This window comes from Streptomyces sp. RPA4-2, assembly GCF_012273515.2.
Taxonomy (GTDB): Bacteria; Actinomycetota; Actinomycetes; order Streptomycetales; family Streptomycetaceae; genus Streptomyces; species Streptomyces kaempferi.
This window is the reverse complement of the sequence record NZ_CP050975.2, coordinates 9229409-9287079: the sequence shown is the minus strand read 5'-3', so window position 1 is coordinate 9287079 and position 57671 is coordinate 9229409. Positions and strand designations below refer to the sequence as shown.

The window sequence follows — 57671 nt, the reverse complement described above, 5'->3', positions numbered from 1 at the left end:
TCCCGGTGCTCTTCGGCGGTGCCCTGGTCGTCGAGCAGCTCTTCAACTACCCCGGCATGGGGCTGCTGTTCTGGACGGCGGCACAGTCCTCCGACTACCCGGTCCTCCTGGGCTGCGTCCTGGTGATCGCCGTCGCCACCGTCACCGGCACCCTGCTCGCCGACATCGTCCAGCGCATCATCGACCCCCGAGTGAAGGCAGGCCGGGCATGAGCGCCGTCATCCAGCCGGACACTTCCCCGGCGAAGGCCGCCGCTCCGCGTGAGGCCACCAGCGCACGGCTCGCCGTCCGCCGCTTCCTGCGCAACAGGCTGGCCGTCGTCGGACTCGCCGTCGTGGTCCTCTTCATCCTGTTCTGCTTCGCCGGTCCGCTCGTGTACTCCACCGACCAGACCCACACCATGCTCCAGCAGGTCAACCTCGCTCCCAACGGCGCCCACTGGCTGGGCACCGACGCCGTCGGCCACGACGAGCTGGGTCGGCTGATGTACGGCGGCAAGGTCTCGCTGATCGTCGGCCTCGCCGCGGGCGTCCTCGCCACCTGCATCGGCACGCTGTGGGGCGCAGCCGCCGGTTACGCGGGTGGCTGGATCGACGCCGTCATGATGCGGATCGTCGATGCCGGCATCGCGATCCCCGCGCTGTTCATCCTGTTGGTGGTCTCCGCCATCACCACGCCGGGCCTCCCCGGACTCGTCCTCATCCTGGGCCTGGTGTCCTGGCTGGTGCCGTCCCGGCTGGTCCGCGCCGAGACACTGACCCTGAAGAACCGGGACTACGTCCTGACCCTGCGTGCCATCGGCGGCACACACGCCCGGGCGATCCTTCGGCACATCCTGCCGAACTCGGTCTCGACCGTCATCGTCGCCGCGACCTTCCAGGTCGCCGACGCCATCCTGCTGGTCGCGTACGTCTCCTATCTGGGCATGGGAGTCCGGCCGCCGCAGACCGACTGGGGCGGCATGCTCTCCGCCGGTCTCACCGCCGCCTACTCCGGCTACTGGTGGCTCATCGTGCCGCCCGGCCTGGCCATCATCCTGGTGGTGTGGGCGTTCAACGCGATCGGGGACGGACTCCGCGACGCATTCGATGTGAGGGGACGCGGATGACCGCCACCACCAAGGGCTCCCCCGCCCGCGCCGCGGCACCCGGTCCGATCCTCGAACTCGCCGACCTCGGCGTCGTCTTCACCACCGAGACCGGCGAGGTACCCGCGGTCAAGGGCGTGTCCCTGCAGGTCCGACCGGGCGAGACGCTGGCTCTCGTCGGCGAGTCCGGCTCCGGCAAGTCGACGATCGCGCTCGCCGCGATGGGCCTGCTCACCGGGAACGCCCGCACCACCGGCAGCGCCGTCATCGACGGTACGGAGATCGTCGGCGCCTCGGAGAACGGCCTCGCGGCGCTGCGCGGCCAGACCGCCTCCATGGTGTTCCAGGAACCGGCCACCGCGCTCGACCCGCTCACCCGCGTCGGGAAGCAGATCGCCGAGGTGATCCGCAACCATCGCGAGGTGACCTCCAGGGACGCCGCCGCCGAGGCCGTCGACCTGCTGCGCCGGGTCGGCATCCCCGAGCCGGAGAAGCGTGCCCGCGCCTACCCGTTCCAGCTCTCCGGCGGACAGCGCCAGCGAGTCGTCATCGCCATGGCCATCGCCAACGAGCCCAGGCTGCTCATCGCCGATGAGCCGACCACCGCCCTCGACGTGACCGTGCAGGCCGAGATCCTCGACCTGCTGCGTCGGCTGGCCATCGAGACCGGCACCGGCGTGCTGCTCGTCACCCACAACATGGGCGTCGTCGCCGACTTCGCGGACCGGGTCGCGGTCATGTACCACGGGCAGATCGTGGAGACCGGGCCGGTCGAGGACGTCCTGCTGCGCCCCGCCCACGACTACACCCGGCGCCTGCTGGCCGCCGTGCCCCGACTGTCCGTCGCCGAGGCCGCGGACGCGACCGGCCTGCCCGCCACGACCGAGCCGGCCCCCACGCGCCGTCCGGCGGCCGAACCGTCCTCCCGGCCCGCCGGGTCCGACGGCCCCGAGGACCAACCGGTGGTCGAACTACGGGACATCAGCGTGGTGTTCGGCCGTGGCAAGGGCGCCGTGCACGCCCTCGACGGGGTGTCGTTCCGGGTCGGGGCGGCGGAGACCCTGGGTCTGGTCGGGGAATCCGGCTCCGGCAAGTCGACCGCCGCCCGGGTCGCGCTCGGCCTGATCCCACCCACGTCCGGCACCGTCTCCCTGTTCGGCGCCGACCTCGGCCGCACCCGCGCCCGGGCCCGCCGTGCGCTGCGCGCCGGCATCGGTGTCGTCCTCCAGGACCCGGTGGCCTCCCTCGACGCCCGGATGACCATCGGCGAGTGCATCGCCGAACCGCTCCGGATACACCGTCGCGACCTGTCCGCCAAGGACCGGCAAGCCAAGATCGCCGCCGTCCTCGACCAGGTACGGCTGTCACGCGAAGTCGCCCGGCGCACGCCCCGCGAACTCTCCGGGGGACAGCGCCAGCGGGTCAGCCTGGCCCGCGCCCTGGTGCTGGAACCCCGGCTGCTGGTCGCGGACGAACCCACCAGCGCGCTCGACGTGAGCGTGCAGGAGGCGGTCCTGGAGGTGATCACCGAACTCCAGGGTGAACTGGGCTTCTCCTGTCTGTTCGTCTCCCACGACCTCGCGGTTGTTCAGCACTTCGCCCAGCGCGTCGTCGTGATGCGTGCCGGCCGGATCGAGGAGCAGGGCTCCACCGGGACGACCCTGTTGCATCCCGAGACCGACTACACCCGCCGTCTGCTGGCCGCCGTGCCGGTGCCCGACCCGGTGGTGCAGCGGGGCCGCAGGGCCGAGCGCCTGGCCGCTCTCGCGGTAAGCCGTACGGAGGCCCGGACGTGACCGGACCCCTTCTCTCCCCCCACACCCCCGACACCCCGCAGGAACCGGACATGCCCACCTCCCGCCGGCCGCTGTTCGCCTAAGCATCGACATCGGCGGCACCACCACCCAGGTGGTGGTCTGCTCCGACGACCTGACGGTCCTCGACCGTGCGGAGGCCGCCACCCCGGCGCGCGAGGGCGGCCGGGCCATGGTCGGCGCGGCGCTCGACGCGCTGGCCCCGCTGCTGGCCCGTACCCCGGGCCGCCTGGTGGGCGCCGGCATCGGCGCCGCCGGGGTGGTGGACTCCGCGAACGGCCGCATCCTGGTCGCCAGCGACTCCTTCCGCGGCTGGGCCGGCTTCGCCGTCACCTCCGCCGTCGAGGACGCCCTCGGCGTCCCGGCCTACCTGGACAACGACGTCAACGCCTTCCTCTACGGGGAGGTCTACGGCGGGGCGGTGCGCGGCGAGGCCGACGTCCTCGGCATGACCCTCGGGACCGGCGTCGGCGGCGCCCTGTGGACCAACGGCGCCCTGTACACGGGTCCGCACGGCGCGGCCGGCGAGATCGGGCACATCCCCGGATTCGGAGACCTGCCCTGTTCCTGCGGCGGCCGCGGCCACCTGGAGACGCTGGCCTCCGGCCGCTCCATCGGCGCTCGTTACGCCGACCGCACCGGTCACCGCCGCACCGCCCGTGAAGTCGCCGAGGCCGCTGTCCGAGGCGACGACGACGCTCTCGCGGTGTACCGCGCCGCGGGGGCGGGCGTCGCCCGTGCGATCGTGATCACGGCGGGAGTCGCCGATATCACCACGGTGGTCGTCGGCGGTGGCGTCAGCCGCGCGTGGCCCCTGCTGGAACCCTTCATCCTGTCCGCCCTCGCCGCCGACCCTCCGATCAGCGGTCACCCCGTCCGCCTGGTCCGGGCCGCCTTGGACTCCGACGCCGTCCCGGTCGGCGCCGCCGCCCGCGTCCGAGGCGAACTGGGCACGGGAGTGAAGGCAACGACGTAACGGCAGGACCACCGGCCCCGAACCCCGCGGGGCCCAACCCACGGACCACACCGGCATGATGGCCCGGGCGCGCGAGACCGACGGAGCGATCCACCGTCCGCGCACCCGGGCCGCTCATCTCCCACGCCCGGTTGTGCCAGGGCCGTTCCCGGCGGTGAAGCGGTCACGTGGTCAGTTCCTCCGCCGAGCGGACCGCCAGCCGCAGCACCGGCTCGGGGATCCTGGCTTCGCTCAGCGCGCTGCCGTCCCGGGCGGTGAGGCGGAAGGTGTGGGTCTCGCCCGGGAGGAGGGTGACCAGGGAGGTGTCGGACGTCAGGGCGTGCGCGGGGAGGCCCAGCGCGGCGGCCAGCCGGTCCGGGAAGACGCAGATGTCGCGCAGCACCGACTCCGCGGTCACTGTCAGGGCCAGCGCGCCGTCCGCGTAGGACGTGGTCACCGTGCGGGCGGGCGGAGGCGGGGTCAGGGCGCGATCCGGGCGGTAGGCCCAGGTGGTACGCGCACCGTCCGTTTCCACGATCAGCAGCTCGGAATGCGGGTCCGTCGGCGCCGCCACGACCGGGTCCAGCGGCAGGGTGAGCAGGCCGCTCGGCGGGCAGCTCACCTCAAGCCGGGTGCGGGCCAACTCCCGGCCGTCCAGCGAGATGCGGAACACCGACACTTGTGATGTCCAGTCTGCCGCCGAGTCGTTGACGAGTGTCAGAGCGAGGCCCGCGGTACCTGTCGGGTCGTGCGTCGGGCCGGGGCTCACGGGCTGCACGGTCGCCAGGCGCGGCGCGAAGGAGTGCCTGAGTGCGTACCAGAGGGGCTTCTCGATGCCGGCCACGTCGACCGCCGACCAACTGATCGCCGGCCAGCAGTCGTTGAGCTGCCACACCACCGTGCCCGCGCACCGCTTCCGCGACCGCAGCCATTCCACGCCCGCGGCGACCGCCCGGGCCTGCACCAACTGCGTGGCGAAGTGCCAGTCCGCGCCCTCCGCGGGAGTGGGCACGTGCGGCTGGAGGCCACGGGTCAGCTTGTGCATGCCGTCGATGGCCCGCAGGTGATGCCGGGTCAGCGACGAGGCGGGCCCGGGGTTCTCCCCGTCGAGCACCCGCTCGAGGGTCGTCCAGGCGGCGGGCCCGCACCATCCCATCTCGGCGACGAAGGAAGGATCGTGGTCCCGGTAGTGCGCGTAGTCCGCCTCGTTCCAGGCGTCCCACAGATGGCTCAGGCCGTGCGTGTCAGCGGCCGGGTCGGCGTCGAGGCTTCCGGACCAGGGCGAGTTGGGCACGTACGGGCGGGTCGGGTCGAGCCGGGCCAGCACGTCGGGCAGCACGTCCAGGTAGTAGTGCGCACCCCAGCCGCGTTCGCCGATCTGGTCCGCCCAGCCCCAGTGGTGGCGGCCGAGCACCGTCTCGTTGCCGCCGCACCACACCACCAGGCTCGGGTGCGGGGACATCCTGGCCACCGCCTGCTCGGCCTCCGCGGTGACCAGCGCCGCGGTCTCCTCGTCCTCGCAGTAGGCGGCGCAGGCGAAGAGGAAGTCGTGCCAGACCAGTAGGCCCCGCTCGTCGCAGGCGTCCAGAAAGTGCTCGTCGGCGAAATGGCCGCCGCCCCACACCCGCAGCAGGTTGGCGTTGCCGGCCACGGCCTGATCGATACGGGCGACGACGCGCTGCGGTGTCTCGCGGCTGGGCAGGGTGTCGTCGGGGATCCAGTTGTAGCCGCGGACCCGTACGGTGGAGCCGTTGACGACCAGGGCCCAGCGGGTGCCGAGCGCGTCCGGGGTCTCGTCCACGACGACCGAACGCAGTCCGACGCGTACCGCCGTCTCGTCCAGTACCGTGCCGTCCGAGGCGTCGAGGCGGGCGGTCAGCCGGTAGAGCGGCTGGGCGCCCAGGCCCACTGGCCACCAGGGTTCCGGGTTGGTGACGGCGAGCTTCAGCACCGCCTCCTCCCCCACGACCTGGCCGGTGGCGTTGCCGGCCGACCGACCGTCCGGGCCGGTCAGTTCGACCAGGACGCGGGCGCCTGCGGGGGCTTCGACCCGTACGTGCGCGGTGACTTCGGCGGTGCCGTGGTCGGCGGCGAGCCGGACCAGCGGGCGTATGTGGTCGATACGGCCCGCGTAGGTCTCCAGCCTGATGCCCCGCCAGATGCCGGCGGTGACGTAGTGCGGCCCCCAGTCCCAGCCGAAGTTGGCGGCCGTCTTGCGGATGTGGGCGTACGGCTCGTCGTAGGGCGAGGGCAACGGGCCGTGCGCGCGCTCGTGGGCGAGAGCGGCGTCCCAGGCGGAGTCGAAGCGCACCTCGATGGTGTTGTCGCCGGGGCCCAGTACGTCGTCCACGGGCCAGCGGTGGACGAGGTGCTGGTCGCGGGCGGCGGCGACGTGCCGACCGTTGACGTACACCTCGGCGACCGTGTCCAGGCCGTCGGCGACCAGGTCGGTACGGGTGCCGGGCACGGGCGTGAAGTCGAAGGAGCGGCGGTAGGACCACTGGGAGCGGCCCACCCAGTCCTGTGTCATCTCGCCGAGCCCCACGTCCGGGTCGGTCAGGTGGCCTGCGGCGAGCAGTGCGGTGTGCACCTCGCCGGGCACCTGGGCGGGCAGTGCGGCGTCCCGAACCGCGGCGGGCGTGTCGTCCGGGCCCGCCAGCCAGGTCAGCTGCCACTCGCCGCCGAGGTCGTGGCGGGTCGCGGGCGGCGTCGAGGCGTCGGCGGCGGTGCCGGTACCGGAGGCTGAGCCCGTACCGGAGCCGGTGCTGAGTTCAGTGCTGAGTGTCATCCCTTGACCGCTCCTGCGGTGAGTGCCTCTTGCATACGGCGGTTGGCGAGCGAGTAGGCGACGTACACCGGCAGAAGGGTCAGCACGGTGCCGGCGGTGAGCACGCCGAAGTCGGTCGAGTCGGAGATCAGGGTGGGCAGCGCGACCTGGGCGGTGCGGACGTCGGGTGCGGTGCCGGTGATGCTCAGCGAGAAGAGGTATTCGTTCCAGAAGGTGAGCAGTTGCAGGATCACCACGCTCACCACGCCGGGCATGGCGATCGGGATGAACACGTTGATCAGCACCCGCCAGTTGCCCGCGCCGTCCAGCGCCGCGGACTCCACCAGGGCGGGCGGCACGGTCTTCATGAACTGCGTGAGCAGCAGCACCGACAGCGGCAGCGCGCTCGCCGGCAGGAAGAGCATCTGGAACTCGCGCGTGTAGAACATGTGGATCTTGATCGCGAGGATCACGGTGGGGATCAGCGCCGCGAAGGGCGGGATCAGGAAGCCCACCGAGAAGGTGCCGGTGACCAGCCGGGAGAGCCGGTTGTCCAGCCGGGCCAGCGCGAAGGACGCGGGCAGCGCGAGGCCCAGCGTCAGCACGATCGCGACGGCGGAGATCAGCAGTGAGTTCAGCAGTGCCTGTCCGAGGTCCGCGGTCTGCCAGGCGGTGCGGAAGTTGTGCCACAGCCAGTGCTCGGGGAGTGCGAAGGGATGGTTGAAGATCTCGATGTTGGTCTTGAGCGCGCTCGCCGCGAGGTAGTAGAGGGGTGCGGCGAGCAGCAGGGCGTACAGCCAGGACAGCGGGACGGCGAGCGGTCCGGCGCTGCGTCGCCGGGAGCGCCGTACGAGACGGGCGTGTTCGTGGCCCTGCGCGTGGGCGCGGGAGAGCCAGGAGGTGGGGATGGTCATGAGATCTTCTCCAGGGGGCTGCGCAGCAGCGTGCGGATCAGGAGCATCCCGACGACGCCGATGAGCAGCAGGACGACACCGACGACCTGGCTGTAGCCGAGGTCGCTCTGCGAGAAGGCCTTCTCGTACACCAGGTAGGACAACGTGGTGGACGAGGTGCCGGGTCCGCCCTTGGTGAGCAGCAGGATCAGTGCGGCGGAGGTGAACAGTGTCCAGAGGAACTGGAGCATCGTCAGGGTGCGGACGTAGTCCTTCACCATCGGGAAGGCGACCTGCCACATGATGCGGAAGCGTCCGGCGCCATCGATCCTGGCCGCCTCGATCACGTCGCCGGGGACGCCGGCCAGCCGGGAAGCGAACAGCACGGCGGTCCATCCGACGCCGCGCCACAGGTCGATGGCGATCAGGCTGGGCAGGGCGGTGCTGGGGTCGGCGAGCCAGGAGTGCGCGAGCGAATTCAGGCCCGCTGCATTGAGCAGGCCGTTGGTGCCGCCGTTCGGCGACAGCACCCCGTAGAAGATCATCCCTGTGATGGAGATGGAGATCAGGCCCGGCGAGAAGTACAGCACGGACAGCAGGCGGTAGCCGCGCGGTCTGGTGCTCAGGTGGTAGCCGAGCATGAAGGCCAGCGGGATCATCACAGGGATGACGACGGCGACCTGCACGGCGCTGTTGCGCAGCGCGTCGTGGAAGACGGGGTCGCTGAACACGTGTCGGATGTTGTCGGTGCCGACGTAGCTGGGGTCGTAGATGAGGCCCTTCCAGCGCAGGGTGGAGATGACGGACATCGCCACCAGCGGCCCCACCGAGAAGACGGCGAACCACACGAGGGACGGGACCGTCAGCCACAGCAGACGGGGGGTGTTCAGGCCGCCGCGGCGCCGTCCGCGTCGGCGGGCGGCCGGCAGTGCGGGCTCAGGCGCGGCGCGGGTGCTGGTCAGTGTGCTGGTCGATGACATGGATCTGTTTCCTTCGGCCGGGGAAGGACAGGCGATCGGGACGGACAGGCGATACGGAGAGGACGGAGACGGGCCGAGGAGGCCGGACGGTCCGCTGCGGGGAGGCGCTACGCGGTACCGGCCGACGGGACGGGCACGGGCCGCGGGGGACGCCGTGGTGCGGCGGTCCCCGTGATCTGCGCGGGCGGGCTGGGTCAGCTCTTGGTGTTCTTGGTGGCGTCGTCGAGGCCCTCGCAGATCTTGTCGGCGGAGGACTTGCCGTACGCCCCGGTCAGGACCTGGATGATCGGGTCGGACGCCGAACCGATCCACACGTCAGGCACCACGGCGTAGTCCACCGTCTTGTCGAGCTTGAGCGACTGCGCCAGCAGAGGGTCGGTGGCGTACTTCAGGAAGTCACCGTCGGTGGGCGGCAGGATGCCGGCGTCCTTGACGAAGTCGCCGACGGTCGCGTCCGTGTAGAAGGAGGTGATGAACTTGCGCACGTTGTCGATGCGGTCCTTCGACGCGCCGCGCTTGGTGATCATGAAGCCGACACCGGTGAAACCCTGGTAGGCGGTGGGGTTCTTGTAGGTCGAGCCGGAGGGCAGCGGCAGGCCGGCGAGCGTGGTGTGAGTCTCGACGCCGGTGTCCGATTTCTTGGCGTCGGTGTACGCCCAGGAGCCGGCGGACATCATGGCGGCCTTGCCGGAGTAGTAGGCCGCGTACATCGCGTCGCTGTTCAGGCCTGCCGCGTTGTCGGCGAAGACGCCACCGTCACGCAGTTGGGTGAAGAGCTTGATGCCCCGCATCACGGACGGGGTGGCGCAGTAGCCGCCGCTCCGCATGACCTTCTCCATGGTCGCGGCGTCGGTGTAGGACTGCGCGATCTGGTAGAAGAGTTTCTGCCCACTCCAGTCGTTGCCGCCGACGGTGAGCGGCTGGATGTGGGCGGCGCGCAGCTTCTTGGAGGCGTCGATCAGCTCGTCGGTGGTGGTCGGGATCTGGTCGACGCCGGCCGTCTTGAGCAGGTCGGTGTTGTACCAGACCGGCCAGGTGAAGCCGGAGAAGGGCAGGCCCTGGAGCTTGCCCTCGGGCTTCCCGCCGACCCGCCATTCGTCGAGCGCGCTGGGCTTCATCTTGTCGGCGAGGCCCCACTCCCTGAGGTAGTCGTCAACCGGGACGGTGACGCCGGCGTCCTGCCAGCCGAGCGTCTTGTCGTAGAGGTTGACGATCACCACGTCGGGGGACTTGCCGGCCGCGACGGCGTTCTCGACCTGGTCGTCGATGGTCTCCAGGCCGTCGGTGGCGTTGACCTTGACGCCGGTCTCCTTGGTGAAGGCCTTGAAGACGCGGCTCTGCGCCGCCGCCGCGGTGTTGCCGGCCGACCAGCGGGTGACGACGTCTATCGAGTTGCTGCTGCCGGTGCCGCTCTCCGCGTCGCCGCTCGTGCCACATCCGCCCAGGGCGAGGGCGAGGGCGCTGACGACGGACCCGGCTATGACGCGCACGGCCCAGGGCCTGGTGCGGTGGTCCATAGAGCTTCCTTTGCTTGAAACGGCTTCGAACGCGACACAGCGTCTACGAGCGCCCAACGGAAGTCAATAAGAAAGATTAGTAATCTATCAAAGTGGTGAAGCGCCCGGATGAGCAATGAATCACGCGGTGTCGGTACGGCGGCGGAGCCGGCCCGGGACTCGAGTTACGGGCAGGCGGGCAGGCGGGCAGGCCTCAGACGCTGCCGCGCACCACCAAGCGGGCCGGCGGGGCGTTGACCGTAGCGGCAGGGGCGGCGACCAGGGCGTCCGCCAGGGTGTGGCCGGCCAGCTCGCCCAGCTCCTGGACGTCGTGGCTGACCGCGCTGAGTGGCGGGGTGGCGAGCTGGCACAGGGCGGAGTCGTCCCAGGCCACCAGCGACAGGTCGGCCGGCACGGTGAGCCCGAGTCGGCCCGCCTCGTGCAGGGCGCCAAGCGCCATCACGTCGTTGTCGAAGACCACCGCGGTGGGCCGGTCCGCCAGCGCGCCCAGCGCGGTCAGCGCCCGTATGCCCGCGGCCTCCGAGTAGTCCCCCTCGAAGGTCGTGGTGCGTACCCCGTGCCCGGCGGCCGCCGCCTGGAACGTGCGCCGGCGGATGATCGTGTGCGCCATCTGAGCCGGGCCTGCGACGTGGCCGAGGTGGGTGTGCCCCGCGGCGACCAGCTCGTCCACCACGTTCTGCATCGCCACGTCGTCCTGCGTCCACACGGCCGGCAGCCCGCCCGCGGTCACCGGGTCGCCGATCACCACCGTCGGCAGGCCGAGCTCCTTCACCAGTGCCACCCGCTCGTCGCCCGGCAGCAGGTCGATGAGGATCACGCCCTGTACCTGGCCGTGCCTCGCCCAGGCCCGCATCCGCTCGGCGGCCTGCGCCACCGTGGCCACGACCTGGAGCAGCACCGGCACCCCGAGCGGGACCAGGACGCGCTCCATGCCGGCGATGAAATCGTGGAAGAACGGCTCCGCGCCCAGCACCTCGGCGTCCCGCACCAGGGCGAGCCCGACCGGAGTACCGCGCAGCGGGCGGGCCCTGTCGCTGGTCGCGGGCGCGGGCATGGTGGCCTCCCGGTCAAGGGTCTCGTCTAACCTCGTGCTTGACGTAGTCACACGACAGCGTACGGCGGAGCGGAAGGTGGACCAGGATGGCCCGACGGGAGTCTGCGGCAGCGGGACCCGGCAGCCGCGCACTCATCGTCGACCTCATCAGGTCGTCCGGGCCGATCAGCCGGGTGGAGCTGGTCAACGCGACGGGGCTGACACAGCCGACGATCTCCAACATCGTGCGGCGGCTCATCGACGACGGGGTGGTGCGCGAGACCGGCGACACGGTGGCCACCCGGGGCAAGCCGCGCGCCATGCTGATCATCAACTCGCGAGCGGCCTACGGCGTCGGCATTCACGTCGGATCCGACGCACTGACCTGCGTGGTCACCGACACCCGCGGCGGCACGGTGGGCCGAGCCCTCATCGCGGGCCCGAGCGCGAACGCCGCCCTCGGCGGTCCGCGGCCGGGCGGCGGTACGGATTCCGGAGGCGGTACGGGGCCGGGTGGTAAGGGCTCCGGCCACACCCACTCGGGCGGCGGGAAGAACTCCGGCGACACGGGGGACGCCGTCGAGCAACTGGCCGCGCTCTACCGGGACGTGACGGAGGGCCTCGGCCTTGAACCGCAGAGCGTCGCCGGGCTCGCGGTGGTCGGCCCCGGGCCCGTGGACCTGGCGCGCGGCGGCTTCCTCGCCCCGCCGGGCCTGCCGCAGTGGGCGGGACTCGACCTCGCGGACACGCTGGCGGCCCGTCTTGACATCCCGGTGCTGGTGGACAGCGACGCGGCGGCCGCGACGGTCGGCGAGTTCTGGAGCCGGCAGGTCTCCCGGGACCGTACCTTCGGCTGCCTGTACATGAACTCCGGCATCGGCTCGGGCGTCGTCCTGGACGGTGCACTGCACCGCGGCTCCAGCTCCAACGCGGGAAAGATCGGACATGTGGCCGTGATCCGTGACGGCGAGCCCTGCCCGTGCGGCAACCGCGGCTGCCTGGAAATGTACGCGGCGCCGCGCGCGGTGGTGCGCCGGGCCCGTGCGGTGCCGGGGCTCGCGGACCGGCTCCAGATCAGCCCCGACGACCCGGACGCCTGGGCCTTCGACGTGCTGGCGCGAGCCGCGCTCTACGGCGACGAGCAGGCCCGCGCGCTGGTCGACGAGTCGGCGGCACTGCTCGCGGAGGGCGCGGTGGCGCTGGTGAATCTGTGGGACCTCGACACGTTGGTGCTGGCCGGACCGGGTTTCGTGGTCGCCGGGTCGATCTACGTCAGCGAGGTCAGGCGGCGCCTCGCCGAGTGCGCGTACACCCGTGACGTGCACGGCGTACGGGTGGACCTGTCGAGCAACCCCCGGGACGCGGCGGCGATCGGCGGCGCGGCGCTGGTGCTCCAGGGGTCGGTGGCCCCGGGCCACGGCCCCGAACTCACCGCCCGCACCTAGCCGATGAGAGCCCGGGGCCTGGTCGGCGCGCTCGCGGCCACGCCTGACGGACGTCCGGCTTCCGCTCGCCGGCGGCCACTTTGGTCCGATGTATTGATGCCGAGCTGACGCGCCGGTACGTTGCTCGACCGCTGGCATCTACGCGGCTCCGACTTTCATAAATTAATTAAGAAACTAGACCGCGAGCCGTTGGGCCACCGCGTCACCTCGACCTCCACAGCGCCCCTCACCCCTCCCGAAGGAGCCTGATGAGACACCCCGTCAGCCCGCACCGCCAGGCGCCGCCCGGCCGCAAACGCAGAGCGCCCCGCCGCCTGGCCGCCGTCTTCCGCACGGTGAGCGCCACGTTCGCCATCGCCGCGCTCGCCGTACTGGCCCCGCCCGCGGTCCTCCCGGCACACGCGGCGGACGCGCCACGCGTCATCCACGTGGCCAAGAACGGCAGCGACGCCAACGCCGGCACGCAGGCTTCCCCGTATCTGACCATCAATCACGCCGCCCAGGTGGCACAGCCCGGCGACACCGTGGAGGTGCACGCCGGGCTGTACCGCGAAACGGTCAAGCCCGCGCGCGGCGGCACCGACGAGCAGCACCGGATCACGTACACCAACGCCGGCGACGGAGCGGTGAGCATCAAGGGCTCCGAAGAGATCAACTCCTGGACCCGCGGCAGCGGCAACGTCTGGAGTGTCACGCTGCCGAACAGCTACTTCGGCGACTGGAACCCGTACGCCCAGGGGCAGCCGAACGGCGGCGGTGGGGGCACCTTCGCCGGCTACACCGCCGGCGACGTCTACCTGGACGAGGCCGCGTACTACGAGAAGCCGTCGCTCAGCACCGTGCAGAGCGCGGCCAACACCTGGTACTCCGAGGTCGGTTCGTCCAGCACCACCATCTGGGCCAACTTCAACGGCGCCGACCCCAACGCCCGGCTCGCCGAGATCAACGTCCGCCGGCAGGTCTTCGCGCCCGACGTCTGGGGCCTCGGCTACATCACCGTCAACGGCTTCACGATCAAGCACGCGGCCAACACGTACTCGGACTTCCCCGACAGCCCCGACCGCCGGCAGGCAGGCGCGATCAGCGTCTACGGCGGGCTGAAGTGGATCATCGAGAACAACATCGTCATCAACGCCAGGACGATCGGCATCGACATCGGCCTGAGCAACGACACCTGGGCCGGAAACCGCCCTGGCACACCACGCACGGATTTCCACAACACCAGCGCGTACGGCTCGCACACCGTCCGCAACAACTACATCGCGAAATGCGGCCAGTCGGGAATCGCGGGCGTCTTCTCCTGGCACTCGCAGATCCTCTACAACATGATCGAGGACACCAACTACCGCAATGAGTTCAGCGGTGCGGAAACCGCCCCGATCAAGGTCCACTACATGAATGAGGGCCTGATCAAGGGCAACTACGTCAAGAACTCCAAGGGCGGCAACTCAGCCGGCATCTGGACCGACTGGGGCAACCAGAACGTCCGCATCACCGGCAACGTCGTGATGAACAGCCCCTGGGGCTACTACGCCGAGGCCGTCTTCGGGCCCATCCTGGTCGACAACAACGTCTTCATCGGCAACAGCGACATCCGAACCCTGGACGCCACCGGCATCGTCTTCGCCAACAACCTCTTCCTCGACAACGCGAACATCCACAGCGACGGCAGCGGCCGCAACGCGTACTACTTCCAGCCGGGCACGATGAACGAGACCACCGCGCTCACCTCGCCCGAGAAGTTCTTCTGGTACAACAACCTGGTCCAGGGCTCGACGCTGCCGAACAACACCACGGACAAGACCCAGGTGAAGGAAGGCAATTCCACCGGCGCCGTCTCCAACGTGCACTACACGGCGACCAACACCCAGATGGTGCTGAACTTCGATCTGGACGCCTCCGCCATCCACGGCAACACCCCGGTCACGCAGGCCCGGGTCGGCACCATACCGACCGCCAACCAGAGCATCCAGGCCGACGTCACCACGGACTTCTTCGGCCGGCAGGTCAGCAGCACCAACACCATGGCCGGGCCGTTCGCCGCGGCCGCGGTAAGCAGCAACTCCCTCACGCTGTGGCCGCTTACTTACCAGACCGTGCCCACCCCGCCGCCCCCGCCGACCGGCACCCCGGTGAATCTGTCACTCGGCGCCGACGCAAAGGCGGTCGCCTCCTATCAGGACGGCAAGTACCAGGCCTCCAACGCCATCGACGGCAACGGCTCCTCGCGCTGGTCGAGCGACCACAGCAACGACCCCAACGCCTGGATCCACGTCGACCTCGGCGCCGAGTACGCGGTGTCCACCGCCGTGCTCAACTGGGAGGCCGCCTACGGGAAGGCATACAAGGTCCAGGTATCGGACAACGCCTCCAACTGGACCGATGCCTACTCCACAACCAACGGCCAAGGCGGCACCGAGACAGTGAACGTGGGCAAGAATGTCCGCTACGTACGCATGCAGGGCGTCACACCCGCGACCGCGTACGGCTACTCGCTCTACGAGTTCGAGATCTACGGAACCCCCGTCGGCGGCAGCGGCGCCACCCTCTACGGAGACGCCGACTACAGCGGTACCTCGGCCGCCTTCGGGCCCGGGAACTACGACCTGCCCGCGCTCCAGGCCAAGGGCATCGCCAACGACTCCATCTCCTCGCTCCGCGTTCCGGCCGGCTGCACCGTGACCGGCTATGCCGACGCGGGTTTCTCCGGCACGGCCTGGAACTTCACCGGCGACGCCCCGAACCTGACCACCACGGGCAACAACGACGCCATCTCCTCCCTGCGCGTCACCGCCAACGCCAGCCGAGGGGTGAGTCACCCGTGATCCTCATCAAATCCCGCACATCCCACACGGGAAGAAAGCTCCTCGGCGTCGCCCTGACCTTCTTCCTGCTGCTCACCATGGCAGTGCAGGCGTCCCGGTCGAGCGCCGCCGACGCCCCCGTCAATCTCGCCCGCAATCCGGACGCCCGCGCCGTCGCCTCTTACCAGGACGGCGACTACGTGGCGTCCAACGCCATCGACGGCAACAGTGGCACCCGCTGGTCGAGCGACCACAGCAACGACCCCGACGCCTGGATCTACGTCGACCTCGCGGGCGAGTACACCGTCTCGTCCGTGACGCTGACCTGGGAGAGCGCGTACGCGAAGGCGTACAGGATCCAGACATCCGACGACTCGGTGCACTGGGCCGACGCCTACTCCACGACGAACGGCAACGGCGGCACCGAGACCGTCACCGTCAACAAAGCGGCGCACTACGTACGGTTGCAGGGTGTCACCCCCAACACCCCATACGGATATTCCCTGTGGGAGTTCGCGGTCCACGGCACCGCGAGCGGCGGCAGTGGCGTCCCGTCCGCCGGCTCACCGACCGTCGCACCCTCCACCACGTACCCGAAGACGTACGGCGATTGGCAGAACGGGTTGCTGGCCGGCAACGGCAAGCAAGGAGTCATCGTCTTCGGCGACCCGCGCAACGACACGGTCGTCTTCGACGACAAAGACTTCTTCATGGCGCGGACGGAGGCCCACCCGCACCGCACCTTCAACACCGTCAGCCAGGACAACATCAACAAGATCCGCGACGAGCTGATCTCCGGCCAGTACCAGCAGGCCAACCAGCTCGCCGCCGACGTGCAGGGCTACCAAGGCGGCGGCGAGGGCAGCAAACACCCCGGCTACAAAATGACCATCGGCATGCCCGACGCCGGGCAGATCAGCAACTACGCCCGCTCCACCGACTACTCCAACGGCGTGGTGAAGGTCAACTGGGACGACAGCAAGGGCTCGTGGGAGCGGGACTCCTTCGTATCCCGCACCGACGGCGCCACCGTCCAGTACCAGGCGGCGCCCGCGGGCCAGAAGGAGACCATGACCCTGGGCCTGTCCATCGACCCCGGCATGAACCTCCTCAACAAAGGCGTCACCTACACCGACAACTCCACCACCGACTACCTGAACCTGCGGGCCAAATACCCCAGCGGCAGCTACAACGCCGGCTATGAGGGCGTCACCCGCATCGTCACCGACGGCACCAAGACCCTCAGCAACGGCCAGGTGACCGTCTCGAACGCCAGCTACGTACTGTTGCTGTCACTGACTCAGCGCTACAACGGCACATACAACGGCGGCGTCCCGGCCGAGCAGGAGTGGGGCAAGAACCTGCTCCGGCAGAAGCTCGCCGGGCTCGGTACTGACTACTACACGCTGCTCAACCGGCATACCGACGCACACAGTTCGATCTTCGGCCGGGTCTCGATCGACTTCGGCGCCTCCGCGGCCGACCGCGCGAAGTCCACCGAGCAGCTGCTCGCCGAGCAGAAGTCCTCCTCGACACCGGTCCCGGCGCTGTATGAACGCATGTTCTACGCCGGCCGCTACCACCTGCTGGGCTCCAGCGGACCCACGCAAGCCCCGGACCTGCTCGGAAACTGGACGGGTGACAGCAACGTCGGCTGGGACGGCTACTACCATCTGGACGCCAACCTCAACCTGCAGATCTCCAGCGGCAACATCGGCAACATGCCGGAGGCCATGACGGGTTACTTCTGGCTCAATCAGCAATGGCAAAAGGACTTCGAGACCAACGCGAAGAAGCTCCTCGGCACCCGCGGCATGCTCACCGGCGGCAACACGCCCAACGGCGAGGGCCTGATCTCCAACATCAATTTCGACTACCCCTACCAGTACGTGACAGGCGGGGAGTCCTGGCTGCTCGAACCCTTCTGGGAGTACTACCAGGTCACCGGGGACACCACGTTCCTCGCCGACAAGTACTACCCGCTGATCCGCGACATGGGCGACTTCTACGAGGACTTCCTCACCAAGAAGGACGGCAACGGCAACTACATCTTCGCCGGCTCCATCTCGCCGGAGAACACCCCTCCGGGCGGGGTGCCGCTCGCCGTCAACTCCGTCTACGACATCTCCGGGGCCAAGTTCGCGCTCACGACGCTGATCCAGACCGCGAAGACCCTCGGCCGCGACGCCGACAAGATCCCGGTCTGGCAGGAGAAGCTGGACCACCTGCCGCCGTATCTGATCAACAACGACGGCGCGCTGGCCGAGTGGGCCCGGCCCGACCTGGAGAACAAGAACAACTACCAGCACCGCCACTCCAGCGGCCTGCTGCCGGTGTGGCCCTACCGCGAGATCACTCCGGAGACCAACTCGGCGCAGTTCAAAGCCGCGCAGGTGTTCCTCCAGAAGAAGGACCAGGGCGCGTACGAGAACGCCGGACACGGCCTGCTGCACGGGGCGCTGATCGCGGCCGACCTCGACATGCCGGATTCGGTGGGCGCGAAGCTGCTGCGCTTCGCCAAGGACGACTACTACTACAGCAGTATGGCGACCTCCCACTACAACAACCACAACACCTTCGCCACGGATGTCGTGAACTCCGTGCCCACGGTGATGATGGAGATGCTGGCTTCCACCAGGCCCGGCACGCTGGAACTGCTGCCGGGGCTGCCGAAGGGCCTGGACAAGGGGTCCGTCTCCGGGATGCTCGGCAAGAGCCAGTTCACCATCAACAACCTGACGTGGGACACCGACGCGCACACCGCGAAGGTGACGCTCACCTCGAAGATCAACCAGAACCTGACGCTGATCCAGCGCTCGGGCATCTCCTCGATCACCGCCGACGGCGTAACCGTCCAGAGTTCCTCCCTGGGCAACATCGCACGCGTCCTGCCGCTCCAGGCAGGCAAGACCGTAACCGTCAACCTCACCATGAACGCCCCGCGGGCCAACCTGGCACAGGGCAAGCCGGCGACGGCCTCGTCCCAGTCCAGCGGCGACCAGTCGGCCACCAAGGCCTTCGACGGTGACCTGAACACCCGGTGGAGCGCCGGCCAGGACCCGAACAGCTGGATCCAGGTCGACCTCGGCAGCCAGTACAACCTCTCCGAGGTGGACCTGCTGTGGGAGGCGTCGTACGCGAAGTCCTACAAGTTGCAGGGCTCCACGGACGGCTCCACCTGGCACGACCTCTACAGCCGAACCAACTCTTCAGGAGGTACCGAGAAGATCCCCGTCAGCGGGCAGGCAAGATACGTCCGCATGCAGGGCAGCCAACTGTCAGGCCAGTGGGGCTACTCGCTCTACGAGATGCAGGTGTACGGCTAGGTCGTGTTGCGAAGGTCCCGTCGTCCGCCGGGAGGGCGTGCCAGACGCCGCGAGGCAGGCGGGACTTTCGCAACACGCCCGCGTCGGGTTCCTGACCGTGCAGAAGGCACTGGCGTCGGCCTGGCCGGAACCGAGGAAGCAGCGCGCTGCATGAGCGAGAGGCCTCTTCGCGGAGGGCCTGCCGATGCGGGCGGGCCACCTGCCGCAGATGCGCCGTCTCCCAGCCCGCTCGGCACTCCGCCCGGGCGGAACGGTCAGGCGGCGTAGCAGAGCACCTCAGGGTCGGCCGGGGCCGGGGCGTGGGCGACGCTCGCGTGCACGGGGCGGGCGGTGGTCGCGGCCCGCGAGCGGTTTCGCGCGAAGACGACGAGGTGCAGCACCGCGAACCGCGCGACTCCGGCGAGGGCGGAGGCGGACAGGTAGACGACCTGCTCGAGCAGCGCACCGGGCGTCGCCGCCAGCTGCCGCAGGGCAAGCATGGCCACGCAGGTCACCGCGTACGCGGCCGCCGCCGACCCGGCCGACTGGACATGCTGGCGCCAGGTCGCCCGCCTGCTCGCGCCGAAGGTGAAGCGGGCGTGCAACTCGGTGGCGAGAACCGTGGAGACCACGGTGATCAGGGCGTTGGCGAGGACCCAGGGAATCGTGGAGGCGAGGGCCGCCACGGCAAAACTGGAGGCGAGCCCCACCCCGCCGCCGAAGAGCACGAAGCGGGCGAAGGCGGTGAAGGCGCCGGGCGCCGCCTGCTCCTGGCCCTGTGCTGTCCCCATGGCCCGACCCCTCTGATGTCTCACTCCGCGAATCGCGCACCCTTCGGCCGCGAAGCCGAGGACTGCACCCCTATGGCGCCATAGTGGCACACATTTGGCGCCACGAGAAGGCACTTTATGGCGTCAGGCGCGCCACCGAATGGCCCCGCAGCGTCGGGAAGGTCGCGACACCGCAGGCCGGCGACTCGGCACAGCCCGGGTACGCGCCGGAGGTGCGGCGCATCCCCGTCGCCGCCGAGGGATCTACGGGCAAGGAGGTTGAGGGCAAGCCCCCTGTGGCTCTCACTGAAGGGGCCTGCAATGGGTCGACGGAATCCGGACGCCGCTCCCGGAGGACTCCGTGACGCCAGGGGAAGTGATCGGCGTCCTCGATGCTCGCGTCAGGAGAGCGGCCACGGCGCCGCGTTGACACGTCCGACTGGCGGGCGAATCTCCGCAGGTCAGTGCCATTGGGCCGGTCCCGACCCGCAATCGCTCGCTCTCCCGGCTTGCGCATGGCGCCATAGTGGTGCCATTATGGCGTCATGGATCTCATGCCGTATGTCGACAACCTCCGCCGCGAACTCGCGGTGGCCGCCGAAGCCGGCGGCGAAGAGGCGCGCGAGCTGGCCGAGCGGCTCACCGCTCCCCTGGAGTCGGCGACCCGTCTGACGCTGCTCAATGTGCTCTCCGCCGCGATGGACGAGATCACCCGTGAACTCGCCCCCGGCTCGGTCGACGTACGACTGCGTGGGCTCGACCCCGACTTCGTGGTGACGCGGCCTGCGGCCGACGAGGTGTACGAGGACAGGAGCGGGCCCGCCGAGCCGCTCAGAGCACCGGCCCCGGCGCCCGCGGAGGGCGACGACGGCGGCACCGCCCGCGTCAATCTGCGCCTGCCCGCCCACCTCAAGGCACGCGCCGAGGAGGCCGCGAGCCGCGAGGGCCTGTCGGTCAACGCGTGGCTGGTACGAGCTGTGTCGGCCGCGGTCGACGGCGGCACCCAGCCGCGTACGCCGGAGGAGACCCGTACCACCCGCACCACCCGCACCGTCGGACAGAGCCTCACGGGCTGGGTGCACTAGCCGCGCCAAGGCCACTCCACTCCACTTCACTCACACCACGTCCCACCAGCAGGGACACCGCGAAGACCCAAGAGGACGGGACAGCCATGCCTTCTTTCGACACTCCCCAGCCGATCTCGGTCACCGCCAACGTGGCCGCCGGTTCCATCCAGTTCTCCGCGAGCGATCGCCTCGACACGGTCGTCGAGGTGCGGCCCCGCGACCCGAAGAAGGACAAGGACGTGCGGGTCGCCGAGCAGACCGAGGTCACGTACGCGAGCGGCATGCTGACCATCAGGACGCCCAAGGGGCGCTACCTTGTCGGGCCCACCGGCAGCGTCGACGTGACGGTCGAACTGCCCACCGGCTCGCGCGTCGACACGACCGGCTCCTGGACCCAGGTGCTCGGCGAGGGCCGGCTCGGCGAGGTCCGCGTGAAGACGTCGTCGGGTGACGTCCGCCTGGATGCGACGGGCCCGCTCCAGCTGACCGCGTCGCACGGCTCGATCACCGTGGACCAGGTCGAGGGCCTGGCCGAGATCACCACCAGTTCAGGGAGCCTGCGGGTCGGTGTGGTGGACGGCCCGGCCGTCCTGAAGAACTCGCACGGCAGCACGACCGTCGGCGCCGCGATCGGCGAGCTGCGGGTGAGCGGGGCCAACGGGGACATCGACATCCAGCGCGCCGAGAGCTCGGTCACCGCGACCACCGCCCACGGCACCCTGCGGGTGGGCGACGTGGCCCGTGGCACCGTCCAGTTGGAGACCTCCTACGGCGCCATCGACGTCGGCATCCGCAAGGGCACGGCCGCCTGGCTCGACGTCAGCTCGGGCAACGGGCAGGTGCGCAACGCGCTCACCGCCTCCGACAGCCCGGACAAGTCCGAGGACACCGTCGAGGTCAGGGCCCGCACCCGCTACGGCAACATCGACATCCGCCGCGCCCGGCCCTGACCCGTCCGACCCCTGCACGGCCAAGGCCACTTCACCTCTCACCACCCCTTCGAAAGGGAGGACCCCATGCCCTCTTCTGTCATGCCCACGCCCAGAAAGGGCGACGGCCGGCAGTCACCCGCCGCCGTCTCCGCCGTCCGGCTGCGCAAGGCCTACGGCGACAAGACCGTGCTCGACGGCATCGACCTCGCCGTCCCGGCCGGAACCGTGTTCGCACTGCTCGGCCCGAACGGCGCCGGCAAGACCACCGCCGTGAAGATCCTGTCCACCCTCATCACCGCCGACGGGGGCCAGGCCCACGTCGCGGGTCACGACCTGGCCGCCAACCCGCAGGCCGCACGCGCCGTGATCGGTGTCACCGGCCAGTTCTCCGCCGTCGACGGTCTGATCACCGGCGAGGAGAACATGTTCCTCATGGCGGACCTGCACCACCTGCCCAAGCGCGAGGGCCGGCGCGTCGCCGCCGAACTCCTGGAGCGATTCGACCTCACCGAGGCTGCGAAGAAACCGGCCTCCACCTACTCCGGCGGCATGAAACGCCGCCTGGACATCGCCATGACCCTGGTCGGCAGCCCACAGATCATCTTCCTGGACGAACCGACCACCGGCCTCGACCCGCGCGCTCGCCACAACATGTGGCAGACCATCCGCGAACTCGCCTCCGACGGCGTCACCGTCTTCCTCACCACTCAGTACCTGGACGAGGCCGACGAACTCGCCGACCGCATCGCCGTGCTGAACGACGGAAGGATCGCCGCCGAAGGCAGCGCCGAGGAGCTGAAGCGTCTGATCCCCGGCGGACACGTCCGCCTCCGCTTCAGCGACCCGACCGCGTACCAGTCCGCCGCCTCCACGCTGCGCGAGGCCACCCGGGACGACGAAGCACTGGCGTTGCAGATCCCTAGCGACGGCAGTCAGCGCGAGCTGCGCTCGATCCTCGACCGGCTGGACTCGGCCGGCATCGAGGCGGACGAGCTGACCGTGCACACCCCCGACCTCGACGATGTGTTCTTCGCCCTGACCACCGCCGGCACGCCCGACAAGACCAAGGAAGACGTCCGATGAGCCACCTCACCCTCGCCGTGCGCGACTCGTCCACGATGTTGCGGCGGAATCTGCTGCACGCGCGCCGCTACCCGTCCATGACGCTGAATCTGCTGCTCACGCCGGTCATGCTGCTCCTGCTCTTCGTCTATATCTTCGGCGACGCCATGAGCGCGGGCATCGGCGGCGGCGCCGACCGCTCCCAGTACGTCGCGTATCTCGTCCCGGGCATCCTGCTGATGACGATCGGCAGCACCACGATCGGCACCGCGGTCTCCGTCTCCAACGACATGACCGAGGGCATCATCGCCCGCTTCCGGACCATGGCGATCCACCGCGGCTCCGTGATCATCGGGCACGTCATCGGCAGCGTCCTGCAGTCGGTCATCAGCGTGGTCGTCGTCGGCGCTGTCGCGGTGGCCATCGGCTTCCGTTCCACCGATGCCACCCTCGTGGAGTGGCTGGCGGCGTTCGGACTGCTCGTGCTCTTCGCCACGGCGCTCACCTGGATCGCGGTCGGCATGGGCCTGGTCAGCCCGAACGCCGAGGCCGCCGGCAACAACGCGATGCCGTTGATCTTCCTGCCGCTCATCTCCAGCGCCTTCGTCCCCGTCGACGCGATGCCGGGCTGGTTCCGGCCGATCGCCGAGTACCAGCCGTTCACCCCGGCCATCGAGACCCTGCGCGGGCTGCTGCTGGGCACCGAGATCGGCCACAACGGGTGGCTGGCCGTGGCCTGGTGCCTGGGACTGGCCGTACTCGGCTACGCCTGGTCCAAGTCGGTGTTCAACCGCGACCCGAAGTAGCAGGCCGTGACCCGCGGACCATCCCGCTCCAGGACGCCGGCGTACTGCGATGGGTTCCTCCTCACTGGCTGTGCCTGCGAGAGAGGGCAGCGTTTCGACAGCCTGCCTGATACAGCGGTGACGCCCGCTGCCCTCGCGGCCGCCACTCCGTCAACACCCGCAGCACGACCGCCCGTTGATATCGGCAGTGTGAGCCCACAGCACGGTGACCTCGGGGCACCCCCGAGCCGTCCGAGTTCCCTCTCACACCTCGACGTGCGAGCCCATGATGACCGTGCGGTCGCGGGGAAGGCCGAAGTACTCGGCCGCGTCGGCCGAGATGTAGGAGGTGGCGATGAACAGCCGCTTGCGCCAGGGCGCCATCGTCGGGGCCTTGCCGCGGCGGAGCTCGATCTTCGACAGGAAGTAGGACACCTGGTCGAGTTGCAGCGGTCCTTCGGTTTCGGCCGGGTCGAGCAGGGCCAGCGTGGCGGGCACGTCCGGGGTCTCCATGTAGCCGAACCGGGCGGTGACGTGGATGATCCCGTCGTCGGCGTACCCGAGGTCGTCGATGACGATCCGCTGGTCGGCCGGGACGCGGGGCACGGGCTCGGTCCTGATGGACAGGATCACGACATGCTCGTGCCGTACATGGTTGTGCTCGACGTTGGCTCGCATGGCCAGCGGCGCGGTCTCCTTGCCCCGGTTCAGGAAGACGGCCGTGCCGGGCGCCCGGAGCGTCGGCATCTGCCCTGAGCGGAGGTGGTCGATGAACTCGGGCAGTGGACCTTCCTGGCGTGCTCGTTCCGCGGTGACGAGTGCGCGGCCGCGCTGCCAGGTCGTCATGACGGTGAACGCGGTGAGGGCGATCAGCAGCGGCAGCCACGCTCCGTGGACGAGCTTGGTCATGTTGGCGGCCACGAACAGCAGGTCCACGAACAGGAGCACGCCGGCGCCGATGGCGAGCAGCCACCGGGGCGTGCCCCACTTGGCGCGGGCGACATAGAAGAAGAGCAGGGTGGTGATGGTGATGGTGCCGGTGACCGCCATGCCGAACGCGTAGGCCAGCGCCGCCGAGCTGCGGAAGGCGAAGACCAGGGTGAGTACCGAGACCATCAGCAGCCAGTTGATCCAGGGGACGTAGATCTGGCCGATGGTGGATTCGGAGGTGTGCGCGATGCGCAGCCTCGGCAGGTAGCCGAGCTGGGCCGCCTGGGAGGCGACCGAGTACGCGCCGGTGATCACGGCCTGGGAGGCGATCACGGTTGCCGCCGTCGCCAGTACGACCATCGGCCAGCGGCCCCAGTCGGGCACGAGCAGGAAGAAGGGACTGCTGATGTTGTCAGGATCGTCGAGGATCAGCGCGCCCTGGCCCATGTAGCTCAGGACGCAGGCGGGCAGTACGAGGGACATCCAGCCCAGGGTGATCGCCCGGCGGCCGAAGTGCCCCATGTCCGCGTAGAGCGCCTCGGCGCCGGTGACCGCGAGCACGATCGCGGCCAGAGCGAAGAAGGCCGTGCCCCAATGACCGAACAGGAAGCCCAGCGCGTACGTCGGTGACAGCGCCTCGAGGATGTCCGGGTGGTCGGCGATGCCGGCGACGCCGCACGCGCCGATGGCGACGAACCAGACGATCATGACCGGTCCGAACACCCGGCCCACCGCCGCGGTTCCCCGGCGCTGTACCAGGAACAGGAACACGATGATCACCGCGGTGATGGGTACGACCGCGCTGCCCAGCGACGGCTCGACGACCTTGAGCCCTTCGACTGCGGAGAGCACCGAGATCGCCGGGGTGATCATGCTGTCACCGAAGAAGAGTGACGCGCCGAAGATGCCCAGCGCGGCCAGTACGACCGCGGCCTGACGTCCACGCTGCGAACTCCACCGCCGCAGCTGGGTGATCAGCGCCATGATGCCGCCCTCGCCGTCGTTGTCGGCGCGCATCGCCAGCAGCACATAGGTGACCGTGACGATGATCATCACCGACCAGAACACCAGCGAGACCACCCCGTACACATTGTCCGTGGTGACCGGGACGGGGTGCGGATCGCTCGGGTTGAACACCGTCTGGAGGGTGTAGATCGGGCTGGTGCCGATGTCGCCGAAGACCACGCCGAGAGCTCCGATGACCACCGCGAGGCGCACCGAGTCGTGCGCGCTCGCCCGACGGACCTCCGGTGCCCGCGACGCGGATCCGTCATCCGGCGCGGTTCCCTGCTGGCGGTCGGCCATGCTGCTCCTCCTCGGTGCCGGGCCGCTGAGCCGCGGACCCGGGGCATCGGGGCGGACGATACCGATCCCCGGGCCTGACGGTTGGCAGGAGGGCCCTGTCTCAAGCGGTGTCTCCGACCCGGCCTTCGACGGGAGCAGGTAGGTCGCCACGGCAGCGTCCGCCATCGACGCCGCGAACACCACGTCGCCGTCGTTGTAGGCGGTGCCGAGAGGGAGAGAGCCGGACCCCACCGGCGATCAGTTGTCCCCGCGTGCGCGGGGAGCAGCGAGCTTGTGGTCGCCCGACCCGGTGCCGGTACCGGGGCCTGCTCCCCGTGCCCGCGGGGATGGTCCGGGCGCCGGAACAGATCGCAGCCAGTGCGGGCTCCAGCGGCCAAAGCCGGCCGTCAGCGCCTGTGCCCCGCGCACCTGGCGCCGAACGCCCTCCGCCGCACCGGCCTGTCGCCGAGCCGGACCCTGTCGGACGTCCCGACTCGCGCGCCGCGTCCGGTTGCCGCGATCCTCTCCACCGGTCAGCCCCTGCGGGTCGAGCGCGACAGGCGGAACGCCGAGACGAGAAAGAAGATCCCTCCGAGCGTGGCGTAGCCGGCGAGGGAGGTCAGCGAGGGGTCGTCCTGTGAGGCGTCCCGGATGAAGGAGGCGCCGGCCAGCACCGAGATGCCACCGCTGACGATCATGGCCCATTGGCCGCCCATCGGCCGTCGCGCGATGCCGACGAGGAGCTGGACCAGGCCGGAGACCACCGCCCACGCGCCCCAGACGCGCAGCACGTCGGCGACGCCCGAGGCACTGGCGACCGCGACGCCGACGGCGGCGAGCGCGCTGATGGCCATGTTGGCGTACAGGCCCTTGACCGGCCCGGCAGCGCCCGCCGACCTGAAGTCGACGACGGCCGCGACCACGTCGAAGGCGGGATAGAGAAACAGCAGCACCTTGGCCCCGGTGGTGAGGTCGGAGCCGGACACCAGCAGGAGCGCCGCCCACGCGGCGGCGAAGAAGAAGCGGCTGACGTACAGCCGTCGCAGGGCGGGCGTGGCGCCGACGTGCTCGGCGGAGGCGGCGGATGCCATGGGGTTCTCCAAGTGAGTGTGAGGTAGAGAGAACGATCTCTCTTGTCTGGAGCCTGGCACATCCCTTCCCTCAAAACAAGAGAGAGCGTTCTACCCGCTACTATGGGGGACATGACACGGACGGAAGCCGGCACAGGCACCGGCAGGAGAGTCTCCGAGGCCCGGGAGCGGCTCCTGAGGACCGCCGGGCAGCTCTTCTACGCGGAGGGCATCCACACGGTGGGCGTCGACCGCCTGGTCGCCGAGTCGAAAATCACCAACGCCACTTTCTACCGCCATTTCCGCAGCAAGGAAGACCTTGCGGTCGCCTACATCGGAAGTGTCGACCAGGCGGTCCGCGCCCAGGTCGGCTCCCTGATGGCCGCGGAAGTGCCGCCCGACGGCATCCTGCGGGGCATCGGTGCGTCCCTGGTCGAGCAGATCCGCTCGCCCGGCTACCGCGGATGCGCCTTCCTCAACGCGGCGGCGGAGTTCCCCGATCCCGACCACCCGGTCCACCGTGCCGTGGTGCAACACCGCGAGTGGTTCCTGCGGACGATCACCGGGTTGTTCGCCGAGATCACGGCCGCGCAGGCCGAGCACGCCGGGCGGCACTTCGTCATGCTCCGCGACGGCGCGATGAGCGCCGGCTACCTCGGCGACCCCGTCCCGGCCGGCGAGACCCTGCTGCGCGGCATCGAAGGACTGCTGCGGATCCACACCGCCCGTGGGCTCGACGAGCACACCGCCTCCGCACCCGGCCAGGCGTCCTCGGCGGCCACCACGGTCTCCGTCTCCGACATCGAGTGCTCGCCGCCCAGCGCGTAACCACGGTCGGGGCGCGACCGGCCGCGTCGAGCGCGGAGCGGGCTCCCGCGGCGGCTGACACACGGTGTTGAGCGGCGAGGCCTCGTCGGCCGGCGCGGCCACCACGGAGTGGAGCAGTCCGGATGTGGTGCTCGCCGGCAATCAGCCGGTGAGCACCACATGGGCCCGCGCATCGCGCTACCGCGCTACATCACTTCACGGACGAGATCGCCGCCCGGATCACCTTCGTGACCGCGGCGGGGTCCGACACCAAGGTCAGATGCGAACCACCGTTGTAGATCGTGACTTTCGAGTTGGCGCGGCGCGCCATCTTCTTCTCCGAGTCCGGGGTGATGATCTGGTCCCCGCTGCTGATGAAGTACCAGGAAGGAATCGTCTTCCACGCCGCGTACTTGGACGGGGTCTGGAAGGCCACGGTGGTGGCGGCGCGCTGGGTGGCCCAGAGGTTTACGGCCTGTTCATGCGGCACGCTGCTCGCGAACTTCGTGACGAAGACGTTCTCCTTGAGGTACAACGCCGAAGCCTTGGAGGGCGCGTTCGCGTACGGTACCGCGTCGTACAGATCGGACGGCGGCTTCTTCGTCAGCACGGACGTCGGACCGCTGAGCTGCCCTGTGGTCTCTCCGACCGCCGGCGCTGCCGCGTCCACGTAGACGAGGGCCTTGACGTTGCTGACCCCTTGCGCGGCGTTCGTGATGACCGAACCGCCGTAGGAGTGTCCCGCCAGGACGATCGGGCCCTTGATGCTCTTGAGGAAGTCCTTCACCGTCTGCGCGTCGGTGGTCAGGTTTTGCAGCGGGTTGCCGATGGCACGCACCGTGTAACCCGCCTTCCGCAGGAGACTGACCTCGCCGTTCCAGCTCGACGTGTCCGCCCACGCCCCATGGATGAGGACGACGGTAGGCTTCACTTGTTTGCCGGCTGTTCCCGCCTTCGCGGCGTCGCCTGGCGGGACCGCAGCAACCATGCAGGTGACGGCGATCGTGGCGGCCGCCAGAGTCATCGGGAGATACCGCGGTCGTGTAAGGGACGCCATCGGAATCCTCCTTGTCCACCGGAGGGAACGCATCCATAAAAAAGAACGGCGGACAAGCACATCGAAATCGAAACGCGCTGCCGACCGGACGACACGCCCCTGGTTCTCCACACGACGGTAGCGCCATGCCGCCGCATCAGCACCTGGGGCCACAACGCCCACGCCTCACTCCCGGAAAGTGCAGGTCACGACACTCAGTGGGTTTGATGGTGACGTCGCGGTCGTTCACGTGTCATCTGCGAGACGCACAGGCCCGCATGTACTTCGCGGAAAAGCCAACGGCCGCTCAGGCGCCGATTCGCGGCGGCGTGGGCGTTGCGTACACACGCTTGGCTCGCGAAGCGTAGAGACGCGGTCCAAGTCGCGGCAGGATCACGCGAGCCGGCGGAGGCGCTTGAGCAAGTAGCTCTTTAATCAGCTCGGCGAGGTGCTCCACCAGCACGGTCGTCAGCCGCTCCAGGGCGTCCGCAAGCTTCTCGCCATCGTTTCCTGTCGCGCGCCATGGCGACAGCATCCCTGTCACCTCGTCATAGGTTCGGTGGATGTCGAGGTGCTGCTCCTCCGTCGTGGAGACGATGGCCGCAGCTACCCGGCCGCCGCGTTCGAGGAGGAGTGGCCAAAGGGTCGGGTACGAGCATCGTCATCGCCGCGACCAGCGGGGCGGTGGCGATCGGCGACCTGAGCGTGGCAGCCGGTGTCAGCAGCACTCATCTGGCACAGCGGTTCAAGGAGCTCATCGGCGTCACACCGAAGCGACTGGCCCGCAACTACCGCTTCGCCGCCACCGTGTTCGCGATCGACCCCGCCGGACCGATCGACTGGGGCGACCTCGCCGGTGGCGCGGGCCACTTCGACCAGGCCCACTTCGGCGGCGAGTTCCGGGCGTTCACCGGGCTCACGCCGATCCGGCACGTCGAAGTCCGGCGGCTGTTCCTGCGCGAACATCCCGGCCACGCGCTGGACAGCCGGCCGCTGTCGGCCGATTGATTTCTTACGAGTGCGTCAGCTCACGACACGCTAATTTGGGGGCACCCCAAAGCAGAGGAGAGCGCCGTGGGCAAGGTGGTCATGTACAGCTCGGTGTCGGTGGACGGCTTCGTCGCGGACGAGAATGACCAGCCCGGACCGCTGTTCGACTGGTTGTCCAGCGGTGACGTCCGGTTGGACGAGAGCGGCGAGGTGAAGGTGTCGCAGACGTCCTACGACTACACCCGGCCGTACTGGGACCAGATCGGGGTGACAGTCGTCGGCCGCCACGTCTTCGACATGACGGACGGCTGGGACGGGAAGCCTCCGGGCGGGATCGACCACGTGGTCGTCGTGACGCACCGGCCGGAGCCCGAGGGCTGGGACCCCGAGGCGCCGTTTCACTTCGTCGACGGCGTCGAGGCGGCGGTGGCCAAGGCGCAGGAGCTTGCGGGTGACCGGCTGGTCGAGGTCGCCGCTGGCGACGTCGGTGGCCAGGTGCTTGCCGCGGGCCTGATCGACGAGGTGCGCATGGACGTCGTACCCGTGGTGTTCGGGTCCGGCAAGCGCTACTTCGGGTCGGTCGACGCGCAGCACCTGTTGGAGGATCCTGACGTGGTGATTGAGGGCAACCGGGTGCTTCACCTGCGCTATCGGGTGCGCCGTTGACCGATCTGAGCGGGTACGCGATGAAGTCCACTGCGGACGATAAGACCTCGATCGCGGCGAAGGCCCAGAAGGCTTCGGTCTCCTCGTAGGTGAGGTTCCGCCGCCGCCCGGTCGAGGAGTGACCATTCGCCGGAGGGACGCTGCCCAGCTAGCCGTCGGGAGAGCACACCCCGGGCCGGCGCACTCCCCTGCACCCGCGGCCCGCGGCAAGATTGTTCGCGCCTGTCGGCCGTCGGACCCCGCTCCTACCTCTGCTTCTTTCCCACGTTGCGGTCGTCACCGTCAGTCTCGACGGCTTTCGAACAGCTCTCCGGGTCTTCGGGGTGGTTGTCGGCACACCACTTTTCGATCGCATCGACGCAGTAGGCAGCCTTGTTCGTGTCATACCCACCAGCGATGTTGTAGCCGCTGGCATAGTCCTGCACGCAAGACGGCGGGCCGCCGTCCATGACGTTGCTTCTGAGGAATCCGACGACGGCCGAGACAAAGACAAGCGCGACGATGAGAACCGTCAACCTCTTCCCTCCGAAGCGACTTTCGATCGATTGCAAGCTGATCCGCCCCCCACAGGTTCGTGCGTGGCGTGATCATATGGTGCTGAGCAGCAAAGCAGGAATCGGGTGACGGACCCGCTCCGGCCTCTCGCACCCCAGCCGCAGAAGGAGCCGTTCACGGCCCTGATGATCTGCGGCGGCAGGCACTCGTCCATCAAGGCCCCTCGGGGAATGCCGCTGGTGACCCGGGTGCAGCTCGACGAGCAGACGCCTTCCACCAGGGCCGGCCGTGCAACCTGTTGCTGAAGGACCGGGCGACGGCCTGACCCGGAAGACGAAGTCCGACTCGAACACACCGTGACCGTCGCCTGCCAGCGACAGATTTCCCCTCGATGGTGCCGTCTTCGGACTTCGTCAAGCGGCGACGATCTGCTCCCCGCTCACGCGGGGGCCGCCCCCGGCTCCAGGTCGCGCAATCGGCCCGCCAGGGCAGCCAGTCGCTCGATGTTCTCCGTGTGACCGAGGGCGTCGAGGCGGGACACGGCCTCATTCAGGCGGGTCAGGGCGGGGGCGGGGCGTTTCAGGTATGTACCCTCCACGAAGGCCGCGAGTCGGACGCACTCGGCCCACTCACCGGTGTCTTCGTCCTTCCCGGGACTCGGTTCGCCGAGCAGAGCGAGGGCCCGGTCCAGGGAGGACAGGGCGTCCTCGTACTCATGGGCATAGGCATTGACCCGCCCCCGTTCGTAGGCGAGGGCGCTGTCCAGGGAGCGGCCGCGGGCCTCGTACCCCGCGGCGCGGGCCTCGTCGGCGACACGGCCCGCGTCGGCGAGCAGGGCGAGGGCACCGGCCAGGCCCTCGGCGCCCTGCTGTTCGGCCTGGAGCCGGGCGAGTTCGCGCAGGCTGCTGCTGAGTTGTTCGTAGCGTGGGGACCGGGCGTGCGCGGCGAGCGCCTGGTCCGCGGCTTCACGAGCCCGGTCGAACTCGCCGGACTCGGCGAGGAGTACGGCGGTCTCGGCGGCGATCATGGCGTGGCTTCCTGGGTCGTCGTCCCAGCCGGCCGACTCGGCTGCGAGGGCGGCGAGCTCGGCGGTGGCGGCCTTGAGGTCCTCTCCCGCGTGCAACGCACGGGCCCGGGTGAGGCGCAACTGGGCGACGAGGCGGTCGTCCATCTCCCCTGCGGCGACGTCTGGTTCGGCCAGGAGGGAGTCGAGCAGTGCGATGCAGTCCTCGACGTGGCCCGCGTCGAGGCTGAGCTGTGCCGCGTTGCTGTAGGTGCAGAACGCGTCGGTGCGGCTGCCGTGGCGCAAATCCAGTTCCGCGGAGCGGGTCAGGTGCCGCAGCGCCTCTTCGGGCCGCCCCAGTCGCATGGATGCTTCGGCCAGATCTGCGTGGAGGCGGGCCGCGCCGGCGGTGAGCGAGGGCCAGTCGGCGGCCAGTCGCAAGCTCTCGGTGAGGTCTGCGTGCGCGGCCTTTGCGTCCTTCTGGCGAAGCTGGATACGGCCGCGCAGGCCGAGAGCGCGGGGCAGGTGCCAGGCCGGGCCGTTTGCCCTCAGTCGGTCGAGGAGGCGGTCGATCTCCGCGGTCGCTGTAGACAGGTCACCGGCGAGCGCGTGAGTGTTGGCTCGCAGCAGGTGGGCGCCGGAGATCTGGCCGGCGATTTCGTGCTGGGTGGCGAAGGCGAGCAGCAGGTCCGTTTCGGCAAGTACGGGCGCCTTGTGCTCGTCGTCTCGCGACGTCTGGAAGCGTATGCCGAGCACGGTCGCCCGCAGTCGCAGCAGTCGGGCCTCGAGGTGGGGGGCGAGGCCGGGCGTCTCCTCGTGCAGCCGGACGAGGTCGGTGTGGACGTTGGCGAGCGCGGTGGCCTTCGCGTCGTCGTCGGCCCGCTCCTCGGAGATCTCGACGGCGGGGAGCCGGGTGCAGGCGCGGGCGAGGACGGCGTGGCCCGGTACCCCCGCTTCGTCGTAGAGGCTCGCGGCCCGCTCGTAGAGGGCGATCGCTTCGGCGAACCGGTCTTTCTCGCCCTCCAGGCCTGCCTCGTCGTCCAGCAGGTCCGCCTGGAGCCGGGCCGGCGGTCCCAGGGCCGGGTCGTCGGGGTGGATCCAGCCGGGGTCTGCGACGAGGACCCGCAGCCGAGCCCAGCAAGCCGTCGCGTCCGGGTGTCCCTGTTCATCCAACTCTCGGGCGCGCGCGATGAGTTCGGACGGCGACTCGGTGTGGGCGACCGCGGCGGCGGGAGTGGTGGCGGGGACAGCTGCCGGGGCCACGTCATCGAGGGTGCGGGTGCGCAGGGTCAGTTCGAGTGTGGCCAGGAGGGGTGCGCGGCCGAGGCGGTCCCGTCGCCGGTCGGTGTGGGTGCTGGTGCCGTTGCGGGCGTCGAAGCGTGCGGCGAGGTCGTCGGCGCGGTCTCGTACCTCGGCGCGCAGACCGGACACTGTCCAGGTGCGGCCCGCGTAGCCGGGCGTGGGCAGTTCTCCGTGGCCGAGGAGCTCGACACGCTGGAGGAGGACCTCCACGCCGGTGAGGAAGCCGAGCAGGTCCAGGGGTGAGTCGACGTCGTCGAACAGGTTCCGGTTCTCTGCGAGGAGTTCCAGACCGCGGGCCTCGTTGCCGGTGAGGGCGCAGAATTCCAGGTGGCGGCCGACCTCGCTGGACATCGAGGGGTTGCGGCGGCAGGCACGGTAACCCGTGAGGTGCAGCTCGCGCGCCCTGTCGGCGCCGCCGGTGCGCAGCAGCGGGAGCAGCGCGTACGACACGGAACGGGCGGGCTCCTCCTGGCAGGACTCCTGTCCGTCCAGGACAGGCTGCCAGACGCGCAGCGCCCGTTCGTCGTCGTCCGCCGCGAGGTGGTAGAGGGCGCGCTCGCAGATTTCGCAGGCCTCGCAGTCGCTGAGCTGCGTGCGGGTGCGGCCCGCCCACAGTTCGAAGGCGAGGTCGGTGTCCTCACCGGTGTGTGCGGCCAGCCGGTAGGCCTGTCCGTAGTAGGGCTGGAGCGCGAGGCCGGCCTTCTCATACCGGTCGCGCATCTCGGTCAGCCACTGGCGGAGGCTGGGCAGGGGCATCTCGGGCAGGGCGACCAGTGCGTTGGCCACCCACTTGAAGCGCCAGAACAGCGCGTGCCGCAGCTGCTCGTCGAACACGTCGGGCTGCTCGTCGAACAGGTTGAGCAACCGGGCGAAGACGACCGGGGATTTACGGGGTTCGGAGCCGTAGGTGTACGCCTCCTGGAGTTCTAGCAGGGCGCGCACCAGCGGCAGGGGTTCGGCGAACAGCTCGGCGGCCTCGGCGAGGCTTTCGGCGGTGACGGTGCGGGTTCGGCCGTACGGGCGCCGGTCGTTGTCCTGGAGCGCCTGGTACAGCTCGTCGGTGGTCTGGGGTGCGGTCGGCATCGTCAGTTGTCCTTGCGCAGGGCGTGGGCGAGGAGGTCGAGGAAGGAGCGGTTGATGAGGCTCGATTCGGCCGGTCGCAGCGGGCGCCGGGACAGCATCGCGGCCTGCCCGTAGAGGGCTTCGGCGCTGGTGCGGGCCAGTTCGGGCTCGTCGATGGTGACCGCGGTGCGTACCAGCGGGTTGAGCTGGTTGAGGATCAGCTGGGCCCGCGGGGCCTCCTGGCGCAGGTGACCGAGGATGTCGCCCCAGACGCCGCCCTGCTGTTCGCGGGCGAGCTGGGAGCGGGTGCGCTCGTGCCGGGCCTCGCGGCTGTCGAGGAGGAGGGCGGGCGCGGAGGCCGGCTGGAAGGTGCGCAACGCGACGTCGCAGTCGAAGACGGCGAGCGCGTCCCGGGCCAGGGCGAGGTAGGGCGCGGCGGCCAGTTCCGTCTCGCGTTCGACGGGGTCGAGGTGGGCGGTGAGTGTGGCCGGGTCGAGGTCGTCGACCGTGACCTCGGATCTGATCTCCGGCAGCCGGTGGACCAGTTCTCGGTCGTAGGTGTAGCCGCCGTTGACGACGCCGAGGCCGGCGGCCGCGGCGATCGCGGCGACCTGCCGGAACTCCTCCACGCTGGAGGTCACGAGCACGGTGCGGTGGGTGCGCGCGAACTCGTCCAGGGTGGCGTGTCCGTCGGTGGTCTCGAACGGCAGCCACGGCAGCAGCATGCGCAGGATCTCGTCGTCGTGCACGGCCAGGGATTTCACGGCCAGGTGGTGGGCCTGGAGGAAGCGGCCGAGGAGGTCCGGGTTGCTGGCGGCGGTCCGCGCGATCCAGTCGCGCAGTCGTCCGGCGAGGGCGTCACGGACCGCGGCAAGGGTGTCGTCCTCGTAGAGGGACTCGCGGGAGGCCGTCGGGCGCAGGCTCTCGGCGTCGATCACGCAGCGGACGAAGAAGGCCCATTCGGGCAGGAGTTCCTCGGCCTGCTCGGACAGCAGCATGCCCTTGACGTGCACGCGGTGGCCGTGACGGCGTCCGGCGGGGACCGTCTCGGGGAGGATGCACGCGATGCCCTTCAGGCCCACCGCGGGAAGGTCCAGGTCGATGGTGTCCAGGGGTGTGAACCCGAAGATCTCCTCGCCGTAGGCGGCCAGCGCGCGGGAGCGAGCTCCCGGCGTGGGGTAGGTGCGCGCCCAGGGGGCGGGCTCGGGGTTGACGGCTGCGCCGGGGCCGCCCGAGCCGTCGTCGAAGGTCACTGGGTGCCGCAGCAGGGATCCGAAGTGCCGGGCGAGCGCCTGCACCTGGACCGGGCGGGTCCACTCTCCGGCGTCGGCGCGGGGCGTCAGGGTGACAGTCGTGCCGGGCCGGGGTCGGGCGGAGGCGGGCAGGGTGCGGACGGTGTAGCTGCCGTCGCCGCGGCCCCGCCACTCCACGGCCGGGGCGCCGGGTGTGCGGGCGGACCGGCTGAGGACGTGGATCTCGTCGGCGACCAGGAAGCAGGAGAGAAGACCGATGCCGAACTGGCCGATGAATTCGGCACGTTGTGCGGCGATCTGCTCGGCGCGCTTGCTGCTGCGGCCGATCGTGGCGAGGAAGCGGTGCACGTCGTCCTCGGTGAGGCCGACGCCGTCGTCCTCCACCCGCACCACCGAACCATCGGCGTACAGACGGATACCGAACGCGTCGGGGGCGGCGCCCGGTTCGACACCGCGCCGCGCGGTCAGCGCGTCAACCGCGTTCTGGAGGAGTTCCCGCAGGTAGACGCGGGGGCTGGAGTAGAGGTGGTGGGAGAGGAGGTCGACGAGGCCGCGCAGATCCACCTGGAAGGTGCGGTCGGCGCCGGCCGGGCTCGAAGGAGTGTGGGACAAAGTCATCGGGCAGTCCGGGGTGAGATGAGCGGCGGGCAGGGTGCGGGGCTCAGGCGTTGCGCCGGGCGCGGGCGTACATCTTTTCCGGCTCCGCCATGTACCGCCACGGCCACGTGGTGTACGCGCCGCCCAGCTCGCGGAAGACGATCGGCGACGCGATCCGCTCCGAAGCCAGGGAGAGCGCCATGGCGAAGGCATTGAAGTCCTGCTGCCAGACCGGGCGGCGCACATAGGCGGGGTGGAGGATGCTGCGCTCGGCGACGTCCAGCAACTCGTCCTGGATCTCGGGGGTGATGAGGCAAGTCTTGTGGTCGGACTCGACCCAGTCCTCGATGTGTGCGACGGCGATCACGCAGCCGAGGCGGTGGCCGTCGGGCGCACCGGCGAACGCCTTGCGCGCGAACGCCAGGGCCTCGCCGGGCTTGCCGTTCCAGCGGGGCTGGAGGTACGACACCCACTCGACGTGGGTCTCCAGGTCCAGCGGGTCGCGGCGCAGGGCCGCATCAAGGCGGGTCTCGTTGACAGCGGGGCCGACCGAGATGCCGCGGCCGGAGGTCAGCAGGCGACGCCACGGGGTGACCCAGTCCGGCCGCAGCTCCGCCGCCTCCAGCAACTGATCCTCGGCAATGCGGAGCCTCTCACCGAAGACCCGCCACTGTCCGGGCGTCACGTCCGCGGCCATCGCGCGAGTACGTGCCTCCCAGCCCCAGACGACGTGGCGTGCGCCGGATATCAGCAAGGCGGTCGCCCGGTGCTCCTTGTCCCCCTCGACGGCACGGCCGATCCAGTCCTCCACACCGTTCAGGTCGGCCAGTTCACCCAGGACCTGGTCGTCACGTCCGAGATCGAACGGGGTGAGTGCTGCCTTGACCGCCGTCCAGTCACCGGAGCGGGCCGCCTCCGTCAGCGCGAGCACCCGGGTATCGCCGAGCGCGCGCAGCCTATACATCCCGTTCATGAGTCTGCGCGGTGCGCGCGAGGCGTGCGGATCCGCCGGTCTCTCTCTTCGCCCGCTCAACAATCTCTCGAACATGCCGCGCCCTCCCCAGGTCCTGCGTGATCGTTTCGGTGCAGCATAAGCGGCCCCACCGACAGGTGAGCGGCGTGTACGGGAGTCGTTCGAGCACGCCCTCGTGCGGAGGGAAGCGTGGCGGACTCGACGGAAGCCAGGCGTCGTTGCTGACGACGTCGTAGGTCTGAGGGGTTCGCAGCGCACACATGGAGCCGGTTGGCCACGGTCGGCGCGTCGGGAGGCCGAAAGCCACACCCGAGGCCGTCGAGTTGGCCAACCTTACGAAGCGCTCGTCCTGCCCCGCAGACATCGTCGAACGCTTTGAGCTCGCAACACGATCGTGATCGCCTTACGAGCTCAAAGGGCTGCCTCCCGTCAGAATGCACCTCTCCCTGCACCACCTTGTATCGAGTGTTTGACACAAGACGTGAAGTGCGGCATCTTGTGCTGGCTGCTCGGTACAAGATGATCTGAGGGGATCTCCCTATGCTCGAAACCGCCCCGTTCCAGAGCCGCTTCCTCGATCACGCCAACCACTACGCCCGTTGGTCGGGTCTGGCCATCGGCATCCTGGCCGCACAGGCTCTGTCCACGCTGGGGCGCGTCGAGTTCGAGCAGCGCGTCGTGTTCTGCATCACCGCCTTCGGCCTGTGCGCGGTGGCCGGCGTTCTCCTTGCCGACGCGCTGACCCTGCTCCCCCAGAACGCGGTACGCACCGCGACTCTCGCCCCGCGCCTGGTCAGAGACCATGTACCGCCCCGCATGGGCCCCTTGATCGCCCTTCAGGGCGTCTCGCTCGCCGTGCTGCTGGCCATCACGGCCGCCACCGCCTCCGTCGACCCCGACCGTATATTCAGCACGGGTAAGGTCATCGCCATCACCTGCAACGGGATGTCGGCATCCCTGGGCCCCTGGCCAGGCATGTACTACAGCCTCCCGGCATTCGGCGCCCTCGTCGTAACCACCCCGACCTGCCTGTGGGCCCTGCGCCGCATCGTCCACGGACCAGGCGGGGAACAGCAGCGTCGCGACCGCGCATGGGCCGTCACCGGAGCCTGGGGCCTGCTGGTGTCGAGCCAGCAGCTGTACGCCGTACTGATGATCTCCGTCTCGCTCACGAATACGGGCTGCGCCGGTGCGATGGGCCTGCTCACCTTCTGGGTGTTCTACCCTCTGGCCCTGCTGAACCTGTTCACCGTCGCCTGGTCCCTGATCACCGTGGTGGCCCCCCGGGCCGTCGACGACGACGTGACGAAGGGGGTCCCCGACGATGAATGAACCCGCCGTCCGCGTCGACACCGCCAGCCAGGTACCTCCGTACGCACAAATCCGCGCGCAACTCGGCGCGTTGATCGTCACCGGCCAGCTGGCCGAGGGCGAACGGCTGCCTACCGTGCGCCAGTTGGCCACCGACCTCGGCCTCGCACCGGGCACGGTGGCCCGCGCCTACCGCGAGCTGGAAGCCGCCGAGCTGATCCGCACCCGCCGCGGAGCGGGCTCCCGGGTCGCGGCACCCCCAGCAGGCCCGACCCGCTCATACGCCTCCCAACTCACCACCCTCGCCCGTGATTTCACCTCTGCCGCCCACGCACTTGGTGCCGACACCGAGGCCATCATGGCCGCAGTCCACGCCGCGCTGAGCCCGGACCGGGACTCCTCGACGTAATAACCACCCTCAGAATGTGCTTTCAGGATGCGCGAAGGCCGCATCCACGATCCGCCCGCGGGTCCGGCGGTGGATGACCTCAGAAACGGTGAGTGCCGTACACGCTTCGGGCGATCGACGGCGCGGACGAGACGATCGCCGAGCTGGAGACGATCGTCGGCCCGCGGGCCGCGTCCGCGATGATGAACCCGTCCCTCGCGTGCGTCCTGGCCTCACCCAGGTAGAAGGGCGATCCGCCGCATCGTCAGGCCCGGTAGGTAGGCGACGGGGCGTCTTCCTCGGCCTGGACGTCGTCACCCAACACCGAGCCCAAGCTCCGTGAGCTGTTCGCAAAGCTGCAGGCCAAGCACGGAACGGTACTGGTCGTGGTCGTGGTCGTGGTCGACCAGCCTCCATCACGCTTTCGTCCGGCTCTGCCGGGGCGAGCTGCCACATCCACGTTACGGAGAGCTCTTCCGGCTCGGGTGAAGCCGGTGCTCAAGCCCCTCATCAGCGGTCCGTCGATGCCTCCGGACCCGGTGACACCCCCCGAATCATGAACAACAGGAGGGGAAGTCATGCCGGACCCAAAGGCCGGAAGCCCCATTGCCGAGCCACGGAGAAGGTGCCGGGGAGGCAGCCGATCCGGGAACGGCGATGCCCGTATGTCATCCGCCCCGGCACTGCCCTTCCGGTGTACGCGTCCCAAGCGTGGCTGGAGCTTTTTGCAAGACTTCCACCTAATTAGATAGCTATTGTCAGAGTATGTCCTGTGCACGGGTAGCCCTCTCGGTCGGCTCCGGCACCAGGCTGGAGCCTGCCGGGTGCGCGGTGACTGAGCGTGGGGCCGGCGTCCAGGAAGGTCGGTGACGGTCGTGGTGTCTCCTGCGTCGGGCTCCGCACGGGACTGGAAGGAGATGGCCAGTCTCTTCCGGCATCTGGTGACGGACTCCGACGCCTCGAGCGCCATGCTGTTCCTCCTTTCCCCCAAAGAGCCTGTCCTGCAGTTGTCGATGCTGTACGGCACGTCCTGGACCGTTCTCTCCTCCTGGGCACGGATCCACGTGGAAGAGGCGGTCCCCGCTGCCGAGGCGACGCGCGAGAGGCGCATGGTCTGGGTCGGCGACTCCGAGGAGCTGGCACTGCACTATCCCCGGCTCGCTCTCATGGTTCCCGAACACGCCGTGGCGGCTGCCCCGATCTTCTCCGGTGCGGCCGTACAGGGCGCGGCCTGCCTGCTGTGGCCACCCTCGCATCCCAAGCGTCTGAGGCCGGAGGAAGCGGCGGCGATCGAGACGTTCTGCCGCCGAGCAGGCTTGTTGTTGCAGCGCTCAACGCGACGCGGACATCCGTTGCTGCCCGGGAAGCGTCCCATGGCACTGACAGCGGAACGGTCCCGCACCCCGGATCAGGCCGAAGCACTGGCGGCTCATGACTACGCCATGCGCCTGCCGGGGGCGATGTCCCTGGATCTGGAAGGCCGGATCACCTTTGTCAGCAATGCGGCAAGCGACCTGCTCGGAGTGGGCGCGGCCGACCTGCTGGGTGCGCGACCGTGGGAGCGCCTGCGGTGGCTCGGTGGTTCCGACTTCGAGGACCTGTTCCGTGCCACGGTCATCGGCCACCAGCCCGCTCAGTTCAACGTCACACGTGCACCCGATGTGTACCTGTCCATCGAGCTCTACCCCGACGCCTCCGGTGTCAGCGTCCACATGGCGGCCCTCCCCCGGACGACACCGGCCGGTCAGCACCAGCACGTCCTGCCTTTCGTGGAGGCGACCGAGATCAAGCCGTTCCACCTGTTGATGCACCTGGCGGCAAGCCTCACGGAGACGGTGCGGGTGAGCGACGTCGCCGAGACCATCGCCAACCAGTTCCTGCCCGCCTTCGACGCCACGGGCCTGGTCCTGATGACCGCGTCCGAAGGGCGGCTGCGGGTCGTCGGCCACCGCGGCTACGACACGGCCTTCCTGTCCCTCTTCGACGGCCACTCCCTGGCCTCCGACAATCCGCCCGCGAAGGCCCTGACCGGCCACGGCCCCCTGTTCTTCACCAGTTTCGACGAGTTCCAGCAGACGTACCCGGAGGCTGTCCAATACGGCACCAGGAACGCGTGGGCGTTTCTGCCGCTGATCATCCGCGGCCGGCCAGTGGGAATTCTCGTACTGTCCTTCGACCGGCCCCGTCGATTCCCGCCGACGGAGCGCAATCTCCTGGTTTCAGTGGCCGGACTGGTCGCCCAGGCCCTGGACAGGGCCTGTCTGCACGAGGCCAGGGACGATCTCGCCCGCACCCTGCAGACCGGTCTGCTGCCGCAACGACTTCCCGCCGTTCCCGGCCTGCGGGCCGCCGCCCGCTACCTGCCCGCGGCTCATGGCATGGACGTCGGAGGCGACTTTTACGACCTCATCCGCTGTGGCACCGCAATCGCCACAGCGGTCATCGGCGACGTCCAGGGCCACAACGTCCGGGCCGCGGCCCTGATGGGCCAGCTGCGCACCGCCGTCCACACCCACGCCGCCGTGGGGATGCGTCCGGACGATCTCCTGACCCGTACCAACCAGGTGATGTGCGATTTGGATCCCGGTCTCTTCGCCAGCTGCCTCTGCATCCAGCTCGATCTGGTCCGGCGCCGGGCGCTCCTAGCCACGGCCGGACACCTTCCGCCACTTCTGCGCCATCCGGACGGCCGTACGGAAGCCCTCGCACTGCCCCCGGGACTACTGCTCGGTATCGTCGCGGACGCCCACTACGTGGCTGTGGACATTCCGTTGCCCTCAGGCCTCACTCTGGCGCTCTACACCGACGGGCTCGTCGAAGCACCGGGCATCGACATCGACGACGCCATCAGCGCCCTCGCCGGCCGACTGGCCCATGCCCCGAACGATGACATCGAAAGCCTCACCGAAACCCTCGTCGGCGATGCCTCGCTCAACCCGCGCACTGACGACATCGCCATACTGCTGGTCCACGTCACGAACTGATCCACGACTGCGGACAAGCCCATCCGATTGGACAGAATCCGTGCTCGAAGGCGAGATGAGCGATCACCTCGGCTATGACCGGCACGATCCGGCAGGGAAGAACGGTGAGATCTCCCGGAACGGAAAGCGCTCCAAGACGCCCCGGCTGGGAGTGAACCGGGGCGAGGCCGGCCTCTGTTCTGAACAGCTGCGCACGACCCCGTCGCCCCTCCGCGCGGCGCGATGGCAGTGCCCGACCCCCAGCCGCTAGAACCGCGGACTTTACTTGCCGGCTGTCGCATCCCACCGTGCGGCACGGCGGTATAGGGCTGGCCGGCGCTGGTCCGGTCTTCCCGCGGTGGTCCGGCGGCTGCCGGCAGCGGGCCGATCTGCGCGGCTAGGGCACGGCTAGGGCGTGTTGCGAAAGTCCCGTCGTCCGACCGGAGGGCGGAAAACTCACTTCCGTGAACATATAACGTAATGATCGCTACTTATTGTGACTTTCCATGTGTTGGCGCTCGCCGTGGTGATTCTCTTGCTGGTAGGCGGGGCGGTGGAAGGGACTGCGGTCGTGAGTGGTGGGCAGAGTGGGCTTCCCCGGTTGCTGACGGCAGCGGAGACGGCGGCGCCGGTGGATGCGGTCGACGTGATCGCGGAGGACCTGCGGCGGCGTTTCGAGGCCACGAAGGTCTCTTTCCTCATCGTGGACCTGACGGGGAAGGCGGTGGCGCGGCTGTCGACCGCCCCTGCGGAGGATGGGTGGGAGGCCGAACGGATCCCTTTGTTCGGCAGTGTCTACGAAGAGGTGATCCGTACCCAGCGGCTGTATCAGGAGGCCACCGGCCAGGGACAGCGGGTGATCGTGCCGGTCACCAACCGGGGGGATGCGATCGGGCTGCTGGAACTGCTCCTGCCGGCCGCCCCTGGCGAGAAGGTCCTCGGTGAGGTCGGGGAAGCCGCCCATGTCCTGGCCTACATCGTGATCGCCAACGGGCGCTTCACCGATTTCTACACCTGGGGCAAACGCTCCAGGCCGCCCACCCTCGCGGCGGAGATCCAGTACCAGCTGCTCCCCCTGTCACTGTCGTGCGAGGCCGCGCAGTTCACGCTGTGCGGGAGCCTTGAGCCCTCCGAAAACCTGAGCGGCGACACCTTCGACTACACCCTGGACCGGGACGCGCTCCATGTGTCGGTGACCGACCCCATGGGCCATGACATCGACGCCGCGCTCGCCGCCACGGTCCTGGTGAGCGCCCTGCGCGGCGCCCGCCGCGCCGGAGCCGACCTGGCCGAACAAGCCCACCGCGCCGACCGGGCCCTGGTTGAGCACGGCCAAGGCCACGCCACCGGGCAGCTGCTGCGCATCAATCTCCGCACCGGGCGGGCCCAGCTCGTCAACGCGGGACATCCCTGGCCCTTGCGCATGCGCGAGGGCGCCGTGGAGGTGATCACCTGCGAGGTGGACCATCCCTTCGGGCTGTCCGAGTTCGCGACCCTCCCCTACCGCGTTCAGGACCTCGATCTGCGCCATGGTGACCGTCTGCTCATGTTCACCGACGGCATGGTCGAACGGCACGGGGAGAAGGTCGACCTGCCCGCCCTGCTGGCGCGCACCCGGGACCTGCACCCGCGGGAGACCGCGTTGATGCTGACGTCCGCGGTCCGGGACGCCGCCGGGGGCCGGCTCGAGGACGACGCCACCGTGATGTGCCTGGACTGGCACGGCCCCCAAGAGACCCAACGACACGTCAGCTCCGGCGCGGACGCCCAACAAGCCTCAGCCGGCCGCACAAAGCAGCAGCCGTGACCAGAGTGCTGTCCTGGACGGTGCCGGACTGCCGCTGAGTAGCTCATCCGCCGCGTCTCTTCCTTGAAGCCCGACTTCCGGTCCTCCCCAGCCGCTGCGGGATGCCCTGGGATCTACCCGAGTGAGACATCACGAGATGTCTGGAGACCCGTCGACCTTCATCCCGAACACCCACCCCCTCCGGTAGGCAGTGCTGGAACAGGCTGGGCGAGGGCGACGGAGACGGGCCAGTCCACTCGTCCAGCCTGCGTCGACCAGGGCTGCGCTGCTCGTGGGGCGCTTCGGGGAGCGGACTCGGGTCCGGGCTCCCACCCTGGTTGTAGGATCTCGCGGTTCGTGGCATCGAGCATTGCGCTGACCAGCAGGTTCCTGATCCGTCTCAGGGCCTTGTTCCACGCCTCTGTCTCACCTCCCATGGCATTTCCTCGCCGGGGGTGGCAGGGGCATGCCGGATGATGGGGAGGTGCGGCTGTACTCGGCGCCGAACCGGCGGCGCACGATCTCAGCGATCCGGGCCGGCGTCCAGCACTGGTCACTCCAGCCGGAGGCGGCAGGACCGGCGTCCAGCACCGCTTCCATGACCCGGAGTTGTCCCCTGTCCAGCTTGCAGCGGGCCCCACCGGGACCCTTGGAGGCCAAAGCCAGCCGGCCGCCCGAAGCCAACGCACGCCGCCACCGGTTCGCCGACATCCGGGTCACCCTGAACCGCCGGGCCACCTCCCGGTCACTGGCCCCGGCCTCGATCGGATCAGCGGCTTCGAACCACACTTGCTCACGCCGAGCCCGCTCCTCGGCCGTCGGCCCACCGCCATCGGGGTACCTCACCTTCCCGGCATAGACCATCCCACGGGAGCCGTCACGACTCGAGTAACCCGCACCAGCACCGTTAGAGATCTCCTGGGGCCTGTCTGACGAGTCGCGTCACCGACCCCGCACCCGCACCCGCACCCGCACCCGCCAGCAATGTCACCCGAATGGCGCAACATGGCGTGCCACCCACATGGGTGAAGGTCAAGCTGGCTAGTGCCCCAATTGAGGCAATCTCTGAAAGGGGAACCACATGCGCATTCGACGCATCCTCGCCGCCGTCATCGCCACGGCAGCCCTCGCCGGATTCGGCATCACAGGCGCCGCCACCGCCACCGCCGCCAGCCTCACCCCGGGTGAGTGCGAGCAGGGCGGCGGAACAGTCAACCACGCGAACAACACCTGCAAGGGCGGCATGTTCGACGGGCAGATGGTCGACTAGACCCCACTAGGCGCCCCGCAGCCACGCGCTGCGGGGCGCTCCCGCGCGAGCGTAGCCGGGAGAGTCGCAGGGACCGTGCCGACCCGTCGGGCGAAGATGTCGACCGGATGGCCTTGACCATGATCTGACGGGGGCACCGGGTGGCTTCCCCATGAGGGCTGGATCGCGGTCTACCCGGACTGAACCTGAATCGCATCCGGAGACCGGGGAAGTACAGCTCTTCGTGGCAGCTCTGCTGGACGAAGACCGGACGGGAAACCGGGGTTGGGCGGCGGCCTCCCAGTGAAGCCACCCACGTTCGTGCGCGCCCAGTGGCCGCTGTCGAGCGTCAGCGGGCGATGACGGCGGCGGTGATGCGGCTGCCGTAGGCGCATCATCCAGCCCCCGTTGCCTACGGGGGTAGTTGTTGCAGATGCCGAGCGAGGTCGGAGCACTCCTTTGGGCAGGTGCGGGCCGCTCACGCCCTCCCGCAAACGTTCGGGAGGTCGCGCACCACACCACCGACACGACCAGCCGGCCCGGTGAGGCCGGCGACCTGTGCTTCGACCACGGCAAGCTTGCCGCGTGCCGTCCAGATCCTGGTTCCGCGCGCATCGTCTCTGTCCTGCGGCGCCGGGGGCGCCCCTTGCGGCGGGGGCACCCCTCGGCGTGTCGTCCGCGTCAGCCGATGGTGCCGTGCTCCACGGGGAAGTCCGGGGGCCACGGCCGGCTGAAGTCGAACAGGGACGGGTCCTCGAACCTGCGGTCCGCCTCGCGCCAGGAGGGATCGCCGGAGACGACGAAGCTGTCCCCGTCCGGTTCGATCATCCAGGTGAAGGCCGCATCGTCCGCGGGGAGGTCATGGCGCTCCTTCAGCACCGCGAACTCTGCGTCCGTCGCCCGGCGGACGTGGATGCCCTTCTCGTAGATGGGCTTGAGCAGCATGAGCTCCACATGGCCGAAGTACACCTCGACGCGGGTGTCCGTTGCATCGACGGCAAGGGCGTCGCTGCGCAGCAGCAGCTGCCGGTGTGACGCCGCAAAGCTGACCACGCGAAACAGCCGCCCCTCTCGTACGAAATCCGCCATGTGCTCATCCTGTCTTCTACTCGGGCCCACGCACACCCCTGAACAGTCGTCTCCCCCACCCAGCTGGAAGCCTCCGCAACACCCATGTCGACAGCCCGCCCCAGCCTCGCCGGAGGTGGTGAATATCAGGGACGCGAGCCGGGTAGGCGCCGCGGTCCGACCTTGTGCCGGTCGCGTGGCTGTACCGGCTACGCACCTGCGCGAGCCAGCGTCTCCAGAGGGCCGACCAGGATCTCGGAGAAGGCGAGTTCGGCGGCTCCGATGAGCACTGCGTCGTCGCCGAGTTCTCCCACCCGCAGCCGGAGGTTCTCGCGGGAGGCTGTGAGGGCAATGCGGTTGATACGGCTGCGGATTTGGGCGGCCGAGCCGAGGAACACCTCTCGGAGCGTCCCGCCGAAGATGACCGTGCGCGGGTTGAGCACATTGACCAGGTTGGCGACGCCGATGCCGAGCCAGTCGCCGACGTCGTGCAGGGCGGCGCGGGCGGTGATGTCGCCCCGGTCGGCCGCTTCGACGACGGCGCGTACGGCTTCCCGGCCGGTGGCCGACGGGTCGCGCTGCGCGGCTTCCAGCAGGGCGCGTTCTCCCGCCTCGGCTTCAAGGCAGCCGTGCGCTCCGCAGCCGCAGGGCCTGCCGTTGCGCGGGTTGACGATCATGTGCCCGATCTCGCCGCCGTATCCGCCGTCGCCGTGCAGCAGTTGGCCACCGGTGATGACACCGCCGCCGATGCCGATGTCGCCATGCAGGTAAACGAGGTCCTGGCAGCCTGTTCCGGCACCGCGCAGGTGCTCCGCGAGCGCACCGAGGCTGGCCTCGTTGCCCACCGAGACGGGTAGGCCCAGGCCCAGCCGGCGCGTGAGGTCCTTGCCGAACTCCTCGTCCTTCCAGCCGAGGTAGGGGACGGCGCGGACGAGGCCGTCGGGTCGGCGTACCGTCCCGCGGACGGCGGCGGCCACGCCGACGCAGTGGGTGCCGTGCTGTGCCGTGCTCAGCATTTCCAGCGCGGAGCCGGCGAGGACCTCGGCCACCTTGTCGGCGTTGCGAGGGCCTGGGGGCATGGGGATCACCCTGCGGTCGAGGAAGATCCCGCCCAGGCCGATGCGGGCGGCGGCCAGCCGGTCCACGCCCACGTCGAATGCGAGGACGTACACGCGTTCGGACTCGGGCCGTACGACCAGGGAGGGCCGGCCGGCCCTGCCGGTCTCACGGGGCAGTTCCTCGCGGACCAGGCCGGCCGAGCCCAGCTCGCTCACCAGACCCAGGATGGTGCTGCGGTTGAGTCCCATGCGCTCCGCCAGGACGGCCCGCGACATGGATCCGCCGATGTGTACATGACGGAGCAGGGTGCCGAGGTTGTGCCGGCGAATCTCCTCCTGTGAGGGACCGGCTCTCATGGAACCCCAGACGTCATCGTTGTACGGCCCGGCGACGGGACAGCGCATCCACGCCTGCGGCCACCAGCAGAACCGAACCCGTGACAGCGTACTTGACCCCTGAGCTGTACCCCATCAGGCCCATGCCGTTCTGGATGACTGCGACCACCATCCCGCCGAGCACGGCGTCCGTGACTCTGCCCCGTCCGCCGAACAGGCTCGTCCCGCCGATCACGGCGGCGCCGACCGCCAGCAACAGCACGTTGCTGCCACCGGTGTTGGGGTCGACCGAGTTGCCCCGGGACGCGGCGATGATGCCGCCGACCGCGGCCAGGGAGGAGCAGATGACGAACGCGGAGATGCGGATGGCCGCCACGTTGATGCCGGCCCGGCGGGCCGCCTCGGCGTTACCGCCCACCGCGTAGATGTGCAGGCCGAATGAGGTGCGCTGGAGCAGGAGCGTACCGGCGATGAGCAGGACGGCGATGACCGGCACCACGATCGGTACACCCTTGAGCGAGTCGACGATGATGTTGCGGCTGCGCTCCTGGTTGAGCAGGTGGACGGCGATCGCACCGAGCACCGCCAGGCCGCCGAACCTGACCGCGAGCAGGGTGAGTGGAGCGGGGGCGAGCCCCCGCCGTCGGCGGTTCCGGCTCTGCCGGAGCTGGATCGCCGCGTACGTCCCGACGCTGACGGCGAGCAGTACCCAGCCCAGCGCGGGCGAGAGGTTGTTGTTTGCGACGGCCAGGATCGTCTCGTCTCGGATCGAGACGTTGGTGCCTTCCTTCAGCAGCATCAGCACGATGCCCTGGAACCCCAGGAAGGCGGCCAGCGTGACCACGAACGAAGGGATGCCGACCTTCGCCACCAGCAGGCCGAGCACCAGGCCGATGACCGTGCCGGTGAGGATCGCCGCGCCGGCCGCGCCGTACCAGGGCCATCCGTGGTCGGTGAGCAGGACGGCGAGGACGGCGGCGCAGACCCCGCTGGCGTAACCCGCGGACAGGTCGATCTCGCCGAGGAGGAGGACGAAGACCAGGCCCATGGCGATGGCGATGCTGCCCGCGCCCTGGGTCAGCAGGTTGGCGAAGTTCAGCTCGGACACGAAGACCGGACGCAGGACGGCGAAGAACACGCACAGGACGATCAGGCCGAGTACGGCGGGGAGGGCGCCCAACTCTCCGCCCCGTAGCCGATCGACGTAGTTCTTGGCGACCGAGCGCAGACTCGCGGCTTCGGCCGCTCCGTTCTTCTTCGGCGTACCGGGACCGCGCGGCAGTTCGGGCTTCTCGGGGGCGACTGCGGCGGTCATGCGGTGACTCCGTTGCTGTGGGCGAGGCCGAGGTCTCCGCTGCGGCCCGAGGTGATGAGTTCTACGACCTGGGAGTGCGTCACGTCCGACGTGCTGACCTGGGCGGCCATCCGGCCCAGGTAGAGGGTGGCGATCCGGTCGGACACCGCGAAGACGTCGTTCATGTTGTGCGAGATCAGGACCACGGCGAGACCGTTGTCGGCCAGCCGCCGGACCAGTTCGAGGACCTGTGCCGTCTGGGCGACACCGAGTGCGGCGGTCGGTTCGTCCAGGATGACGACCTTGCTGTTCCACAGCACGGCCTTGGCGATGGCCACGGTCTGCCGCTGGCCGCCGGAGAGACTGGAGACCTTTTGGCGGATGGACTTGACGGTGCGGACCGACAGCCCGTCGAGGGTCTTGGTGGCCATCTCCTCCATCGTCGTGTTGTCCAGGACGAGTCCCCGGCGCTTCTCGCGGCCGAGGAACATGTTCTGCACGATGTCGAGGTTGTCGCAGAGTGCAAGGTCCTGGTACACGATCTCGACGCCAAGGGCCGCCGCCTCACGGGGGCTGTGCACCTGGACCTGCTCGCCTTCGAACCAGTACTCGCCGCCGTCGGTCGGGTGGATTCCGCCGATGCACTTGACCAGGGTGGACTTGCCTGCGCCGTTGTCTCCGACGAGGGCGGTCACCTCCCCTGGCTGGACGTCGAAGGACACGTCGTGCAGTACCTGCACGGCGCCGAAGCTCTTGTCGATCCCGCGCAGTCGAAGGATCGGGGTCGCTGTCATGGAAGACGGCTCCTTATGGTCGTGAGGTCGCGGGTCCCGGGTCCCGGCCAGGTGGGAGCCCCGGGACCCGCGGTCGGGTCGGCCGGACCAGGGGTAGCGGTCCGAGCAGCCGGGCAGGGCTACTTGATGCCGGCCTTGGCGCACAGGGCGGCGTACTTGCCCGGGCACAGCTGTTCCTCGGTGACGTAGCCGTCGTCCACGACGTCCTTGACGTTGTCCTTGTAGATGGCCACGGGTGTCTCCAGCACGGACGGGACCTTGCGCTTGCCCTCGGGGTCCTCGACGGTTGCGTTCGTGTCGCCCTTCTCGGCCTTGGCGAGGGAGACGGCGAGCTTGACCGTGGCGTCCGCCTCTTTCTTGACCGCCTTGTAGACGGTCATGCACTGGTCGCCCGCGAGGATGTTCTGCAGGGCCTGCACGGTGGCGTCCTGGCCGGTGACCGGGACCTCGCCGTTGCGGTGCTGCTTGCGCAGGATGGCGATGGCCGCGTTGCCGAGAGTGTCGTTCGCGGCGAGCACGCCGCCTATCTTGGGCTCGCTGGTGAGCATCTGCTCGAAGATGGTGCTGGCCTCAGCGCTGTCCCAGTCCGGGACGGACTGGTCCGGGCCCTTGACGTAGTCGCCAGATTTGTACTTCGGGTCGAGGACGCCGTTGTAGCCGGCGGCGAGGAGAGTGGCGTTGTTGTCCGTCGGTGAGCCGTTGAGTGTGGCGACGATGGGCTTCTTGGCCTTCATGTCGCTCAGGCACTTGCTGAGGCCCTCGCCCTGAAGCTTGCCGACCTCGGTGTTGTCGAAGCTCACGTAGTACTGGGCGGAGCCGCCGAGGGTGAGCCGGTCGTAGTCGATCGTGGCGACGCCCTGTGCCTTGGCCTTGTCCAGAACTGCCTTGCCCGTGCCGCTGTCCAGGTTCACGATCACCAGGACGTTCACACCGCTGGTGATCATCTGATCCGCGATGGTCTGGAATTGCTGCTTGTCGTTCTGGGCGTTCTGAATGTCGAACTCGACGCCCGCCGCCTTGAACGCCTCGGAGAGGTACTTGCGGTCCGCGGTCTCCCAGCGGGCGGAGGACTTGCTGTCCGGGAGGATCACGCCGATCTTCGGCTTGGCGTGGGAGCCGGAGTCGGTGCCGCCCGGCGAGGAGTCGTCGCAGGCAGCGAGCGAACTGACCAGTGCCACCGAGGCGGCGGTGAGGAGGAGTCCCTTGCGCATGGGCAGGGTCCTTTCGGGTGTTACGGCCGGAGACCGGACGTACGAGGGCGGTCAGGAAGCCGAGAAGCGCGCTCTCGGGGAATTGCCGGGTGTCGGGCGATCCGCCCGGATCGAATGTTGTGAGCGGGAACTTACGGCGCTCCGGACCCCGTGCCCAGAGCGCGGGAAGCGCTATTTGTCATCCGCCATAACAATTGGGTGACGCCCGTCACAACGCGGCGCCCTCACCGCCTCCTGTGCCTCATGAGTCCGGCGAGCGCGCAAGGCCGTGCGCAGTAGTGGTCCCTACGGCGGCGTCGCGGATTTCGCCAACGCTCTCGACGACGCCGAGCCCGAGGAGCGCGAGGCACTGATCCGCGCACATGCCGGACGAGGATGGGGCGATTCGCCTCCACGACGCCGGTCGCGAGGGCACACCGTCACGGGCGACGACCGTGACGAGGCCGCGCCGCCCGTGCCCCGCACGGAGGCCACGGTCGTGGTCGACGCGTCCCTGCCGGGTCCCCGGGATCCTTCGCGGGAAGCTGGCCGTGTCGAGGAGGGCCTGAGCGCGCAGGAGCGGTCGCTGCTCGTCCACGGCCAGCCAGTGCCTCGGTGACCATGCGCCCTTGCTCCCGAAGCAGAAGTGCCTTCGCCGCCAAGCTTCTTGAGCGGGCCACCTAAGGTCTCGCAGAGTGTATGAGTGGTGATCCTCAAGGGCTGCCGAGCAAACCGACCGCCGCCGAACTCGCCGCGCTCGCCGCCCTCGGACTCAACTGCGACCGGGTCACCGGGGTTGGTGGGCGGGGATGCCGTGCGCGGCCTGTGGGGGCGGCGGCCGCGCACGCCGGCCGGAGGGGCGCCCCGACCTGGCTGAAGGCGGAGGAGCACCTTCCGGAGGAGCACCTTCCCGAGGCGCACCTTCCCGAGGCGCACCTTCCCGAGGCGCACCGGGCGACGGTGGATCCGTCCGGCACCTGACCGGGGAACTGACCGGGGAGCGATGAGTTCGCGAGGCGAGGAGAGTCGTATCCGACGTGTTCGACCACGACTCCCCGGACCGGAAGGCCGACCGATGAGCTCTCTCCACGACACCCTGCGACGACGCGTCGACGACGGCACCGTGCCGGGGGCGGTGGGCCTGGTGGCCCGCGGCGATGACGTCGAGGTGGTCGCCGTCGGCTCCGTCGACGTCGAAGGCACCACCCCGATGGCCCGCGACTCGATCTTCCGGATCGCCTCGGTCAGCAAGCCGGTCACGGCGGCGGCGGTCCTGGCGCTGGTGGAGGACGGGCGGTTGGCGCTGGACACCCCGGTGGAGGAGTGGCTGCCCGAGCTGGCGAAGCCGACGGTGGTCCGCACCCCCTCCTCACCGGTCGAGGACGTGGTCCCGGCGAACCGTCCGATCACGGTCGAGGACCTGCTGAGCTTCCGGGCCGGCTGGGGCCTCCCCTCCGACTTCTCCCTGCCCGCCGCGCGGGCCCTGTTCGCGGTGCAGGATCACAGCCGCTCCTTCCAGGACTGGCCGGACCCGGACACCTGGCTGGGCCTGCTCGCCCAGGTGCCGATGCTGCACCAGCCGGGCGAGGCGTGGCTGTACGGCACATCGTCCGCCCTCCAGGGCATCCTGGTCTCCCGGGTGTCGGGCCGTACCTTCCCCGACTTCCTGGCGGAGCGGATCTTCGGGCCGCTGGGCATGCGGGACACGGCGTTCGAGGTGCCCGCCTCGAAACGGCACCGCTTCACCTCCTCCTACGCTCCCGCCGCGGACGGCACCCTGAGCCTGACGGACACCCCGGACGGCGCGTACAGCAGCCTGCCGCGCTTCCAGTCGGGCGGCGGCGGCCTGGTCTCGACGGCCGACGACCTCCTCGCCTTCGGCCGGATGCTCGCCAACGACGGCACGGCCCCGGACGGCACCCCTGTCCTCTCCCCCACCTCCGTGAGCCGCATGACCACCGACCATCTCACCGCCGCCCAGCGCGACGCCTCGACCCTGTTCCTGGAGGGCCAGGGCTGGGGCTACGGCGGCCAGGTCGACGTCACCTCCGTCGACCCCTGGAACGTCCCCGGCCGCTACGGCTGGGTAGGCGGCACAGGCACGACGGCCCACGTCGTCCCCCCGACAGGCACGGTCACCGTCCTGCTGACCCAGACGGCGATGACCGGCCCGACTCCGACGCCGCTGATGCGGGAGTTCTGGGGGTGCGCGGCGCAGGGCTAGGGCGTGTTGCGAAAGTCCCGTCGTCCGCCCGGAGGGCGGGCCTCGCGGCGTCTGGTGCGTGCTCTGGGGGTCCCCCCTGCCGGAGGCTGGGGGGAGCGCCGGGCGGAAGCCCGCGTACTGGACGTCCTCGGGTTTTCGCCCGGTGCGGCGAGAGTGCGTGCCAGGCGTCCCGAGGCAGGCGGGACTTTCGCAACACGCCCTAGGAGCACCCCGGCACCCGGGCCGTCGCGATACCGGTCCTCGCGCCGCACGGCGACCTCGACGCCACCACGGTGCACACTGCGCTCTCCCCGGCGCAGTGTGTCCGTCACGCCGGGCAGCTTTCCCCCTGAGCTCCCAGGCAGAGCCCTGGTAATGCTCGAGCAGGACCTCATGAAACGACTCCTGCTTGTCAGACGACTCCGCCGCCAGGCCCGCGTCGTGAAACGCAAGATGTCCAACCACCACCTCGAGCGAACTGAACACCGTAACTGGTCACAATCGACCGGCACCGGTGCTCAAGCTGTCCTCATCACAAGACCCCAGCCCACAAACCCCCTAACGCATCGGCATTGGGTCTAAGGTCCTGCGGACAGGGGCCGTTCGAGGGACCGACCATCCACCCCGTGTTTTCGGGCGGTGGGGGACATCTTCATCGATAAGACGTAACTGCCCTTGTTTTGCGAGATATCCAGCCGTTGACCTGCCCCGTGGCCGCCGAAATGCGCCGCACGTACAGGCAGATAGTCGGGAATTCAAGCACTTACATTTCCTCTGCGGAGGTGGTCGGATTCAGTCGATCACTGACTCTGGAGGAAATGTGCTGCTTCCTTTTGCCCGAAGATCTGCGGCGTCGGTTGCCGCAGCTCTTGTTGCCACCTTGGTGGCTCCGGCGACGGCCCATGGCGCCACTCCTTCACCGCCTCCGCACGTCACTTCGGACGAACTCGGTGGCGCACGGCGCGCGCCGGTCGCAGTAACGCTGATCACCGGCGAGAAAGTGACGGCGACTCAGGAGCCGGGCGGAACGGTGTCGGTGGACGACGTCGCGCGCGTGCCGGGAGCCGAGGGGTCGGTACGCGTCGCCATCGAGGGCGGGGACACCTTCGTGTACCCCGACAGGGCCATGCCCTACGTCGCGACCGGTCGGCTCGACAAACAGCTCTTCAATATCACCCAGTTGATAGCCCAGGGTTACGACGACGCCCACGCGGGCGCGCTCCCCTTGATCATCACTCACTCTCCAGACGTGTCCGCTCTCAAGAGCGGAGTTCCCGGCGAAGACCTGCCGTCCGACGCCGAGTTGCCGGGGGCGAAGACAACCCTGGGTCTTCCGTCCGTCCACGGTGAGGCCGTCGAAGCCCGACGGTCGAAGGCCGCCACCTTCTGGTCCGCCCTTACCGGCGCCGACGGGCAGGATGCCCTGCGGTCGACGGCGAGGACCGGCACGAGCCCGGACAAGGAGACGGGGCCGTCCTTCGCCGCCGGTGTCGACAAGGTGTGGCTCGACGGCAAGGCGCAGGCGGACCTGGCGGACACCACGGCGCAGATCGGCGCTCCCAAGGCATGGGGCGCGGGCGGCACAGGCGCGGGCGTCCGGGTCGCGGTGCTGGACTCCGGAGCGGACACCACTCATCCAGATCTGGCCAACCGTATAGTCGCGTCCCGCAGTTTCGTCGCGGGTGAGGACGTCATCGACCGCAACGGACACGGAACGCACACCGGCTCCACCATCGTCGGAACGGGCGCGGCCTCCGACGGAAAGGAGCGCGGAGTCGCCCCCGGCGCCGATCTGCTGGTGGGCAAGGTCCTCGACGACAACGGATCCGGTCCGATCTCGGGGATCATCGCCGGCATGGAGTGGGCGGCGCGGACCGAGCACGCCAAGGTCATCAACATGAGCCTGGGCACGCCGGCTTGGCACACCCAGGACGATCCTCTGAGCCAAGCGGTCAACCAACTGAGTTCGGAGACAGGCGCACTCTTCGTCATCGCCGCGGGCAACTCCGGCAACAACCCCTACAGCGTCAGCGCGCCGGGAACCGCGGACGCCGCCCTCACCGTCGGCGCGGTGGACGCCTTCGACCACCTCGCGGACTTCTCCAGCGCCGGGCCGCGGATGAACGACGACGCGCTCAAGCCCGACCTGACCGCGCCCGGCGTCGACGTACTCGCCGCGCGCTCGCAGCAGATGAGCTGGGGCGAGGGCTATTACCGCTCGGACAGCGGCACTTCCATGGCGGCGCCCCATGTCGCCGGGGCGGCGGTGCTCCTGGCCCAGAAGCATCCGACGTGGACCGGGCAACGGATCAAGGACGCTCTGATGAGCACCAGCGTCCTGACCCCCGCCTACAGCCCGTACCAGGCCGGCGCCGGCCGGCTGGACGTGGGCACCGCATACCTCCAGGATCAGGTCATCGCGAGCGGATCGGTGGACGCGGGACTCGTTCCCTGGTCGGCCGGCCGGAAGCCGAAGCCGGTCAAGCGGCAGATCACCTACACCAACACCACCGACCGGCCCATCACGTTGCAGCTCTCCGTGGCCCGCGGCGACTCGCCCGCGGGAGTGTTCGCCCTGGCAGCCGATCACGTCACCGTTCCGGCGCGCGGAACCTCGACGGCCGCACTCGTGGCCGACCCCAAGGGACTTGCGCCGGGCCGGTACGCCGCCCAGGTCACCGCCCGCTCCGCAGCCGGCGCCGTGCACACCGCCGTGGGCCTGTCCGTCGAGTCCGAGAAATACGGTCTGACGGTGCACCTGAAGGACCGGTCGGGCAAGCCCGTCAGCGGCGAGGTCGAGATCACCGGCGCCGACGGGAGGACCACCGTCATGTGGGTCCCCGACGGCACACTCACCAGCCGCTGGGCACCCGGCTCCTACACCGTCGTCTCCACCCTGGACGTGAAAGGCGGCCACGGGCCACACTCCCTGGGTTACGCGGTCCTCACCGTCCCCGAACTCAACCTGACATCCGACAAGGACGTCGACCTGGACGCGTCACGCATACGCCAGGTCAAGGTGGCGACACCCCGGCCCACGTCCGTCACCACCAGCAGGATCGACCTCTTCCGCTCCTTCACCTCCAGCGAGCCCACGCCCGCCGACGGGCAGGCACTGCACGAGATCCTCATGCCCTCCGCCGCCTACGACAGCCTGTGGGCCCTTCCCACCAAGGGCAAGGTGACCAAGGGCAGCTTCGTCTTCACCACCCGGATCCGCGCCAAGCAGACTCCACTGAGGATCACCTATGCCGGGCACGACCTCGACGACACCCTGCTGGTGCAGCCAGGATCTGCTCAGTTCCACGACGGCAGCACGCGCGTCGACGCGGTCTTCGCCGGCAATGGCGCACCATCGGACTACGCCGGTCTGAACGCCCGGGGCAAGGCCGTGATCGTCCGTAGCAGTACCGCTTCGGCGCCGGCAGAACAGGCGGCCGTGGCGCACGCCGCGGCGGCGTCCATGCTCCTCGTGGTCAACGACGGCGACGGCCGCAAGAACGACTGGTACGGCGACCCGGACGAGAAGACGACCGGGCCGGTCCCGGTCGCGTCGGTCACCCTGGACGACGGCGAGGAACTGATCCGGACCCTCGCGACCGCAGGAAAGACCAGGACGACGCTGACGGTCGAAGCCCATCCCGCGCCGGAGTACCTGTACGACCTGGCCGACTACCACCAGGGAGGAGTGCCGGACGACCCGTCCGCCGCGACGGATCCCGGCAGCCTCGCCCGCATCGACAACACCTTCGCCCCGCCCGCCGGCAAACAGATCGTCGAAAGCCGGGAGGACAGCCCGTCCTACGAGTACTGGCCGGCCGCCTACCCCTACGCCGTATACGGCGGGACGCGCGTTCCCCCGTTCCCGAGAGAGCCCGTCGCCCCCGGGCACCGCACCGACTGGGTCTCCGCCGGGAACGGCGTCAAGTGGCAGCAGTACGCGACCATCGACGGCTGGTCAACCTTCACCGACATCGCTGGTTACCAGCCGCGCAGCGTGCAGAGCGAACAATGGTTTGGGCCCATCACCCGGCCGCGCATGGTCAGCTTCGAGGTTCCGCACCGGGTCGGGGACGCCATGGGTGGCACACTCGCGGGATTCGGTGACGGAGGATCCGCCCACAGCGGCGACACCGGCCTGATGTCCCGGAGCTTCTCGCTCTACCAGGGTGACAAACTGCTGATGCAGAACGGGCCACGGCCCGATTTCGGCGTGGGCGACCTGGCCCCGCAGAAACTCCCGTACCGGCTCGTCGCCGACACGAAGGGGAACACCGACCTCACCCCTTACTCCACCACCACGCACACCGAGTGGAAGTTCATCTCCGGCAACGTGGACGATCAGGCCATCCCGCTGGTCCAACTCGACTACGGAACAGACCTCGACCTCGCCGGGCGGGCAGAGCGCGCGTCGGCCCTCTCGGTCGAGCCCGTTGTCGTCGGCGGTGACGCCGCGCAGGACGCGGTCGCGTCGGTCAAGCTCGAGGTGTCCTACGACGACGGCGTCTCCTGGCTGCCGCAGGCGATGAAGGACGACAAGGGCACCTGGCAGACCCGGCTCCGCGCCCCCGCCCGGGCGCGCTACGTATCCATCCGGGTCACCGCCGAGCAGCGCGACGGCGGCGGCGTCACCCAGACCATCAGCCGGGCCTTCGGCCTCAAGTAACCCTCGCGAGCGGCCGGAGCCCATGCCCCTTTGACGGCACCCGGCGCCGGCCGCTCCGAAGGACCTCGTTTTGACGAACGTGACGGTGATAATCGGGTGACCTCCAGCCAGGGCACACAGGCAGGCAGCGGCAAACGCAGAGCCGACGCCTGTCCCTCCCTGGACAAACGCGCCGAAGGCACGCCCGTGGCCGGCCCCCAGCGGAAGCCCCGGGCCACGGCACACCCGTGCACACACAGCTCGCCGCGAAATGGGCCGCCCGCGGCGCCACCGTCCCTTGCCGTCCCGACCCGCTGTGGCAGCGCCCGGCCTCTCCCGAACACCTCAGGCACGAGACAGAAAAGCATCTCGCGCCAGCTACACCTGGAAGGGAATGCCCACCCCGCTGACCGCACACCCCAACCAGGTCAACCGGAGGCGCCCCACCGTGCGGGGCGATGAGCTCCGCCGGAACGTCCCCTACAGAAGTCCTCGCGGGCGGCAAATGCGGTCGCCGCGTGGCACGCTGCCCCGCGCCGGCCGCAGCGGATGCACGTCCCGGGACACCGCCGCCCACCTCAGGCCGCCGGGGTGCGCGGGTGTTCTCACGGCAGCATCCGGGCACTACGCGGCATGCCCGCCGCGTACGGCCCGGCGCCTCTACACCAGGCTTGCCGTCAGGTGCCGCGGAGGAAATCCCAC

Annotated in this window: 43 protein-coding genes (1 of these 43 cut by a window edge); 24 read left to right on the top strand and 19 right to left on the bottom strand. The window is 69.4% G+C overall.

Annotated elements, in window-relative coordinates; translation table 11 throughout:
• From HEP85_RS41050 to HEP85_RS41035, 4 genes are all read left to right on the top strand, one after another.
• Window positions 1–212: the end of an ABC transporter permease gene (locus HEP85_RS41050; protein WP_168532341.1), read on the top strand. The gene continues 748 nt to the left of window position 1, outside the view; the window shows 212 of its 960 coding nt (coding positions 749–960); the start codon falls outside the window, past its left edge; its stop codon occupies window positions 210–212.
• Window positions 209–1108: an ABC transporter permease gene (locus HEP85_RS41045; protein WP_168532339.1), complete on the top strand. Its 900-nt coding sequence runs from the start codon at window positions 209–211 to the stop codon at window positions 1106–1108. Before HEP85_RS41050 ends, HEP85_RS41045 begins: the two co-directional genes overlap by 4 nt.
• Window positions 1105–2883 (top strand): dipeptide ABC transporter ATP-binding protein, encoded by a 1779-nt coding sequence (locus tag HEP85_RS41040; protein WP_369658055.1) that lies wholly within the window; start codon window positions 1105–1107, stop codon window positions 2881–2883. Before HEP85_RS41045 ends, HEP85_RS41040 begins: the two co-directional genes overlap by 4 nt.
• A 112-nt stretch (window positions 2884–2995) precedes the next feature.
• Window positions 2996–3877 (top strand): ROK family protein, encoded by an 882-nt coding sequence (locus HEP85_RS41035; RefSeq protein WP_248002363.1) that lies wholly within the window; start codon window positions 2996–2998, stop codon window positions 3875–3877.
• 163 nt (window positions 3878–4040) lie between these two features.
• Here the strand turns inward: HEP85_RS41035 and HEP85_RS41030 are convergent, their stop codons facing one another.
• The 5 genes from HEP85_RS41030 to HEP85_RS41010 form a co-directional block, all read right to left on the bottom strand.
• Entirely contained in the window at window positions 4041–6644 is a 2604-nt protein-coding gene (locus HEP85_RS41030) for a glycoside hydrolase family 2 protein (RefSeq protein ID WP_248002362.1), read from the bottom strand.
• On the bottom strand, window positions 6641–7537 hold the full coding sequence (locus HEP85_RS41025; RefSeq protein WP_168532335.1) for a carbohydrate ABC transporter permease: 897 nt from the start codon (window positions 7535–7537) through the stop codon (window positions 6641–6643). The genes HEP85_RS41030 and HEP85_RS41025 overlap by 4 nt, the downstream gene beginning before the upstream one ends.
• Complete coding sequence (locus tag HEP85_RS41020; RefSeq protein WP_168532333.1) at window positions 7534–8496, bottom strand: carbohydrate ABC transporter permease; 963 nt, start codon at window positions 8494–8496, stop codon at window positions 7534–7536. The genes HEP85_RS41025 and HEP85_RS41020 overlap by 4 nt, the downstream gene beginning before the upstream one ends.
• A gap of 194 nt (window positions 8497–8690) precedes the next feature.
• Window positions 8691–10013, bottom strand: coding sequence for an ABC transporter substrate-binding protein (locus tag HEP85_RS41015; RefSeq protein ID WP_168532332.1), 1323 nt, complete (start codon window positions 10011–10013; stop codon window positions 8691–8693).
• A 193-nt stretch (window positions 10014–10206) separates the two neighbouring features.
• The gene (locus HEP85_RS41010) at window positions 10207–11067 is read right to left on the bottom strand and encodes a LacI family DNA-binding transcriptional regulator (protein WP_168532331.1); all 861 of its coding nucleotides are present in this window, start codon (window positions 11065–11067) and stop codon (window positions 10207–10209) included.
• A gap of 86 nt (window positions 11068–11153) precedes the next feature.
• Between HEP85_RS41010 and HEP85_RS41005 the strand changes: the two genes are divergently transcribed.
• The 3 genes from HEP85_RS41005 to HEP85_RS40995 all read left to right on the top strand — a co-directional run bounded on the left by HEP85_RS41005 (window position 11154) and on the right by HEP85_RS40995 (window position 18621).
• Complete coding sequence (locus HEP85_RS41005; RefSeq protein WP_248002361.1) at window positions 11154–12491, top strand: ROK family transcriptional regulator; 1338 nt, start codon at window positions 11154–11156, stop codon at window positions 12489–12491.
• A 248-nt stretch (window positions 12492–12739) separates the two neighbouring features.
• Complete coding sequence (locus tag HEP85_RS41000; protein WP_369658054.1) at window positions 12740–15316, top strand: discoidin domain-containing protein; 2577 nt, start codon at window positions 12740–12742, stop codon at window positions 15314–15316.
• Window positions 15313–18621, top strand: a complete 3309-nt coding sequence (locus HEP85_RS40995; protein ID WP_369658053.1) for a discoidin domain-containing protein — start codon at window positions 15313–15315, stop codon at window positions 18619–18621. Before HEP85_RS41000 ends, HEP85_RS40995 begins: the two co-directional genes overlap by 4 nt.
• Before the next feature lie 254 nt (window positions 18622–18875).
• On the opposite strand, the gene HEP85_RS40990 is transcribed toward HEP85_RS40995, so the two are convergent.
• A complete protein-coding gene (locus tag HEP85_RS40990; RefSeq protein ID WP_168532330.1) occupies window positions 18876–19391 on the bottom strand; it encodes a hypothetical protein in 516 nt (171 codons plus the stop codon).
• A gap of 524 nt (window positions 19392–19915) precedes the next feature.
• On the opposite strand from HEP85_RS40990, the gene HEP85_RS40985 reads away from it, so the two are divergent.
• The 4 genes from HEP85_RS40985 to HEP85_RS40970 all read left to right on the top strand — a co-directional run bounded on the left by HEP85_RS40985 (window position 19916) and on the right by HEP85_RS40970 (window position 23237).
• Window positions 19916–20455, top strand: a complete 540-nt coding sequence (locus HEP85_RS40985) for a toxin-antitoxin system HicB family antitoxin (protein WP_168532329.1) — start codon at window positions 19916–19918, stop codon at window positions 20453–20455.
• 86 nt (window positions 20456–20541) lie between these two features.
• Window positions 20542–21387 carry a DUF4097 family beta strand repeat-containing protein gene (locus tag HEP85_RS40980; protein ID WP_168532328.1) on the top strand — a complete coding sequence of 282 codons (846 nt, stop codon included), beginning with the start codon at window positions 20542–20544 and terminating at the stop codon, window positions 21385–21387.
• Between the two features lie 66 nt (window positions 21388–21453).
• Window positions 21454–22452 carry an ATP-binding cassette domain-containing protein gene (locus HEP85_RS40975; protein ID WP_168532327.1) on the top strand — a complete coding sequence of 333 codons (999 nt, stop codon included), beginning with the start codon at window positions 21454–21456 and terminating at the stop codon, window positions 22450–22452.
• Window positions 22449–23237 (top strand): ABC transporter permease, encoded by a 789-nt coding sequence (locus HEP85_RS40970; RefSeq protein WP_168532326.1) that lies wholly within the window; start codon window positions 22449–22451, stop codon window positions 23235–23237. The genes HEP85_RS40975 and HEP85_RS40970 overlap by 4 nt, the downstream gene beginning before the upstream one ends.
• A 243-nt stretch (window positions 23238–23480) precedes the next feature.
• Here HEP85_RS40970 and HEP85_RS40965 read toward each other — a convergent pair whose 3' ends face one another.
• Window positions 23481–25451: a potassium transporter Kup gene (locus HEP85_RS40965; protein ID WP_168532325.1), complete on the bottom strand. Its 1971-nt coding sequence runs from the start codon at window positions 25449–25451 to the stop codon at window positions 23481–23483.
• Between the two features lie 512 nt (window positions 25452–25963).
• Window positions 25964–26521 (bottom strand): hypothetical protein, encoded by a 558-nt coding sequence (locus tag HEP85_RS40960; protein WP_168532324.1) that lies wholly within the window; start codon window positions 26519–26521, stop codon window positions 25964–25966.
• A 102-nt stretch (window positions 26522–26623) separates the two neighbouring features.
• Here HEP85_RS40960 and HEP85_RS40955 point away from each other — a divergent pair, with 102 nt between their 5' ends.
• The gene (locus tag HEP85_RS40955) at window positions 26624–27328 is read left to right on the top strand and encodes a TetR/AcrR family transcriptional regulator (RefSeq protein WP_168532323.1); all 705 of its coding nucleotides are present in this window, start codon (window positions 26624–26626) and stop codon (window positions 27326–27328) included.
• Window positions 27329–27518: 190 nt separating this feature from the next.
• Here the strand turns inward: HEP85_RS40955 and HEP85_RS40950 are convergent, their stop codons facing one another.
• Both HEP85_RS40950 and HEP85_RS40945 read right to left on the bottom strand, forming a co-directional pair.
• Window positions 27519–28526, bottom strand: coding sequence for an alpha/beta hydrolase (locus HEP85_RS40950; protein ID WP_248002356.1), 1008 nt, complete (start codon window positions 28524–28526; stop codon window positions 27519–27521).
• A gap of 124 nt (window positions 28527–28650) precedes the next feature.
• Complete coding sequence (locus HEP85_RS40945) at window positions 28651–28878, bottom strand: hypothetical protein (protein WP_168532322.1); 228 nt, start codon at window positions 28876–28878, stop codon at window positions 28651–28653.
• Between the two features lie 98 nt (window positions 28879–28976).
• Here HEP85_RS40945 and HEP85_RS40940 point away from each other — a divergent pair, with 98 nt between their 5' ends.
• Both HEP85_RS40940 and HEP85_RS40935 read left to right on the top strand, forming a co-directional pair.
• Complete coding sequence (locus HEP85_RS40940) at window positions 28977–29351, top strand: helix-turn-helix domain-containing protein (RefSeq protein ID WP_248002355.1); 375 nt, start codon at window positions 28977–28979, stop codon at window positions 29349–29351.
• Window positions 29352–29417: 66 nt separating this feature from the next.
• The gene (locus HEP85_RS40935) at window positions 29418–29999 is read left to right on the top strand and encodes a dihydrofolate reductase family protein (protein ID WP_168532321.1); all 582 of its coding nucleotides are present in this window, start codon (window positions 29418–29420) and stop codon (window positions 29997–29999) included.
• A 245-nt stretch (window positions 30000–30244) separates the two neighbouring features.
• Here the strand turns inward: HEP85_RS40935 and HEP85_RS40930 are convergent, their stop codons facing one another.
• The 4 genes from HEP85_RS40930 to HEP85_RS40915 form a co-directional block, all read right to left on the bottom strand.
• Window positions 30245–30514, bottom strand: a complete 270-nt coding sequence (locus HEP85_RS40930) for a hypothetical protein (RefSeq protein ID WP_168532320.1) — start codon at window positions 30512–30514, stop codon at window positions 30245–30247.
• 419 nt (window positions 30515–30933) lie between these two features.
• On the bottom strand, window positions 30934–33882 hold the full coding sequence (locus HEP85_RS40925; RefSeq protein ID WP_168532319.1) for a hypothetical protein: 2949 nt from the start codon (window positions 33880–33882) through the stop codon (window positions 30934–30936).
• 2 nt (window positions 33883–33884) lie between these two features.
• Window positions 33885–35732: an HSP90 family protein gene (locus tag HEP85_RS40920; protein WP_168532318.1), complete on the bottom strand. Its 1848-nt coding sequence runs from the start codon at window positions 35730–35732 to the stop codon at window positions 33885–33887.
• A 43-nt stretch (window positions 35733–35775) separates the two neighbouring features.
• Window positions 35776–36759, bottom strand: a complete 984-nt coding sequence (locus HEP85_RS40915; RefSeq protein ID WP_168532317.1) for a hypothetical protein — start codon at window positions 36757–36759, stop codon at window positions 35776–35778.
• Between the two features lie 465 nt (window positions 36760–37224).
• Between HEP85_RS40915 and HEP85_RS40910 the strand changes: the two genes are divergently transcribed.
• From HEP85_RS40910 to HEP85_RS40885, 6 genes are all read left to right on the top strand, one after another.
• Window positions 37225–38016, top strand: a complete 792-nt coding sequence (locus tag HEP85_RS40910) for a hypothetical protein (RefSeq protein WP_168532316.1) — start codon at window positions 37225–37227, stop codon at window positions 38014–38016.
• A complete protein-coding gene (locus HEP85_RS40905; RefSeq protein WP_168532315.1) occupies window positions 38009–38404 on the top strand; it encodes a GntR family transcriptional regulator in 396 nt (131 codons plus the stop codon). The genes HEP85_RS40910 and HEP85_RS40905 overlap by 8 nt, the downstream gene beginning before the upstream one ends.
• Before the next feature lie 92 nt (window positions 38405–38496).
• Window positions 38497–38628: a hypothetical protein gene (locus tag HEP85_RS40900; protein ID WP_282189889.1), complete on the top strand. Its 132-nt coding sequence runs from the start codon at window positions 38497–38499 to the stop codon at window positions 38626–38628.
• A 672-nt stretch (window positions 38629–39300) separates the two neighbouring features.
• Complete coding sequence (locus HEP85_RS40895; protein WP_168532314.1) at window positions 39301–41367, top strand: PP2C family protein-serine/threonine phosphatase; 2067 nt, start codon at window positions 39301–39303, stop codon at window positions 41365–41367.
• Window positions 41368–41917: 550 nt separating this feature from the next.
• Window positions 41918–43153, top strand: coding sequence for a PP2C family protein-serine/threonine phosphatase (locus HEP85_RS40890; RefSeq protein WP_369658052.1), 1236 nt, complete (start codon window positions 41918–41920; stop codon window positions 43151–43153).
• A gap of 1060 nt (window positions 43154–44213) precedes the next feature.
• Entirely contained in the window at window positions 44214–44402 is a 189-nt protein-coding gene (locus HEP85_RS40885; RefSeq protein ID WP_168532313.1) for a hypothetical protein, read from the top strand.
• A 660-nt stretch (window positions 44403–45062) separates the two neighbouring features.
• Here the strand turns inward: HEP85_RS40885 and HEP85_RS40880 are convergent.
• From HEP85_RS40880 to HEP85_RS40860, 5 genes are all read right to left on the bottom strand, one after another.
• Window positions 45063–45470 carry a hypothetical protein gene (locus HEP85_RS40880; RefSeq protein WP_168532312.1) on the bottom strand — a complete coding sequence of 136 codons (408 nt, stop codon included), beginning with the start codon at window positions 45468–45470 and terminating at the stop codon, window positions 45063–45065.
• A 188-nt stretch (window positions 45471–45658) separates the two neighbouring features.
• Window positions 45659–46783 carry an ROK family protein gene (locus HEP85_RS40875; protein ID WP_369658051.1) on the bottom strand — a complete coding sequence of 375 codons (1125 nt, stop codon included), beginning with the start codon at window positions 46781–46783 and terminating at the stop codon, window positions 45659–45661.
• Window positions 46784–46877: 94 nt separating this feature from the next.
• On the bottom strand, window positions 46878–48158 hold the full coding sequence (locus HEP85_RS40870) for a sugar ABC transporter permease (protein WP_168532311.1): 1281 nt from the start codon (window positions 48156–48158) through the stop codon (window positions 46878–46880).
• Window positions 48155–48931, bottom strand: coding sequence for an ATP-binding cassette domain-containing protein (locus HEP85_RS40865; RefSeq protein ID WP_168532310.1), 777 nt, complete (start codon window positions 48929–48931; stop codon window positions 48155–48157). Before HEP85_RS40865 ends, HEP85_RS40870 begins: the two co-directional genes overlap by 4 nt.
• 119 nt (window positions 48932–49050) lie before the next feature.
• Window positions 49051–50142: a sugar ABC transporter substrate-binding protein gene (locus HEP85_RS40860; protein ID WP_168532309.1), complete on the bottom strand. Its 1092-nt coding sequence runs from the start codon at window positions 50140–50142 to the stop codon at window positions 49051–49053.
• A gap of 268 nt (window positions 50143–50410) precedes the next feature.
• Between HEP85_RS40860 and HEP85_RS40855 the strand changes: the two genes are divergently transcribed.
• From HEP85_RS40855 to HEP85_RS40840, 4 genes are all read left to right on the top strand, one after another.
• Complete coding sequence (locus HEP85_RS40855) at window positions 50411–50740, top strand: hypothetical protein (protein ID WP_168532308.1); 330 nt, start codon at window positions 50411–50413, stop codon at window positions 50738–50740.
• Between the two features lie 80 nt (window positions 50741–50820).
• A complete protein-coding gene (locus tag HEP85_RS40850; protein WP_168532307.1) occupies window positions 50821–51102 on the top strand; it encodes a hypothetical protein in 282 nt (93 codons plus the stop codon).
• A gap of 94 nt (window positions 51103–51196) precedes the next feature.
• Window positions 51197–52345, top strand: coding sequence for a serine hydrolase (locus HEP85_RS40845; protein WP_168532306.1), 1149 nt, complete (start codon window positions 51197–51199; stop codon window positions 52343–52345).
• A 979-nt stretch (window positions 52346–53324) separates the two neighbouring features.
• Window positions 53325–56990 carry a S8 family serine peptidase gene (locus HEP85_RS40840; protein WP_369658050.1) on the top strand — a complete coding sequence of 1222 codons (3666 nt, stop codon included), beginning with the start codon at window positions 53325–53327 and terminating at the stop codon, window positions 56988–56990.
• The last annotated feature ends 681 nt before the right edge of the window (window positions 56991–57671 follow it).

Coding starts and splice junctions, on each gene's coding strand:
- HEP85_RS41045 (WP_168532339.1), top strand. CDS start 209: ATGAGCGCCGTCATCCAGCCGGACACTTCCCCGGCGAAGGCCGCCGCT.
- HEP85_RS41040 (WP_369658055.1), top strand. CDS start 1,105: ATGACCGCCACCACCAAGGGCTCCCCCGCCCGCGCCGCGGCACCCGGT.
- HEP85_RS41030 (WP_248002362.1), bottom strand. CDS start 6,644: ATGACACTCAGCACTGAACTCAGCACCGGCTCCGGTACGGGCTCAGCC.
- HEP85_RS41025 (WP_168532335.1), bottom strand. CDS start 7,537: ATGACCATCCCCACCTCCTGGCTCTCCCGCGCCCACGCGCAGGGCCAC.
- HEP85_RS41020 (WP_168532333.1), bottom strand. CDS start 8,496: ATGTCATCGACCAGCACACTGACCAGCACCCGCGCCGCGCCTGAGCCC.
- HEP85_RS41015 (WP_168532332.1), bottom strand. CDS start 10,013: ATGGACCACCGCACCAGGCCCTGGGCCGTGCGCGTCATAGCCGGGTCC.
- HEP85_RS41010 (WP_168532331.1), bottom strand. CDS start 11,067: ATGCCCGCGCCCGCGACCAGCGACAGGGCCCGCCCGCTGCGCGGTACT.
- HEP85_RS41005 (WP_248002361.1), top strand. CDS start 11,154: ATGGCCCGACGGGAGTCTGCGGCAGCGGGACCCGGCAGCCGCGCACTC.
- HEP85_RS41000 (WP_369658054.1), top strand. CDS start 12,740: ATGAGACACCCCGTCAGCCCGCACCGCCAGGCGCCGCCCGGCCGCAAA.
- HEP85_RS40990 (WP_168532330.1), bottom strand. CDS start 19,391: ATGGGGACAGCACAGGGCCAGGAGCAGGCGGCGCCCGGCGCCTTCACC.
- HEP85_RS40985 (WP_168532329.1), top strand. CDS start 19,916: ATGGATCTCATGCCGTATGTCGACAACCTCCGCCGCGAACTCGCGGTG.
- HEP85_RS40980 (WP_168532328.1), top strand. CDS start 20,542: ATGCCTTCTTTCGACACTCCCCAGCCGATCTCGGTCACCGCCAACGTG.
- HEP85_RS40975 (WP_168532327.1), top strand. CDS start 21,454: ATGCCCTCTTCTGTCATGCCCACGCCCAGAAAGGGCGACGGCCGGCAG.
- HEP85_RS40970 (WP_168532326.1), top strand. CDS start 22,449: ATGAGCCACCTCACCCTCGCCGTGCGCGACTCGTCCACGATGTTGCGG.
- HEP85_RS40965 (WP_168532325.1), bottom strand. CDS start 25,451: ATGGCCGACCGCCAGCAGGGAACCGCGCCGGATGACGGATCCGCGTCG.
- HEP85_RS40960 (WP_168532324.1), bottom strand. CDS start 26,521: ATGGCATCCGCCGCCTCCGCCGAGCACGTCGGCGCCACGCCCGCCCTG.
- HEP85_RS40955 (WP_168532323.1), top strand. CDS start 26,624: ATGGGGGACATGACACGGACGGAAGCCGGCACAGGCACCGGCAGGAGA.
- HEP85_RS40945 (WP_168532322.1), bottom strand. CDS start 28,878: ATGCTGTCGCCATGGCGCGCGACAGGAAACGATGGCGAGAAGCTTGCG.
- HEP85_RS40925 (WP_168532319.1), bottom strand. CDS start 33,882: ATGCCGACCGCACCCCAGACCACCGACGAGCTGTACCAGGCGCTCCAG.
- HEP85_RS40920 (WP_168532318.1), bottom strand. CDS start 35,732: ATGACTTTGTCCCACACTCCTTCGAGCCCGGCCGGCGCCGACCGCACC.
- HEP85_RS40915 (WP_168532317.1), bottom strand. CDS start 36,759: ATGTTCGAGAGATTGTTGAGCGGGCGAAGAGAGAGACCGGCGGATCCG.
- HEP85_RS40910 (WP_168532316.1), top strand. CDS start 37,225: ATGCTCGAAACCGCCCCGTTCCAGAGCCGCTTCCTCGATCACGCCAAC.
- HEP85_RS40905 (WP_168532315.1), top strand. CDS start 38,009: ATGAATGAACCCGCCGTCCGCGTCGACACCGCCAGCCAGGTACCTCCG.
- HEP85_RS40895 (WP_168532314.1), top strand. CDS start 39,301: ATGGCCAGTCTCTTCCGGCATCTGGTGACGGACTCCGACGCCTCGAGC.
- HEP85_RS40885 (WP_168532313.1), top strand. CDS start 44,214: ATGCGCATTCGACGCATCCTCGCCGCCGTCATCGCCACGGCAGCCCTC.
- HEP85_RS40880 (WP_168532312.1), bottom strand. CDS start 45,470: ATGGCGGATTTCGTACGAGAGGGGCGGCTGTTTCGCGTGGTCAGCTTT.
- HEP85_RS40875 (WP_369658051.1), bottom strand. CDS start 46,783: ATGTCGCGGGCCGTCCTGGCGGAGCGCATGGGACTCAACCGCAGCACC.
- HEP85_RS40870 (WP_168532311.1), bottom strand. CDS start 48,158: ATGACCGCCGCAGTCGCCCCCGAGAAGCCCGAACTGCCGCGCGGTCCC.
- HEP85_RS40865 (WP_168532310.1), bottom strand. CDS start 48,931: ATGACAGCGACCCCGATCCTTCGACTGCGCGGGATCGACAAGAGCTTC.
- HEP85_RS40860 (WP_168532309.1), bottom strand. CDS start 50,142: ATGCGCAAGGGACTCCTCCTCACCGCCGCCTCGGTGGCACTGGTCAGT.
- HEP85_RS40850 (WP_168532307.1), top strand. CDS start 50,821: ATGAGTGGTGATCCTCAAGGGCTGCCGAGCAAACCGACCGCCGCCGAA.
- HEP85_RS40845 (WP_168532306.1), top strand. CDS start 51,197: ATGAGCTCTCTCCACGACACCCTGCGACGACGCGTCGACGACGGCACC.